This window comes from Lysinibacillus sp. NPDC094403, from assembly GCF_050278745.1.
Lineage (GTDB): Bacteria > Bacillota > Bacilli > Bacillales_A > Planococcaceae > Lysinibacillus.
This window is the reverse complement of record NZ_JBNNTL010000004.1, coordinates 115,344-173,014: the sequence shown is the minus strand read 5'-3', so window position 1 is coordinate 173,014 and position 57,671 is coordinate 115,344. Positions and strand designations below refer to the sequence as shown.

At 38.1% G+C, this 57,671-nt stretch carries 61 protein-coding genes and 1 pseudogene (1 of these 62 only partly in view); 55 read left to right on the top strand and 7 right to left on the bottom strand.

The window, feature by feature from the left end:
• Positions 1-167 precede the first annotated feature (167 nt).
• Positions 168-839 carry a peptidylprolyl isomerase gene (locus ACQKMV_RS09335; protein ID WP_427503558.1) on the top strand — a complete coding sequence of 224 codons (672 nt, stop codon included), beginning with the start codon at positions 168-170 and terminating at the stop codon, positions 837-839.
• Between the two features lie 84 nt (positions 840-923).
• On the opposite strand, the gene ACQKMV_RS09330 is transcribed toward ACQKMV_RS09335, so the two are convergent.
• Both ACQKMV_RS09330 and ACQKMV_RS09325 read right to left on the bottom strand, forming a co-directional pair.
• Positions 924-1,706 (bottom strand): enoyl-ACP reductase FabI, encoded by a 783-nt coding sequence (locus tag ACQKMV_RS09330; RefSeq protein WP_427503556.1) that lies wholly within the window; start codon positions 1,704-1,706, stop codon positions 924-926.
• Positions 1,707-2,067: 361 nt separating this feature from the next.
• A complete protein-coding gene (locus ACQKMV_RS09325) occupies positions 2,068-2,316 on the bottom strand; it encodes a ferredoxin (RefSeq protein WP_053482601.1) in 249 nt (82 codons plus the stop codon).
• 107 nt (positions 2,317-2,423) lie between these two features.
• Between ACQKMV_RS09325 and ACQKMV_RS09320 the strand changes: the two genes are divergently transcribed.
• The 8 genes from ACQKMV_RS09320 (at position 2,424) to ACQKMV_RS09285 (ending at position 10,547) form a co-directional block, all read left to right on the top strand.
• The gene (locus tag ACQKMV_RS09320; protein WP_427503555.1) at positions 2,424-3,452 is read left to right on the top strand and encodes a helix-turn-helix domain-containing protein; all 1,029 of its coding nucleotides are present in this window, start codon (positions 2,424-2,426) and stop codon (positions 3,450-3,452) included.
• Positions 3,453-4,895, top strand: coding sequence for a RecQ family ATP-dependent DNA helicase (locus tag ACQKMV_RS09315; protein WP_427503554.1), 1,443 nt, complete (start codon positions 3,453-3,455; stop codon positions 4,893-4,895).
• A 229-nt stretch (positions 4,896-5,124) separates the two neighbouring features.
• Positions 5,125-5,904, top strand: a complete 780-nt coding sequence (locus ACQKMV_RS09310) for a LysM peptidoglycan-binding domain-containing protein (protein WP_427503553.1) — start codon at positions 5,125-5,127, stop codon at positions 5,902-5,904.
• A 160-nt stretch (positions 5,905-6,064) separates the two neighbouring features.
• Complete coding sequence (locus ACQKMV_RS09305; RefSeq protein ID WP_427503551.1) at positions 6,065-6,820, top strand: metallophosphoesterase; 756 nt, start codon at positions 6,065-6,067, stop codon at positions 6,818-6,820.
• A 314-nt stretch (positions 6,821-7,134) separates the two neighbouring features.
• A complete protein-coding gene (locus ACQKMV_RS09300) occupies positions 7,135-8,100 on the top strand; it encodes a YpdA family putative bacillithiol disulfide reductase (RefSeq protein ID WP_427503549.1) in 966 nt (321 codons plus the stop codon).
• Between the two features lie 140 nt (positions 8,101-8,240).
• Positions 8,241-8,465, top strand: a complete 225-nt coding sequence (locus ACQKMV_RS09295; RefSeq protein ID WP_427503548.1) for a hypothetical protein — start codon at positions 8,241-8,243, stop codon at positions 8,463-8,465.
• Between the two features lie 20 nt (positions 8,466-8,485).
• Positions 8,486-9,001 carry a glycerol-3-phosphate acyltransferase gene (locus ACQKMV_RS09290; RefSeq protein WP_427503547.1) on the top strand — a complete coding sequence of 172 codons (516 nt, stop codon included), beginning with the start codon at positions 8,486-8,488 and terminating at the stop codon, positions 8,999-9,001.
• Positions 9,002-9,005: 4 nt separating this feature from the next.
• On the top strand, positions 9,006-10,547 hold the full coding sequence (locus ACQKMV_RS09285) for an aminotransferase class V-fold PLP-dependent enzyme (protein WP_427503546.1): 1,542 nt from the start codon (positions 9,006-9,008) through the stop codon (positions 10,545-10,547).
• Between the two features lie 28 nt (positions 10,548-10,575).
• Here the strand turns inward: ACQKMV_RS09285 and ACQKMV_RS09280 are convergent, their stop codons facing one another.
• Positions 10,576-11,544 (bottom strand): asparaginase, encoded by a 969-nt coding sequence (locus ACQKMV_RS09280; protein ID WP_427503545.1) that lies wholly within the window; start codon positions 11,542-11,544, stop codon positions 10,576-10,578.
• 332 nt (positions 11,545-11,876) lie between these two features.
• On the opposite strand from ACQKMV_RS09280, the gene prsW reads away from it, so the two are divergent.
• The 38 genes from prsW (at position 11,877) to ACQKMV_RS09090 (ending at position 47,699) form a co-directional block, all read left to right on the top strand.
• Positions 11,877-12,551, top strand: coding sequence for a glutamic-type intramembrane protease PrsW (prsW, locus tag ACQKMV_RS09275; protein ID WP_427503544.1), 675 nt, complete (start codon positions 11,877-11,879; stop codon positions 12,549-12,551).
• A 182-nt stretch (positions 12,552-12,733) separates the two neighbouring features.
• On the top strand, positions 12,734-13,555 hold the full coding sequence (sleB, locus tag ACQKMV_RS09270; protein ID WP_427503542.1) for a spore cortex-lytic enzyme: 822 nt from the start codon (positions 12,734-12,736) through the stop codon (positions 13,553-13,555).
• 15 nt (positions 13,556-13,570) lie between these two features.
• Positions 13,571-14,854: a PepSY1/2 domain-containing protein gene (locus ACQKMV_RS09265; RefSeq protein ID WP_427503541.1), complete on the top strand. Its 1,284-nt coding sequence runs from the start codon at positions 13,571-13,573 to the stop codon at positions 14,852-14,854.
• A 225-nt stretch (positions 14,855-15,079) separates the two neighbouring features.
• The gene (locus tag ACQKMV_RS09260; protein ID WP_427503540.1) at positions 15,080-15,739 is read left to right on the top strand and encodes a flagellar brake protein; all 660 of its coding nucleotides are present in this window, start codon (positions 15,080-15,082) and stop codon (positions 15,737-15,739) included.
• Positions 15,740-15,903: 164 nt separating this feature from the next.
• The gene (gene cmk, locus ACQKMV_RS09255) at positions 15,904-16,578 is read left to right on the top strand and encodes a (d)CMP kinase (RefSeq protein WP_427503539.1); all 675 of its coding nucleotides are present in this window, start codon (positions 15,904-15,906) and stop codon (positions 16,576-16,578) included.
• A gap of 102 nt (positions 16,579-16,680) precedes the next feature.
• A complete protein-coding gene (gene rpsA, locus ACQKMV_RS09250; protein WP_427503537.1) occupies positions 16,681-17,817 on the top strand; it encodes a 30S ribosomal protein S1 in 1,137 nt (378 codons plus the stop codon).
• A gap of 265 nt (positions 17,818-18,082) precedes the next feature.
• Positions 18,083-19,393: a ribosome biogenesis GTPase Der gene (gene der / locus ACQKMV_RS09245; RefSeq protein ID WP_427424664.1), complete on the top strand. Its 1,311-nt coding sequence runs from the start codon at positions 18,083-18,085 to the stop codon at positions 19,391-19,393.
• A gap of 184 nt (positions 19,394-19,577) precedes the next feature.
• Entirely contained in the window at positions 19,578-20,594 is a 1,017-nt protein-coding gene (locus tag ACQKMV_RS09240; protein ID WP_427503536.1) for an NAD(P)H-dependent glycerol-3-phosphate dehydrogenase, read from the top strand.
• A 242-nt stretch (positions 20,595-20,836) separates the two neighbouring features.
• A complete protein-coding gene (locus ACQKMV_RS09235; protein WP_427503535.1) occupies positions 20,837-21,049 on the top strand; it encodes a DUF2768 domain-containing protein in 213 nt (70 codons plus the stop codon).
• Positions 21,050-21,071: 22 nt separating this feature from the next.
• Complete coding sequence (locus ACQKMV_RS09230; RefSeq protein WP_427503534.1) at positions 21,072-21,863, top strand: hypothetical protein; 792 nt, start codon at positions 21,072-21,074, stop codon at positions 21,861-21,863.
• Positions 21,864-21,955: 92 nt separating this feature from the next.
• Positions 21,956-23,434, top strand: a complete 1,479-nt coding sequence (spoIVA, locus tag ACQKMV_RS09225; RefSeq protein ID WP_427503533.1) for a stage IV sporulation protein A — start codon at positions 21,956-21,958, stop codon at positions 23,432-23,434.
• 199 nt (positions 23,435-23,633) lie between these two features.
• The gene (locus ACQKMV_RS09220) at positions 23,634-23,906 is read left to right on the top strand and encodes an HU family DNA-binding protein (RefSeq protein ID WP_004232618.1); all 273 of its coding nucleotides are present in this window, start codon (positions 23,634-23,636) and stop codon (positions 23,904-23,906) included.
• Positions 23,907-24,231: 325 nt separating this feature from the next.
• Positions 24,232-24,801: a GTP cyclohydrolase I FolE gene (gene folE / locus ACQKMV_RS09215; protein WP_285394784.1), complete on the top strand. Its 570-nt coding sequence runs from the start codon at positions 24,232-24,234 to the stop codon at positions 24,799-24,801.
• A 63-nt stretch (positions 24,802-24,864) separates the two neighbouring features.
• Complete coding sequence (gene mtrB / locus ACQKMV_RS09210; protein ID WP_049666799.1) at positions 24,865-25,083, top strand: trp RNA-binding attenuation protein MtrB; 219 nt, start codon at positions 24,865-24,867, stop codon at positions 25,081-25,083.
• A 29-nt stretch (positions 25,084-25,112) separates the two neighbouring features.
• On the top strand, positions 25,113-25,571 hold the full coding sequence (locus tag ACQKMV_RS09205) for a hypothetical protein (protein ID WP_427503531.1): 459 nt from the start codon (positions 25,113-25,115) through the stop codon (positions 25,569-25,571).
• Between the two features lie 230 nt (positions 25,572-25,801).
• Positions 25,802-26,569: a heptaprenyl diphosphate synthase component 1 gene (locus tag ACQKMV_RS09200; protein WP_427503530.1), complete on the top strand. Its 768-nt coding sequence runs from the start codon at positions 25,802-25,804 to the stop codon at positions 26,567-26,569.
• Between the two features lie 15 nt (positions 26,570-26,584).
• Positions 26,585-27,289: a demethylmenaquinone methyltransferase gene (locus tag ACQKMV_RS09195; protein ID WP_427503529.1), complete on the top strand. Its 705-nt coding sequence runs from the start codon at positions 26,585-26,587 to the stop codon at positions 27,287-27,289.
• Positions 27,290-27,308: 19 nt separating this feature from the next.
• Positions 27,309-28,283: a heptaprenyl diphosphate synthase component II gene (hepT, locus tag ACQKMV_RS09190; RefSeq protein ID WP_427424658.1), complete on the top strand. Its 975-nt coding sequence runs from the start codon at positions 27,309-27,311 to the stop codon at positions 28,281-28,283.
• Positions 28,284-28,369: 86 nt separating this feature from the next.
• Positions 28,370-28,786: a nucleoside-diphosphate kinase gene (gene ndk, locus ACQKMV_RS09185; RefSeq protein WP_427503528.1), complete on the top strand. Its 417-nt coding sequence runs from the start codon at positions 28,370-28,372 to the stop codon at positions 28,784-28,786.
• Positions 28,787-29,127: 341 nt separating this feature from the next.
• The gene (locus ACQKMV_RS09180; RefSeq protein ID WP_427503527.1) at positions 29,128-30,276 is read left to right on the top strand and encodes a thiolase family protein; all 1,149 of its coding nucleotides are present in this window, start codon (positions 29,128-29,130) and stop codon (positions 30,274-30,276) included.
• A 15-nt stretch (positions 30,277-30,291) separates the two neighbouring features.
• Entirely contained in the window at positions 30,292-31,053 is a 762-nt protein-coding gene (locus ACQKMV_RS09175; RefSeq protein WP_427503525.1) for a 3-hydroxyacyl-CoA dehydrogenase, read from the top strand.
• 231 nt (positions 31,054-31,284) lie between these two features.
• Positions 31,285-32,910 carry a long-chain fatty acid--CoA ligase gene (locus ACQKMV_RS09170; RefSeq protein WP_427503524.1) on the top strand — a complete coding sequence of 542 codons (1,626 nt, stop codon included), beginning with the start codon at positions 31,285-31,287 and terminating at the stop codon, positions 32,908-32,910.
• A gap of 304 nt (positions 32,911-33,214) precedes the next feature.
• Positions 33,215-33,445 (top strand): hypothetical protein, encoded by a 231-nt coding sequence (locus ACQKMV_RS09165; RefSeq protein WP_427503523.1) that lies wholly within the window; start codon positions 33,215-33,217, stop codon positions 33,443-33,445.
• Positions 33,446-33,529: 84 nt separating this feature from the next.
• Positions 33,530-34,300, top strand: coding sequence for a CheR family methyltransferase (locus ACQKMV_RS09160; protein WP_427503522.1), 771 nt, complete (start codon positions 33,530-33,532; stop codon positions 34,298-34,300).
• Between the two features lie 439 nt (positions 34,301-34,739).
• Complete coding sequence (aroC, locus tag ACQKMV_RS09155) at positions 34,740-35,921, top strand: chorismate synthase (protein WP_427503521.1); 1,182 nt, start codon at positions 34,740-34,742, stop codon at positions 35,919-35,921.
• A gap of 3 nt (positions 35,922-35,924) precedes the next feature.
• Positions 35,925-37,016, top strand: coding sequence for a 3-dehydroquinate synthase (gene aroB, locus ACQKMV_RS09150; protein WP_427503519.1), 1,092 nt, complete (start codon positions 35,925-35,927; stop codon positions 37,014-37,016).
• A complete protein-coding gene (aroH, locus tag ACQKMV_RS09145) occupies positions 37,013-37,381 on the top strand; it encodes a chorismate mutase (RefSeq protein ID WP_323649260.1) in 369 nt (122 codons plus the stop codon). The genes aroB and aroH overlap by 4 nt, the downstream gene beginning before the upstream one ends.
• Before the next feature lie 18 nt (positions 37,382-37,399).
• The gene (hisC, locus tag ACQKMV_RS09140; RefSeq protein ID WP_427503518.1) at positions 37,400-38,500 is read left to right on the top strand and encodes a histidinol-phosphate transaminase; all 1,101 of its coding nucleotides are present in this window, start codon (positions 37,400-37,402) and stop codon (positions 38,498-38,500) included.
• The gene (locus tag ACQKMV_RS09135) at positions 38,497-39,597 is read left to right on the top strand and encodes a prephenate dehydrogenase (protein ID WP_427503517.1); all 1,101 of its coding nucleotides are present in this window, start codon (positions 38,497-38,499) and stop codon (positions 39,595-39,597) included. Before hisC ends, ACQKMV_RS09135 begins: the two co-directional genes overlap by 4 nt.
• Before the next feature lie 92 nt (positions 39,598-39,689).
• On the top strand, positions 39,690-40,976 hold the full coding sequence (aroA, locus tag ACQKMV_RS09130) for a 3-phosphoshikimate 1-carboxyvinyltransferase (RefSeq protein ID WP_427503516.1): 1,287 nt from the start codon (positions 39,690-39,692) through the stop codon (positions 40,974-40,976).
• Positions 40,977-41,250: 274 nt separating this feature from the next.
• Positions 41,251-42,519 carry a tetratricopeptide repeat protein gene (locus ACQKMV_RS09125; protein ID WP_427503515.1) on the top strand — a complete coding sequence of 423 codons (1,269 nt, stop codon included), beginning with the start codon at positions 41,251-41,253 and terminating at the stop codon, positions 42,517-42,519.
• Positions 42,520-42,533: 14 nt separating this feature from the next.
• Positions 42,534-43,091, top strand: a complete 558-nt coding sequence (locus ACQKMV_RS09120; RefSeq protein WP_132359230.1) for a ReoY family proteolytic degradation factor — start codon at positions 42,534-42,536, stop codon at positions 43,089-43,091.
• Positions 43,092-43,233: 142 nt separating this feature from the next.
• Positions 43,234-43,683 (top strand): DUF2487 family protein, encoded by a 450-nt coding sequence (locus ACQKMV_RS09115; RefSeq protein ID WP_427503514.1) that lies wholly within the window; start codon positions 43,234-43,236, stop codon positions 43,681-43,683.
• Positions 43,684-43,838: 155 nt separating this feature from the next.
• Positions 43,839-44,342: a ubiquinol-cytochrome c reductase iron-sulfur subunit gene (locus ACQKMV_RS09110; RefSeq protein WP_427424617.1), complete on the top strand. Its 504-nt coding sequence runs from the start codon at positions 43,839-43,841 to the stop codon at positions 44,340-44,342.
• An 18-nt stretch (positions 44,343-44,360) separates the two neighbouring features.
• Positions 44,361-45,035 carry a menaquinol-cytochrome c reductase cytochrome b subunit gene (gene qcrB, locus ACQKMV_RS09105; protein WP_049666761.1) on the top strand — a complete coding sequence of 225 codons (675 nt, stop codon included), beginning with the start codon at positions 44,361-44,363 and terminating at the stop codon, positions 45,033-45,035.
• Positions 45,036-45,077: 42 nt separating this feature from the next.
• On the top strand, positions 45,078-45,872 hold the full coding sequence (locus tag ACQKMV_RS09100; protein ID WP_427503513.1) for a c-type cytochrome: 795 nt from the start codon (positions 45,078-45,080) through the stop codon (positions 45,870-45,872).
• A 495-nt stretch (positions 45,873-46,367) separates the two neighbouring features.
• Positions 46,368-46,964: a DUF1405 domain-containing protein gene (locus tag ACQKMV_RS09095; protein WP_427503511.1), complete on the top strand. Its 597-nt coding sequence runs from the start codon at positions 46,368-46,370 to the stop codon at positions 46,962-46,964.
• 60 nt (positions 46,965-47,024) lie between these two features.
• Entirely contained in the window at positions 47,025-47,699 is a 675-nt protein-coding gene (locus ACQKMV_RS09090; protein WP_427503697.1) for a zinc metallopeptidase, read from the top strand.
• A 508-nt stretch (positions 47,700-48,207) separates the two neighbouring features.
• On the opposite strand, the gene ACQKMV_RS09085 is transcribed toward ACQKMV_RS09090, so the two are convergent.
• The gene (locus ACQKMV_RS09085; protein ID WP_427503510.1) at positions 48,208-49,077 is read right to left on the bottom strand and encodes a YitT family protein; all 870 of its coding nucleotides are present in this window, start codon (positions 49,075-49,077) and stop codon (positions 48,208-48,210) included.
• Between the two features lie 115 nt (positions 49,078-49,192).
• Between ACQKMV_RS09085 and ACQKMV_RS09080 the strand changes: the two genes are divergently transcribed.
• From ACQKMV_RS09080 to ACQKMV_RS09055, 6 genes are all read left to right on the top strand, one after another.
• Complete coding sequence (locus tag ACQKMV_RS09080; protein ID WP_427503509.1) at positions 49,193-49,528, top strand: nucleotide pyrophosphohydrolase; 336 nt, start codon at positions 49,193-49,195, stop codon at positions 49,526-49,528.
• Positions 49,528-50,325, top strand: coding sequence for a 4-hydroxy-tetrahydrodipicolinate reductase (gene dapB / locus ACQKMV_RS09075; protein ID WP_427503508.1), 798 nt, complete (start codon positions 49,528-49,530; stop codon positions 50,323-50,325). The genes ACQKMV_RS09080 and dapB overlap by 1 nt, the downstream gene beginning before the upstream one ends.
• 19 nt (positions 50,326-50,344) lie before the next feature.
• Positions 50,345-50,749: a methylglyoxal synthase gene (gene mgsA, locus ACQKMV_RS09070; protein WP_427503506.1), complete on the top strand. Its 405-nt coding sequence runs from the start codon at positions 50,345-50,347 to the stop codon at positions 50,747-50,749.
• A gap of 33 nt (positions 50,750-50,782) precedes the next feature.
• Positions 50,783-51,928 carry an N-acetyl-alpha-D-glucosaminyl L-malate synthase BshA gene (gene bshA, locus ACQKMV_RS09065; RefSeq protein ID WP_427503504.1) on the top strand — a complete coding sequence of 382 codons (1,146 nt, stop codon included), beginning with the start codon at positions 50,783-50,785 and terminating at the stop codon, positions 51,926-51,928.
• Positions 51,915-53,093, top strand: a complete 1,179-nt coding sequence (locus ACQKMV_RS09060; RefSeq protein ID WP_427503503.1) for a CCA tRNA nucleotidyltransferase — start codon at positions 51,915-51,917, stop codon at positions 53,091-53,093. The genes bshA and ACQKMV_RS09060 overlap by 14 nt, the downstream gene beginning before the upstream one ends.
• 414 nt (positions 53,094-53,507) lie before the next feature.
• Positions 53,508-54,491: a biotin--[acetyl-CoA-carboxylase] ligase gene (locus ACQKMV_RS09055; protein WP_427503502.1), complete on the top strand. Its 984-nt coding sequence runs from the start codon at positions 53,508-53,510 to the stop codon at positions 54,489-54,491.
• 155 nt (positions 54,492-54,646) lie between these two features.
• Here the strand turns inward: ACQKMV_RS09055 and ACQKMV_RS09050 are convergent, their stop codons facing one another.
• Genes ACQKMV_RS09050 through ACQKMV_RS09040 form a run of 3 tightly spaced genes read right to left on the bottom strand, consistent with a single transcriptional unit; the run spans position 54,647 to position 56,392 of the window.
• Complete coding sequence (locus ACQKMV_RS09050) at positions 54,647-55,480, bottom strand: DUF4097 family beta strand repeat-containing protein (protein WP_427503501.1); 834 nt, start codon at positions 55,478-55,480, stop codon at positions 54,647-54,649.
• Positions 55,480-56,082, bottom strand: coding sequence for a DUF1700 domain-containing protein (locus tag ACQKMV_RS09045; RefSeq protein ID WP_427503500.1), 603 nt, complete (start codon positions 56,080-56,082; stop codon positions 55,480-55,482). Before ACQKMV_RS09045 ends, ACQKMV_RS09050 begins: the two co-directional genes overlap by 1 nt.
• Entirely contained in the window at positions 56,072-56,392 is a 321-nt protein-coding gene (locus ACQKMV_RS09040; RefSeq protein WP_427503499.1) for a PadR family transcriptional regulator, read from the bottom strand. Before ACQKMV_RS09040 ends, ACQKMV_RS09045 begins: the two co-directional genes overlap by 11 nt.
• Before the next feature lie 223 nt (positions 56,393-56,615).
• On the opposite strand from ACQKMV_RS09040, the gene ACQKMV_RS09035 reads away from it, so the two are divergent.
• Positions 56,616-57,287, top strand: coding sequence for a TetR/AcrR family transcriptional regulator (locus tag ACQKMV_RS09035; protein WP_427503498.1), 672 nt, complete (start codon positions 56,616-56,618; stop codon positions 57,285-57,287).
• 2 nt (positions 57,288-57,289) lie between these two features.
• Positions 57,290-57,671: pseudogene (locus ACQKMV_RS09030) on the top strand (CPBP family intramembrane glutamic endopeptidase) (it continues 379 nt past the right edge of the window).

The window sequence follows — 57,671 nt, the reverse complement described above, 5'->3', positions numbered from 1 at the left end:
TTAATTATCTTGTTCGCATTCATAATAGGTAGTTTGTTTGAGGCACCATTTGATAGTTTTATATTTACGTAAATATAAAAACTTCATCATCTTTTATAAAAATGATTTGTCATAAACTATCTGATAGTATAATGAGTAGACTGGTTATAAAGAGGAGTTGAAAGAATATGTTTACTCGTTATAAAGGATTTACTTTTGTCTTTGCTTTGCTGGCGTTAACATTCGTTTTGACGGGTTGTGGAGCCGCTAAAGAAAGTGGGCAATCGGAGGGAAATACGGCAAAGAAAACGGAAGAAAAAGTGGATTATTCATCAAATGTGAAGGAAAATCCAATTGTAACGATTACGATGAACAATGATGAAAAAATTGTAATCGAATTAGAGCCTTCTACAGCGCCGAATACGGTAGCTAATTTTATTTCCTTAGTTAAAAAAGGTTTTTATGATGGTCTTATTTTCCATCGAGTTGACCCTGATTTTATGATTCAAGGTGGAGATCCATTGGGTAATGGTACGGGTGGACCAGGCTATTCAATAGAAGGTGAGTTTTCATTAAATGGTTTTAAAAATGACTTAAAGCATAAACGCGGTGTCATTTCAATGGCTCGTTCGCAGGATCTGAATTCTGGGGGATCTCAATTTTTCATTATGGTAAAGGATACACCGCAGCTTGATGGTCAATATGCTGCCTTTGGAAAAGTGATCGAGGGGATGGAAACAGTAGATGCTATCGCTGCTGCTGAACGAGATGGAGAGAAGCCAATAAAAGATCAGCAGATGAAAAAGGTGGAAGTAGATACAAAAGGCTTTGATTATCCAGCTCCAAAGGTACTAAAATAACAGCTGCGAAATTAATTAATTTAGATATATTATGAAAAAAAGAGGCATGAGAGATCGAGGATGATCTTCCATGCTTCTTTGTATTTATCCCATAATATTGTAGCCTGCGTCGATGTAAATCGTTTCGCCTGTTACACCGCGTGATAAGTGAGATAGCATCACGATTGTCATATCTGCCACTTCGTCTTGTTGAACATTACGTTTTAATGGAGCTGTTTCTTCAATTTTGTGTAAAATTGTATTGAATGAAGGAACTCCTTTTGCAGCAAGTGTGCGAATCGCTCCAGCTGAGATAGCATTAACGCGAATATTATCTTTGCCGATATCTGCAGCAAGATAGCGCATAGATGCCTCTAATGCAGCTTTCGCTACACCCATAACATTATAGCCATCAAGTACTCGCTCTGCTCCTAAGTAACTCATTGTTACGATAGAACCGCCTTCAGTCATATAAGGATGTGCGGCTTTTGCTGCAGAAATAAGGGAATAGGCGCTAGTATCTTGTGCAAATGCATAGCCATCACGAGTTGTTTCTAAGAAGCGATTGTGTAAATCTTCTGCATTGGCAAAGGCTACTGAGTGCACGATCCCATGGATTACGCCTACTTTTGTACCGATTTCATCGAAAGCTGCTTTTGTGCTTTCGTCGCTGTTGACATCACATTGTACGATCAGTGAATCGGATTGTCCGATATTCTCTAATTGCTTTTGTAATTTTTTTAATGAACGTTCTTGGCGATATGTGAAAATAACATTTGCACCTACGTCAAATAAACGTTTAGCGATACCCCAAGCAATACTTCGATCGTTTGCCACGCCCATTACGACAACATTCTTATCTTTTAATTGTAATAAATTATCCATCATCTATAAGAACCCCTTTATGAAATAATATCTGTTATTAGTACCAACTACTAAAATCTTATCATACATAAAAAATGGTTGCAATAACAAGATGAAAAGAGTGACCAACTTTACTTTGAAAAGTACAAAAAGATTCATCTTTAGGATGTTAGAGACGAATGTAGTAGATGTTATTTTTGCTGCAAGAAATTTAAATTAATAAACATGGTATAAGAATCTGTTACTAAGTGATTCGTATGTAGAAAATTGGCTCATCACCAAAAGTTGCAACAGGTTATGGTGATGAGCCAGAAAAATTTTGATATTTGTAAAGAGGGGATAAAATAAAGGCACCCAGTTAAGGATGCCTTTAAAGATACTAAGACTATTCGAATTTTAATGAGTCGCCATCAAAAGTTTCATCTGCTACTTTGATTGAGTCAGTTGGGCATCCTTCGAAAGCATCTTGCATGTCTTCTAGTAGATCTTCTGGAACTTCAGCAGTTCCCATGTTATCATCTAAAATAACGAAGGCAATACCTTCATCATCATAATCATAAATATCCGGTGCTGCGGCTCCGCAAGCGCCACAAGCTATGCATGTATCTTTATCAACAATTGTGAATTTAGCCATTTTTATATCTCTCCTTTTACATGTTCCTACAAAGCTTCATTCTCATTTTAAAGATGTTTATCTTACATTTCAACATAAATACTATTAAATTGGAGGAATTTGCGTTTATGTTTCATCAAATTTTATTGCAAATCTTTCAAAAACTAAACAACGAACGTACTATTTCTGCTGCTTATCATGTATTAAAAGGAAAGCGCTCAGGTCAGACTATTCAAGACATTGGTCTATTTCAGTTACATAATTATTTCGGGCTATTACCTAAGCTACCACGGAAGACATTTGATGAAGAAGTATCTACATTTTTGCAGTATAGTTGGTTAATTATGCAAGAATCTGGTCATTATTCTATGCAAAAGCTAGGTTTACAGCGAGCGGAGCAGACACCAGATTTTTTATTTGACGGGTGGCATTATAGGGGAAATGAGCATGTATTTTTTGCGAGGCTCTCATTAATTGTACAAAGTTTATCCTATCAAAGTGCTGGGGTTCGTTCTTTTTCTCCCATTAGTAGGGATACGAATATTCAGTCGTGGGTTCGTACATTTTTAGTCGAGCATAACTATCAAGATGGGCATTTACAGCAGCGATTATTGGAAGAATGTGAACGTGTGCTTTCTGTGTTACCCTTGCCTGACGCTAACAAACAGCTTGTCCTCTATCGATTGAGTGGCAATAGTTTACCAGGATGGACGTGGCAGCAGCTGGCTAGTGAACGTAAGGAAACAGTTTTAGATTGTCAATTAGCGTTTATAGAATTGCTACATACATTATTAAATGAAGTTCATCAGACAAATGATTATCCGTTACTTGGTAAAATGGCAGAGGAATTAAAAGTAAAAGCTTTATTAACCGATTCGGCACAGCAAACAGCACAATTGTATGAACAGGGCTATTCGATTGAACAAATTGTGCAAATAAGGAAACTAAAACAAAGTACAATTGAGGATCATTTAGTAGAATTAGCCATGTATGAACCGAACTTTTCCATTGGTCCATTCGTCTCTTATGAAGAAGCGGAAAAAGTTTGGCAGGCATCGAAACAATATCAAACAAAAAAATTGAAAACATTGCATGAAGTGGTTGAAGGTATGAGTTATTTCCAGTTAAAGCTTGTCCTCGCGAAAGGAGAAGTATAAATGGAACTTGAACAAACATTAACAAAGTATTTTGGCTATACTACATTTCGTCCAGGCCAAAAAGAGGTCATTGAAGCAATTCTAGAAGAAAAAGATGTTGTTGCTTTATTACCAACAGGAATGGGGAAGTCACTTTGCTATCAGTTGCCGGGATATATTTTGCAGAAGCCTGTATTAATTGTTTCTCCTTTGCTTTCTCTAATGCAGGATCAGGTGGAGGAGCTAAAACGCTTTGGTGAAAAGAGGGTAGTTGCTTTAAATTCATTTTTAACCTTAAGTGAAAAACGATATGTGTTACATTTTTTAGAGCAGTTTCGTTTTATATTTACGTCACCAGAGATGCTTTTACAGCAACAAGTTCAGGACAAGCTCTCACAAATGCAGCTAGGTCTTATCGTAGTGGACGAAGCACATTGTATTTCTCAATGGGGCTTTGATTTTCGCCCAGATTATTTACGAATCGGACAATGGTTTTCACAAGAAAATCGTCCACCGGTTTTAGCATTATCAGCGACTGCGACGAATAAAGTAGTTAATGATATACGAGATACATTGTCGCTACAGACACCATTTGAATTTTTATATAATGTGGATCGACCTAATATTCATCTTGGGCGTGTCGTATTTGAGGACAGATCAGATAAAGTGCACTGGATTTTACAGCATGTTAAAGAGACTGCAGGACCGGGTATATTATATATGTCATCGCGAAAACGTGCTGAACAATATAGCGAAGCCCTTATACAGGCAGGTATACGAGCGGCAGCTTATCATGCTGGCTACGGTGCTGAGGACCGTCAGTTTATTCAGCAACAATTTATTGACGGGGAACTCGACTGGATTGTAGCCACAAATGCTTTTGGAATGGGTATCAATAAGTCAGATATTCGTCAGGTCATCCATGAAACGATGCCTGCTAATGTAGAAAATTACATGCAGGAGATTGGCCGCGCAGGGCGAGATGGTCAACCAGCGCTCGCGATTTTACTTTATAGTGATAGTGACGAGGAACTTGCGAAATTTGTTGTAACAGGCGATTTGCCAACTCCCAGTCATGTCGATCGTTATCAGGAACTATTAAATCAACAAATACACCCTTCTCAAATGCTGAAAAATGGAGAGCTGAGTGAAACCGCTTTTCGTGTGCTTGATTACTGGCTACAACAAGAAATGATGGAACAAGTTAAAGTACGTCTAAATCATTTGGCACTTGAAAAATATCGTGCAGTCGATAAAATGCAAAAAATTACTCAGACAAAAGACTGTATTCGGACACAGCTAGTCGGGTATTTTGGGCAAAAATTGTTGAAAAAGCCGGAAAATTGTTGTGAAAATTGTGGAATCCATTATGATGAAATCAATAAAGTACGCTTGAAGGAAGAGAAGAAAATAGAAATGATTCCATGGGAAAGTCGGTTAAAGCAACTCTTAATGGGTTTATAGAAGCACATCACCAAAAGTCTGGATGGCACTTGTTAAAACGTATGCCATATACAAGTTGATTGGAGTGAAGACTGGACGTCCTCAGGAAAGAGGCGAGTCGAAACGGAAATCAATCTTACATTATGGTGATATGCCCTTTTTAGACTATAACTGACGGTCATTTACTTTTTTCGCAAAATTCGTCATAATAGAATGATAGAACGCGTAGTTAAGGTTGGAGGAAAGGCGAATGAGTAAAGAAGATTATCGCGATAAAATCGAAGAACATCGTCAATCTTTTGAAGAAGAACAAAAAGAACAGCAAGCTTTATCTAGAGTTTCAAGAATGAATAAAAATGGAAATGACAATAAAAAGCCAAAAAATACAAAGCGAAAACCGCCATTAATGACGATTCTTTTTGTAATTTTTATCTTAATTCCATTATCGATATTAGTCTATTTTTTAAAATTCTATGAACCTGGTAAAACAATTGAAGAGGCTGAAAAAAATTCTTCGGATCAAATTGTAGAGATTGACAAGTCAGGGGATAAAACTAAGGTATCTGCATCAACTGACAAAAACAAAGAAGGCGAAAAAGCAGACAAAGCAGACAAAGCAAACAAATCAAAGGAGCCGTCTAAAAAAGATGCTGAGAAATTAGCAGCTGAACAGAAGGCAGCTGAGGAAGCGAAAAAGGCTGAAGCAGACAAGAAGGCAGAAGAAGCTAGAAAAGCTGAGGAAGCTAAAAAAGCTGAGCAAGCTAGAATAGCGCAGGCAGAAGCGGCTAGAAAAGCGGAAGAGGCTAAAAAGGCTGAACAAGCACGAAAATCCGAGGAAACACGTAAAGCAGAAGAAGCAAAACAATCTGCTAATGCAAGTACCCATACTGTAAAGCAAAATGAAAATCTATATCGTATTGCATTGAATCACTACGGTGATGGAAGTGAAGCAACACTTTCGAAAATTCGTGCAGCAAACGGTATGTCTTCTAATAATGTAATGGTTGGGCAAGTTATTAAGTTACCATAAGAAAAGCGGGTGTCATTCTTTGGCAATGGAGTTTTTCTAGTATAAAATAATGGACAAACGTTAAAACCAAATATGGTTGAGGCGTACGTCTGATTTAGTAAAAAGACGATTCTTCATTATAACGAATCGTCTTTTTGCTTTCGTAAGGAGATGTGAGGGAATGATTTATATTGGACTATTTGTTTTAGTAGTCATCGCGTTCCTACTTTATATGTTGAAGGTGGCACATGAAAATAATGTTTTACATCATCAATTGCTATTAAAGGGTGAACAGGAAAAGATTCGACTGTTTTTTATTTCGGATACACATTTACGCAAAATTAATCGCCAGATGATTGAGCAGTTAGATGGTAATTTTGATGCTGTTATTATTGGTGGAGATTTTGCAGATGGACGCACACCTATTCAACGTATTCATGACAACCTAAAATTATTAACGCCTTTAGGACCAACTTATTTTGTATGGGGTAATAATGACAGAGAAGTAGGTGAAGAGCGATTACGAAGTATTTTACAGGAACATGGTGTTCAGATCATCGCCAATGATGCTGTATTATTACCTAAAAAAAATCGCTTTTGGCTAAATGCAATTGAAGACACATCTACAATGAAATACAGCTTTGATGAAGCATTTACAAAGGTAGGAGAGGAAGACTTAGTTGTTTTCATCTCACATAACCCTGGTGTTTTTGCAAGAGTCCGTGCAAAATTTAGAGCAGATTTAATGATTGGTGGGCATTTACATGGTGGTCAAATTAGAATTGGCCCATACGGTGTGCATCCGAACGGCTCATATCGAGAGCGTGAAGGTGTGATGACGTTAGTAAGTAACGGCTATGGTACGACATTATTACCTTTCCGACTTGGCGCGAGACCACAGTGTCATATTATTGACATTGAAATTTCGGGTAAATAAACAACCAAAACTCGATAGAAGGCGTATAATGGAAGCTATAAGGAATTATTCGGTAAAAGCCCGATTAATCAATTATGCCTTGGCATAATTGCGTCCGGAATCGGCTTTGTGCATGCACAAAGAACTCCTTTCCGATTTCCGTGACATCCGCCGGAGGCTTTAACTTATTTCAGAGGATGTTTGGACACCCGCTGAAAAGTAACTTAAACCCGCATTCATCTCACCGTCTATAGAGGTGGGAGACTTCTTCTGAAAGAAGTTAAAAGTAAAGTATTAGCAAATTGCTGATACAAAGTTGATAGGAGTGTCAAGAAATGCAGCAAGTAGATGCAATTATTGTTGGAGGCGGCCCATGTGGTTTAGCAGCAGCAATAGCCTTGCAAAATATTGGATTAAAGCCAATTGTCATTGAAAAAGGAAATATCGTAAATGCGATTTACAATTACCCTACACATCAAACTTTTTTTAGCACGAGTGAACGTCTAGCTATCGGTGATGTGCCCTTTATTATTGAAGGTCGTAAACCAAAGCGAAATCAAGCACTAGTTTATTATCGAGAAGTTGCGCGTTTGAAAGATATTCAAGTAAACCGCTTCGAGAAAGTAAATAGCGTTGTAAAAAATGGAGCGGTATTTACAGTAACGACTAATAAAGGGGTTTATACAACACCTTATGTTGTAATCGCAACAGGTTACTATGACCATCCAAATTATATAAACATCCCAGGCGAGAAATTACCTAAAGTCTTCCATTACTTTAAAGAGGGACATGAATTTTTTGATACTGATGTTCTTGTGATAGGTGGAAAAAATTCGGCAGTGGATGCGGCGCTTGAGTTGAATAAAGCTGGAGCTCGCGTCACTGTAGCCTATCGTGGTAGTGAGTATTCACCTAGCATCAAGCCATGGGTTTTACCAGAATTTGAAGGAGTAGTACGAAATGGAGAAGTCCATATGCATTTCAATACAAATATACTGGAAATCCGTGAGCATGAGGTTGTAGTAGAAATTGATGGTAGCAAGAAAATTTTAAAAAATGATTTTGTTTTTGCGATGACAGGTTATCATCCAGACCATTCATTTATTCGAGCAATGGGTGTCTCTATTGATTATGAAACGGGTCGTCCTTTCTTTAATCAGGAAACTATGGAAACGAATGTAGAAGGATTATTCATTGCGGGAGTTATTGCAGCTGGAAATAATGCCAATGAAATTTTTATTGAAAATGGCCGTTTCCATGGCGATTGTATTGCAAAGACAATTGTAGAAAGAGCGAAATAGCACTAGAAGCTGTATAGGCATGTAAGCTTATACAGCTTTTATTAAAGTGACGGATGGAAGAGCTAGAACGACGGAAAAAAGAGTCGAAGCGACGGAAAGAAGAGCTGAAGCGACGGAAAGAAGAGCCAAAGTGACGGATAGTGAGCAAAGCGACGGAAAGAAGAGCCGAAGCGACGGAAAGAAGAGCCAAAGTGACGGAAAGAAGAGCCAAAGTGACGGATAGTGAGCAAAGCAACGGAAGACGCCCGCAGGAAAGCGTCCATTCGGAACGGAAATCAACCCCCGTTATGGTGATAAGCAATATTTCTCTAATCGAAGTTGATAAAAAAGGTGTGAAAGTATGCTTGGTTTATATTGGTTTCTAAGTTATATTGTAGGGAACTTTATGACGGCGTATTTCGTTGGAAAAGCGTATGGTGTTAATTTACAGGAAGAAAGAAGTAAAAACTTAGGGGCTAGAAATGCTGGTAGTGTGATTGGGAAAGGTGCTTTTCTATGGACCTTTTTAGGGGATTCTTTAAAAGGTGTGCTCATTGTTGGTGCAGGACGTTTATTGCATTTCGAAGAATGGGAAATCGTTTTAGGCGCTAGTTTGGGCATGATTGGTCATATGTTTCCATTTTGGCTTAAGTTTAATGGAGGAAAAGGAGTAGCGACTTTTATAGGTGTAGGTTTGGCATTATCACCGAGCTTATTTTTTATGATGGTTGTGGGTTCAGCTATTACACTAAGTGTCACTAGAAGTTTAACTCTTAGTATGCTAGGTGGCTTTCTATTTTATGTTGGAATTATTTTTTATACTGATAAATTAATGTTATATTTTCCAATACTAGTAGCAATGATTTTGATGATTTTTAAGCATATGTCAAATATTAAAGAAGCTTTAAAAAAAAGGAAGTGATTTTATGTATTGGTGTAAAATTGCGCATACGGAAGCGGAGTTTGAGGAAATTGCACGATTAAATTATGAAACCTTTGTCGAAGAAATTCCACAGCATAAACCCAATCCCGAAAGAAAAAAAGTTGACCGTTTTCATCATGAAAATACATATATTGTTGTTTATAAAGGAATAGAACTAATTGGCATGCTTGCATTTAGAGATCAAAGGCCGTTTTCAATTGATGAAAAGATAGGAAAGGTTGAGCAGTATTTATCAAAGGAGATTAGTACTAAGCTATGTGAAATTCGATTGCTTGCCGTCAAGAGGGCATATCGAACAGGAAGGGTACTACTAAAGTTGACACAGGCATTAACTGCTTTTGCATACGAAAAATGTTACTCGGCAGCGGTTATCTCAGGTACTACTCGTGAAGAGAAACTTTATAAGCAAATGGGATTTACCCAATTTGCACCTGCTACAGGGACAGAAGATGCTTTATTTTTACCAATGGTATTAATGAGACGGCAATTTGAAAAGTCTTTGCAGCAAAGACTTGCGAAGGAGTGCCATACATTTTATCCAGGTCCAGTGAAACAAAGCGAACCATTTATGTATTCTGAGCTTTCTCATCGTTCGTTAGGCTTTCAATCATTATTTGAGCAAATGAGAAATAAGTTGCTTCAATTATCAGAGGCAGAGCATGTAGCTACAATTGTAGGAACAGGGACATTGGCAAATGAAGTAATGCTGGGGCAATTGAAGGCTCAACAATTAGGGTGTGGACTAATTTTAACAAATGGTGAGTTTGGAGAACGTCTTCGAAAACAAGCAGAGAGATGGTCATTAGATTTTGATGTAATCGAGCAAGATTGGGGAAGTTCATTTGATACAAATATGCTGGACTCTTATTTGCTAAACAGATCTTATCAATGGCTTCTTGTAGTACATGGAGAAACGTCGACTGGTACTTGTAATGATTTAAAGGAAATTTTACAGCTTACTAAGCGTTATAATATAAAGCTTTGCATTGATTGTATTAGTTCTTTCGGAGCAATGCCATTTTCTTTAAAAGATTGTTATTTAGCGACTGCGGTGAGTGGAAAAGCAATTGGTGCACTTAGTGGCTTGGCTTTTGTTTTTTCGCAAAACATTGTGAAATCTTCTACGACATTACCTGCTTACCTCGATTTAGCTAATTACCAGCAAGGTGCAATTCCATTTACATTACCAGCAGTACTTGTTGCAAATGTTACTGCAGCATTACAAGCATATCCAGAAAGATATGGACAGCTACAGCAACGCTTTAAAACATTACTGCAGCTACCATTTATGCAATATCAGGTTTCAACTAGACAGTATCCAATGATAATCACTTTACAACTTCCTAAGGCTTTGGCAAATCTACAGAGAGATTTAAAATTAAATGGTTTTTATGTTCATTCGGATAGCCAATACTTACGTGAAAGAAATTTCATACAGCTGTCTGTTATTCAGCCAGATTTTGAGATAGCAATCAATCATTTACATAATATCTTGGATTATTATAAGCAAATTTTAGATGCATAAGCAAAAGGGAGTATCGAATACATTAGCCTTACATGAAAAATTCCTTTAAATCAAGAGGAGTTCCAACTTTGTTGAGCCCAATTAATAATTTTAATCGCGCTTTTTGACCATTAATACCAGTTGCAAATATAGCGCCTAAGTCTTCGAGCATTTTGCCACCACCAACATAGCCGTAGACACCTTCTGCGATACCGTTAAAACAACGGGATACGAGTATGACAGGAATACCGCGCTCTAAAAGACTTTCGATACCTTTAACAACTGTTGGAGGGACGTTGCCTTGTCCAAGGCCTTCTAACACAACGCCATCATATTTACATGCGAGTACTACATCAAGTAAGTCAACCTCCATGCCAGCATACACTTTCAGCATGGCTACTCGTTTTGATAATCCATCGACATCTACATATTGACGGCGGATAGGGGCATGGTGAATTAATATTCTTGATTTTGTAATAAGTCCGATCGGGCCATATTGAGGTGACTGAAAGGTATTTACTGAACTGGTACTCGTTTTTGTAGTGTTAACAGCAAGATGGACCTCGTCATTCATGACAACAAGCACACCTTTCTCATGAGCTTCTTCAGCTACGGCTACACGAACGGCTTCTACCAAATTATAAATACCATCTGCACCAAGTTCGTTTGAGGAGCGCATTGCACCTGTTAAGACAATAGGAATTGATAAATCAGTTGTTAACTCTAAAAAATATGCTGTTTCTTCTAATGTATCAGTACCATGGGTGATAACAACGCCATCAATTTGCTCCTCCGCAACTTTTTCGATAATCAGATTACGTAATTTAAGCATTTCTTTTTGTGTAATATGTGGTGATGGGAGGTTAAAAGCCTCCATTTCAATAATTGTGGCAAGTGCATCAAGTTTGTTGCTTTCCTTTATTAGAGGATTTTCCTTGTTAGGCATAACCGCACCTTCTTCACTCATCGCCATAGAAATTGTTCCACCTGTATGAATTAATAAAATTGTTTTTTTCATAAAAAAATATTATCTCCTTTTAAAAAGTTTTATGTCATATCATGGTATAATAATAGCAGTTTATCTTCATGTAACAGATATTTTTTGTCGAAAACGAAAGCTTAATGTTACAGAAGTTTTCCACCTGAGATATACGAATGTATTATTTGGGTGTCCAAAAAACGACTGAAAAAGATAAACTTAGGCTAAGGAATTTTACATCCTACGAAACGACAAAGTGGTGATTTATAGCCTCGTGAGGATGTCGAATTTTAAATTGTGCTAACATAATTTAAAATCTCAACATAATAATGTCAAGGTGAAAATTGATTTTTTTGAAAGGAGCCGGCATCATGATCATTTTATTATCAGCTGCCATTGCTCCCGGTCTAGCGCTTTTTAGTTACTTCTATTTGCGCAATCAGATGGCAACGGAGCCAAGAAGAACCTTACTTCAAACGTTTTTGTATGGCGCATTTTTAACGTTCCCAATCATGTTTCTACAATATGTATTAACAGAGGAAGGGGTCTTTCATTATCTTTATCTACAAGATGTAGTATTTTCTAGTGTAGTTGAAGAGTTTTTTAAATGGTTTGTGCTTTTAATCGCAATCTATAATCATGTAGAATTCGATGATCCCTATGATGGCATACTGTATGGTGCAAGTATATCTCTTGGTTTTGCCACGATAGAAAATGTGCTTTATTTATTTTCTTTCGGTTTGAATACTGCATTTATGCGTGCATTATTACCCGTATCAAGTCATGCTTTGTTCGGTGTTGTAATGGGCTATTATTATGGACGTGCCAAGTTTTCAAAGCATGCAAAGACGAAAGAAATGATTGCTATGGCGCTTTGTGCACCGGTAGTATTACACATTTTATATAATACAATTTTATCATTCAAAGGGTATTGGGTATATTTAATGATACCTTTTATGCTATTTTTGTGGTGGTTTGGGCTACGAAAAGTCAAGCTCGCTCACTATCACCTAGTACAACATTTGCATATGCATAAAAAAATATAAAGCGTAGAAATCTAAAAAAGATTTCTGCGCTTTTCTATTTTTTAACTTCTTTCAACAATGTTTTCTGTAGCGAAAGCAAAGCGTCAGCTACAGGAATCTTCCTCCTCTATTTTGCCGAGGCAAAATTGATATGTATAAAATGAGTTGTTTGTTTCAAGCTATGAAAAAAAGGAGTGATAATAATGCGTTTAGTAAGCATAGTTTTTGCTTTGATGTTGGGGATTAGTATATTTGCTATTCCGCAAAATGACGCCATTGCATTTACCGAGCAACAGATTTCTCGTGGTGCTTATGGAGATGATGTAATTGAGTTACAGGCAAGGCTACAATACTTAGGATTTTATAAAAGTAAAATTGATGGCAAATTTGGCTATAACACATATTGGGCTTTACGAAATTTCCAAGAGAAATATGGTTTACCAGTAGATGGAATAGCTGGTGCTAAAACTAAAAAAACTTTATCAGGCAATTCAGATTACGATGAAGGATGGGTTAAAGCTCAATTAAATGCAGGAAATCAATTTACTTATTATGGTGGCACGCCACTTGAACGGCAAGTGAAAACAAACACTGGCGGCGGTGGTGGTGGAGGTAAAAGTAGTGGTAGTAGTAATAATAATGGGACTAAAACGCAAGTACCACCAAAGTATACTGACAGAGATGTACAGTTAATGGCGAATGCGGTTTATGGTGAAGCTAGGGGAGAGCCTTATGAAGGTCAGGTAGCAGTAGCGGCTGTTATTTTAAATCGTTTGGAAAGTCCTGAATTCCCAAATACTATTTCAGGTATTATTTTCCAACCACTAGCATTTACTGCGGTGGCAGATGGACAAATTTGGCTTGAACCAAATGAACGTGCAAAAGAAGCAGTTCTTGATGCTATGAATGGATGGGATCCTTCAGAAAATGCGCTTTATTATTTTAATCCCAAAACAGCTACAAGTAAGTGGATTTGGTCACGACCTCAAATTAAACGAATTGGAGAACACATTTTCTGTTCATAAGAAAGGAGGAAAAAAATGAAAACTATGCTCGTTATACTCACTGCGGCAGTTATTGGCTTAGGGGCATATAGCATTCATATGCACGGAGAAAATGTAAGTTTACAACGTACTGTGCTAGCTCAGTACACAGATAATTTAACGGATGCATCGGAGAAATTATCGCATCTACAAAAAGCTGTTTCACAATCTCTATTGTTTCAAGATGACAATGCCATTCACAATGAGTTAGATTCTGTTTGGCGACTAAGCTCTGACGTTCAATCTTCTATGTCGAATATTCCTATCGGACAGGAAATGTCGAGCGACTGGTTTAGTTACTTAGGGCGCCTAGGAGATGAGGCAAAGAAAACAGCCAAAACAGGTGATTATCAAGCTTGGCGAGAAAAAATGCCACAAGTCTCTACAAATTTACAATCACTTTCGGATGAATGGTCAGCAGCAACGGTAGATTTTTATAAAAACAACGGTAAGATGGATGTCTGGTTAAGACAAGTAGACACTAAGAACCCAAATACAACATTTGATAATGTACAAAAGACATTAAAGGATTACGGCGAAAAGGACTTCCCGCTTACATTAAGTGAATCGGATTGGCAGAAAAAAATAGATCTTAAAGCATTACAAGATTCAGTCATTACTGAAAAAGAAGCATTGGAAAAAGTAAAACATTTATTCCCAATCATAAAAGATGCAACATTTACTGTTACGAGAAGTAGCGATACTGCACCATATCCGTTTTATCATATTCAATTCCACCAAGGTATTCGATTAGGATATGTCGATCTAACAGAAAAGGGTGGGCATTTAATATCCTATTTAGTGGAACGTCCAGTAGATGAAGCAAGACTATCACAAGATGAAATTATGAAAAAAGCTGAAGAATATGTAAAACGACTCGGAATGAATGATGTTGCATTTGTGGAATCTCGTGAAAACCATCAAGCATGGCATATAACATTTGCACGTGTTCACCCTGGTGATAACGCATTGATTTATGCAGATGGGGTGCAATTAAAACTTGCTAAAGATACAGGCGAGTTACTCGGTGCAAATGCGATGGAATATATTCAGGCAGAGACGATTAAACCACAAACTGCAAAACCAATTGATTGGAAAACTTTCTTCGGTGACGATGTGAAAGTAGAAGAAGTAAGAAATATTTATACAGATAACGGTCAATTTGAACAACGCCTTTGTTATGAGGTAATTGCAGTCCGCGATAAAAACACGCAAGAAACATTCAGAATTGTTATTGACGCTGAAAATCACAATGTTTTAAAAGTGGAATATTTAACGTAATTCAAGAAAAAAACTTGTCCATCACCGAAGATTGGGATGGCGTTTGTTGAAACGTATGCCATTTGTAAGTTGATTAGAGGAAGTGACACCCCTAGTACGGCCCCTAGTTGGAACGAAAATCAACTCCACGTTATGGTGATGAGCCAAAAAATTACCAGATCATATATAGCCAAAATGGGCATCTCATGCGATAATAAAAGTATATTTGTGTTCGGGGAGATGCTCATGGAAATAAAAATTGGTACACAATTAGAACTTGAACCAACTTATACAGAGCGTGTTGAAAAATTCCGCTGTAAAGTTGTAGAACAAAAAGAAAACATTATTTACATCGACTATCCAATAAATATTGCCACAAAGAAAACAGCTTTTTTAATAGATGGTTCTGAATTTAGAGCAACTTTTCGCACGGAGGATAAACAATCATTTGCTTTCAATACAGAAGTGATTGGGCGTAAAGCTGGTAATATACCTATGATTATGTTGCATTGTCCAAAGGAAGATGAATTTATCAAAATTCAACGCCGCGAATATGTTCGTGTGGAAACGCCTGTAGATATAGCGATACAGTTTAAAGATTACAAATATCAGCTAGTAACAGCGGATGTTAGCGCAGGTGGTTTAGCAGTTATCTTGAAAGGGGCAATTGCTTTCCAAGATGATGATGATGTTAAGTTAACTCTTGTTTTACCATATGTCAATGGGGATGTAAAATACGTCATCACGGATGCGACGGTTGTTCGTATATTCGAAAAAGATGACAAAAAAATTGCAACTATACAGCTAACAGATACAGATGATGTAGACCAACAACATATTGTTCGTTTCTGCTTTGAACGTCAGTTAATAAATCGTCGTAAAGAAATAAATCCTTTTGATGCTTGATTTTTTTACTATTATTAATAGTCTTCCTAACTCTATTGTGAGTGGCAATTTACATGGATTTTAGCACACATTCAATTCGAGTATTAATTTGATTTAAAAAAGCCCTCTGCTAGAAGAGGGCTTTTTTATGATACAATATGGTGTGATAGAAAGTAGGGGAGAATATGAAGAAAAACATTCAAATTGCGATTGATGGGCCGGCTGGTGCTGGCAAAAGCACAATCGCAAAAATTGTTGCAGAGGCACTTGGATTTACTTATATCGACACAGGTGCAATGTATCGTGCAGTGACGTATAAAGCAATGCAACAAAACATACATTTAGATGATGAAACAAATTTAGCAGAGATGTTAGCATCTAGCACAATTGAATTAAAACCTTCTCCTCATGGGCAACTTGTCTTTTTAGACGGGGAGAATGTGTCGGCAGAAATTCGATCAAATGAGGTAACTTCATCTGTTTCAGAAGTATCGGCTCATGCAAAAGTACGTGAACTATTAGTAGCACAGCAACAAAATCTTGCGGCTAATGGTGGTGTTGTTATGGATGGCCGAGATATTGCTACGCATGTATTAAAGAATGCAGAACTAAAAATCTTTATGTCTGCAACTGTAGAAGAGAGAGCAAGACGTCGTTTTATTGACAATCAAAAGCGAGGAATTGAATCGTCTATTAAGAAGCTTCAAGAAGAAATTGCCCTGCGCGATAAAATGGATAGCGAGCGTGAAGCATCGCCACTAATTCAAGCAGAAGATGCTATATTTTTAGACACGACAGCATTGTCAATTGATGATGCAGCACAGGCCATTTTAAAATTAGCGCAAGAAAAAATGGTATAAATCCGAAAATTTCAGACATTTTTTGAATTTAAAGGATTTATTTTTGTCTTTGTCTTCAATATCGAATAAAATAGTAAGGGAAGATGCGAAGGAGGGTTACATATGTCTGAAGAAATGAACTATGCAGAACAAACATTTAACGAAGGTGATATCGTCAAAGGTATTGCAGTGCAGGTTGATGAAAAATCGGTAACTGTTTCTATTCCAGGTGCACCGTTTGATGGTATTGTACCAATAAGTGAATTATCAAGCTTACACATTGAAAAAGCGTCTGACGTAATCTCTGTTGGAGATGAGTTAGAGTTGATGATTACAAAGGTAGAAGAAGAAAACTATGTATTATCAAAACGTAAAGTAGATGCTTTAAAAGCATGGGATTCACTTGAGCAACAATTCAACGCTGAGGAAATTTTCGAAGCGGAAGTAAAAGATATTGTTAAAGGTGGTCTTGTCGTAGATTTAGGAGTACGTGGCTTCGTTCCAGCATCCCTAGTAGAAGACTACTTTGTAGATGATTTTGAAGACTATAAAGGCAAATCTCTTAGCTTTAAAATTGTTGAGCTTGATAAAGAAAAAAATCGCTTAATTTTATCACATCGTGCTGTAGTGGAAGCTGAAAAAGCTTCTCAAAAGAAAAATGTCATTAACCAAATTAAAACTGGCGATGTTTTAAATGGTAAAGTACAGCGTATCGCATCATTTGGTGCATTTATTGACCTTGGTGGATTTGATGGTCTCGTGCATATTTCGCAAGTGTCTCATGAGCATGTGAGTGATGTGAGCGAGGTTTTATCTGAAGGACAAGAAGTGAAAGTAAAAGTCCTTTCTGTAGACCCGGAAAATGAGCGTATTTCGCTATCCATTAAGGAAACGATTCCTGGCCCTTGGTCGAACATTGAAGAGCATGCAGCTAAAGGTGCAGTGTTAGAGGGGAAAGTAAAACGTCTTACTTCATTCGGAGCATTTGTAGAAGTTTTCCCAGGTGTAGAAGGTTTAGTGCATATATCTCAAATCGCGCATAAGCATATTAACACGCCGCATGAGGCTTTAAAAGAAGGACAAGAGGTACAAGTGAAAGTGCTTGATGTAAATGCTGAAGAAGGCCGCTTAGCATTAAGCATTAAAGATTTACTTGAAAATCCTGAGGCAGCGGAAGTAATTGACTATGAATTACCAGAAGAAAACACAGGCTTCTCTTTCGGTGATGTCATTGGCGATAAACTGAAAAATTTTAAATAAACTAGACAAGCGGGGATACAGTTTGTGTCCTCGCTTTTTTTATGGGGAAAACGGATAGAACAGCCGAAGTGACGGATAAAGCTATCGAAGAGCTGGATAGAATGATTTAACCAGTCGACCCCAGATAGAAGAGGAAACGATGTAAAAAATCCCAAAGAGATGGATAGAACGATACATAGCGCGCACTTTTATGGATATGATATGATATAATGGCATTTTTCGTGTATAATAGCGAAAGACAAGAAGTTGGAAGGATGAAGTACAGATGACGAAACCAGTAGTAGCCATCGTAGGTCGTCCGAACGTAGGTAAGTCGACGATTTTTAATCGTATCGTTGGAGAACGTGTATCGATTGTGGAAGATATTCCAGGAGTTACACGCGACCGTATTTATAGTTCGGCAGAGTGGTTAACACACGATTTTAATATTATTGATACAGGTGGTATTGAGATTGGGGACGAGCCGTTTTTAGAGCAAATTCGTCAACAAGCAGAAATCGCCATTGATGAAGCAGACGTTATTATCTTTATGACAAATGGTCGTGAAGGTGTAACAGCTGCTGATGAGCAAGTAGCAAAAATTTTATACAAAACAAAAAAACCGGTCGTTTTAGCAGTCAATAAAATTGATAACCCAGACATGCGCGAGATGATTTATGATTTCTATGCGCTTGGCTTTGGTGAGCCTTGGCCAATTTCTGGTTCTCACGGTTTAGGCTTAGGGGATTTATTGGATGAATGTGCAAAGCATTTCCCAAATGAGGATGAAGATCAATATGGGGACGAGGTCATTAAATTCTCGTTAATTGGTCGTCCAAATGTTGGGAAATCTTCGTTGGTAAATGCATTTTTAGGCCAAGATCGCGTTATTGTAAGTAATATCGCGGGTACTACTCGAGATGCTATTGACACGCCTTATGAATATGATGGTCAGGAATATGTCATTATTGATACTGCAGGTATGCGTAAAAAAGGGAAAGTGTACGAAACGACAGAGAAATATTCTGTATTGCGTGCGTTACGTGCAATTGAACGCTCTGATGTTGTTTTAGTTGTTCTAAATGCAGAAGAAGGCATTCAAGAACAAGATAAAAAAATTGCAGGCTATGCACATGAAGCAGGAAAAGCTGTTGTCATTGTTGTTAATAAATGGGATGCGATTGAAAAAGACGAAAAAACAATGAACGTCTTTACGCAACAAATTCGTGAGCATTTCTTATTCTTAGACTATGCACCAATTATTTTTGTATCGGCCAATACAAAGCAGCGTGTACATCAAATTTTACCGATTATACAACGTGTAAGTGAAAACCATGCAATGCGTATTCAATCATCTATCCTTAATGAAGTGATTGAAGATGCTGTGGCACGTAACCCAGCACCAGCTGATAAAGGCCGCCGTCTTCGCATCTATTATGCTACACAAGTTGCGATACAGCCACCTACGTTTGTGGTGTTTGTTAATGAACCAGAGTTAATGCATTTTTCTTACGAACGATTTTTAGAAAACCGTATCCGAGAAACATTTGATTTTGAAGGAACGCCAATTCGATTAATTTCCCGTGCTCGTGCTTAGGAAAAATATACACATACAATACGCCAGCCCGACAATAATTGTTGGGTGGCGTCTTTTTACAAGAGAGGGAAGTTAATATTTCTAATAAGATTGCTTTGAAAGGGTTACTGTTGTAAGCCTTTCTCTAGCATATTTCGTAATCAATAAAAGTGAATTACCTTTTCTAAACAAGGGAGGATTTTGAATGGAAAAAGTTTGTGTGTTAGGGGCAGGCTCATGGGGTACAGCGCTTGCAATGGTACTTGCAGAAAATGGGCATGATACACTTCTATGGACTCATCGAACTGATCAAGCTGAAGAAATTAACAACCTGCATACAAATAAGAAGTATTTACCTGAGACGGTGCTGCCGACAAATTTGTATGCAACAAGTGATATTGCTAAGGCAGTTGCTCATTCGGGGACAATTGTTGTAGCCGTGCCTACTAAGGCTATTCGAGAAGTGTGTGAAAAAATGATCGCGACCCTCGATAAAAAAGTACTGTTTGTTCATGTATCGAAGGGGATTGAGCCCGATACATTAAAACGAATTTCAGAAATTCTAGCAGAAAGTCTACCAGCAGAATTTGTAGAAGAAATTGTCGTGCTTTCAGGTCCAAGTCATGCAGAGGAAGTTGTTTTACACCACCCGACAACTGTTACGGCAGCTTGTGAAAACATTAAAGCTGCAGAAAAAGTGCAGGATTTATTTATGAACCAATTTTTCCGTGTCTACACAAACATAGATGTAGTTGGCGTAGAAATAGGTGGCGCATTAAAAAACGTAATCGCATTAGCTGCGGGTATTTCAGACGGCTTAAATTACGGTGATAATGCCAAAGCAGCACTTATTACTAGAGGGTTGGCTGAAATTTCACGTCTTGGTGTTAATATGGGGGGGAATCCGTTTACATTCTCAGGACTTACAGGCATGGGGGACTTAATTGTAACATGTACAAGCGTGCACTCTCGTAATTGGCGTGCAGGTAATTTACTGGGGCAAGGAATGAAACTGCCAGAGGTACTCGACCAAATGGGCATGGTTGTTGAGGGGGTACGTACAACCAAAGCTGCCTATCAATTAGCAGAGAAATATGACGTTGCTATGCCAATTACTACGGTGCTTTATAGTGTTCTATTTAGTGATATAGAACCGAAAGTAGCGGTTGATGCATTAATGATGCGTATGAAAAAGCGAGAAATTGATGACATGATGTACTAAATTAATATGAATGGATAAAAATGGTGATTAACATACCTGATCTATTCTATTAATTTTGTCATAAAATGGACATAAATAAGGTGTCTCAGATTATAACTGAGACGCCTTATTGTGTGTTTTAGTTGAATAATCAAGGTTGTCCATTTAATGATAGTTATTGGACACTATTTCTTTTTAGCTGAAGCACATAGTATAATAGACTTTGATTGTTTCGTGATGTTGAAGAAAGGTGGTTATTTTGAATGGGTCCGTTAGCACATTTGCCTGCGCTTGATGTAATGTGGGTATCATTTTATTGTATCGGCTTTTTGATTATATCTGTTGGTTTAATTTATTTAGCCCGTAATAAGATTTCGAATGTTTTTTTACGTACAATCGTAAATTTATTTGCATACATACTGTTTGGACTTGGCACATTTTTAATGGTACTTATTGTAGCTACATGGCCAGCATAAAAAATGATGAGGTGGAAGTGAAATGAAAAAACTAAGTGCTTTTCTTTTGGTAATAGCAACTGCTGTACTTCTAGTAGGTTGTGCATATCCAGAAGACGAAAAAAGGGCAAAATTAGTGCCTGACCCTGACCAATTAGCTGCGGTTCAGCGTGCGGTTGATGAATATCGTGAAGCAACTGGTGGGTTAGTTCCGATTAAAAATAGTGAGCTAGATACTGATTTATATATAAAATATTTAATTGATTTTGAAAAACTAATGCCTAAATATCTTGCGCAAATTCCTGGAAACGCCTATGAAAAGGGTGGGATTTTCCAATATATTATTTGGGATCCTGAGAATGAAGCAAAAGTAAAATTGGTAGATTTAAATGCTGCAGAGCGAATTCGTGAAATTAATATTCGTAAACTTTCTACCCAATATTTACCGATAAAGGGTGCATCTTCAGATAATGTATATCAAATTAACTTTAATGAATTGGGCTATAAAACAGATGTAACGGTGAAAAGCCCTTATTCAGGTACCGAATTACCAATATTTATGACAGGCGATGGCGAAATGCATGTCGACTACTCAATAGATTTAGGTCATCTACTAAAAGAAGACAAGCCTGATGTAAAGCCAGGAGATGATATTCGTCAGCTACTTGTCGATAAATACCCAGTAGTACCAGCTTATTCTATCCCGTATACAGTAGATGAAAAAGGTGAGACAATTTACTTTATGGACGCCTATAATAGTGACGCAAAAAAAGCTAGAGAAAAGGCTATAGAAAAAGCAAAAAAAGAGGCAGAAGCCAAAACTAAAAAAGAATAAATCAAGAAGCTCCTTACATTTGTGAGGGGCTTTTCATATTTATCTACCTGCTTGCATATAGTGAAAAAGCGTAGATAAAGGAGGCAGAAACCTTGAGTGAAGCAGTATTTAGAGAAATTGCAGAGCGCACAAATGGCGATGTTTATATTGGTGTTGTCGGTCCAGTACGTGTAGGTAAATCAACATTTGTAAAAAAGGTTATGGAATCGGTCGTGTTACCAAATATTGTGGATGAAACAGAAAGAATGCGTGCACAAGACGAGTTGCCACAAAGCTCGCCGGGGCCGGTCATTATGACTGCTGAGCCGAAGTTTGTGCCTGCCCAAGCAACACGTATTGCGGTCGGTGATGATGAAATGACGTTCCAAATTCGTTTAGCAGATTGCGTTGGTTACATCATTGAAGGTACAAAGGGCTATGAGGATGAAAATGGGCCAAAATATGTGCATACACCTTGGCACACAGAGCCTATTCCTTTCCAAGAAGCGGCGAAAATAGGCACAGATAAAGTTATTCGTGACCATGCCAATATTGGAATTGTTGTAACAACGGATGGCACGGTAAATGGTATAAGTCGTCGTGCGGCAGAGAAGGCTGAAGAGGAAATTGTAGAGCAATTAAAGGAAATTGGAAAACCTTTTGTTGTTGTCTTAAATTGCCAAATGCCAGCAAGAGAGGAAACGGTACAGCTTCGAAATGAGTTATTTGAACGCTATAATGTTCCAGTAATTGCTACTGCCATTGATCAAATGCGCGCATCTGATATTCAGTTTATTTTGCAAGAAGCATTATTTGAATTTCCAATTCGAACAATTGAGGTAGAGAAACCAGATTGGTTAGATGTTTTAGATGCAACTCACCCATTGAATATTGCACTGATTGATTCGATGGAAGAAGTGTTGTCATCTATTATGAAAATTAGAGATGTACAGCAGGCGTCAGATGCCTTTAAAGCTATTGATTTTATTGACCAAAGTGAAGTGGTACATGTAGATGCTGGTGTTGGGACAGCAGTCATTCGAGTGTCATTACAAAGTGAGTTATATAAGTCGGTTTGCAATGAATGGCTAGATGAGCCAATTGAGACTAAGCGAGATTGGCTACTCTTTATTAAAGAAGCAGCAGAAGCAAAAGAGGCACAAAAACGCTTTAAAAATGCTATTAATGAAGCAGATTCGACTGGTTATGGTGTAACATTGCCGATGATGCAAGAGTTTGAGCCAACAGCACCAGAGCTCATTAAACAAAATAATTTTTATGGTGTGCGTATGAAGGCAAAAGCACCGTCATATCATATCATTCGTGTAGATATGGAATCAGAATTCGCGCCACTAATAGGCTCTGAATTCCATAGTCAACAATTACTTAAGGATTTAAATCATGCTTATTTACATGATCGTGAAGCTTTATGGAGCACACAGCTTTTTGGAACTCCTCTACATGAAGTGTTAAAAGAAGGAATCCGCTATAAAATGGATGCAGTTCCATCTACCGCCAAAAAACGGATGCGACAAACAATTGAACGCATGGTGAACGAAGGTGATAGAGGATTAGTTACATTTATTTTGTAGTGATAAAAAGAAAAATAAAGCGCAAAAAAATATCACAGGTCTTTTCGTTTTTATGCGAAAAGTCCTGTTATTTTTGTTTTTTGGGTGAAAAATTAATTTTTTGGTTATAATCATGAATGAATACAGTTGCGTAGCGGTTTCCTATGTGTTAATCTTTTTACAGAATTGGTTCATGACCCTTTGAGAGGAGGTGAATGGTGTGAATAAAACAGAATTAGTAAACTCTGTTGCTGAAGCTGCAGGTCTTTCTAAAAAAGACGCTTCTAAAGCAGTTGAAGCTGTATTTGATACAATTCAAGATGCTCTTGCAAAGGGTGACAAAGTACAATTAATTGGTTTTGGTAACTTTGAAGTACGTGAACGTGCGGCTCGTAAAGGTCGTAACCCACAAACTGGTAAAGAAATCGAAATCGCTGCTAGCAAGGTACCTGCTTTCAAACCAGGTAAAGCGCTTAAAGATGCTGTAAAATAATACACGTCTAGTAGTTACATAGAGCAGTCTTCATGTAAACGAACATGGAGGCTGCTCTTTTTAAATTCACTTTGAAAATTCGAGAAGGTACGGTAAATAAGTTTGGTACATAGAAAAATGCAAGAAACTAATATTTAAGCATTATAAATATCATATGCACAATTTATAAAATATGCTTCTCAATAGAAAGCATAAAGTGGCTATTTTGCTCATATATCGTTGAATTTCTTTTGAATCAAGTAAGTCGTTTTGCGCTTACCTTTTGGATATGCTACGATGCATAAAGAAATGTGTTATGTATAGATACGCAGGAGGTTTTTTACGGATGTCGAATGTTGATTTATTAAAAATAGAGGAAGCAGTAAAAATGATTTTAGAAGCGGTAGGTGAAGATGTAAATCGTGAAGGTTTACTGGATACACCGAAACGTGTAGCAAAAATGTATGCGGAAATGTTTAGTGGCTTACATGAAGACGCAAAAGATTATTTTAAAACAGTGTTTCATGAAGACCATGAGGAATTAGTACTTGTAAAGGATATTCCATTTTATTCGATGTGTGAGCACCATCTAGTGCCTTTTTACGGAAAAGCTCATGTCGCATACATACCAAACGATGGCATTGTTGCTGGACTAAGTAAATTAGGACGTGCAGTAGAAACGATTGCTCGTCGTCCGCAATTACAAGAACGTATTACTTCTTCAGTGGCTGATACAATTATGGAAATGCTCTCTCCTAAAGGTGTTTATGTAGTGATTGAGGCAGAACATATGTGCATGACTATGCGAGGACTTAAGAAGCCAGGATCTAAAACTGTGACATCGGTTGCACGCGGCATTTACGAAGAAGATGAAGTAAAACGTAGAGAAGTTTTATCATTTATTCAAATGTCTTAAATTGAATGTCTAAATATGATATGATGGACTAAGAATTTGTCGGATTTAAGGAGTGTACAGACTATGGCACAAGATTATATTGTTATTCAAGCAGAGGAAGATGGCGTACATGTAATCGGTTTAACGCGAGGTACAGATACAAAGTTCCATCATTCTGAAAAGTTAGATGCGGGCGAGGTTATGATTGCTCAATTTACTGAACATACATCTGCCATGAAAATTCGCGGGAAAGCACAGATTCATACAGCTCATGGTGTTATAAATAGCGAAGCTAAAAAGTAATAGAGATAAATTACATTCAGAAGTGCTTTATGAATGGTCTTGTGTCCATGCAAATTAGTGATGGCACATATAAATCGACTAGATGTGTAAAACTTAGTAATGTTTTCACTCCGATTTTAACTTCTTTCAGCGGGTGTCCAAACATACCTGTCGCTACGCTTTCGGTACAAAAGACATCTGTACCTGTCGCTACGCTTTCGGTACAAAAGACATCTGTACCTGTCGCTACGCTTTCGGTACAAAAGACATCTGCTGAAATAGCGGAACTCAGTCTAAGAACGCCACGTCCTGTGGCAATTTATCTGTGCGAAAGCGAAGCGACAGCAACACGGTTTTATCTGTGCGAAAGCGAAGCGACAGCAACATGGTTTTATCTGTGCGAAAGCGAAGCGGCAGCAACATGGTTTTATCTGTGCGAAAGCGAAGCGACAGCAACATGGTTTTATCTGTGCGAAAGCGAAGCGGCAGCAACAACAACACACGACTGAGTGACCAACATCGTGTTGGCCTAAAGCCTCCGGACGCAATTATGCCGAGGCATAATTGATAAGGCAGTTAGATTTCTTCCGTTTTCTAACGGGGAAGCTCTACTGCCTATCGTGTTGAATAAAGCAAAAATTTTATATTCCGAATCGTCGCGTATGCTATAATGACTCAGTAAGCAAGCGTTAGGTCATGAAGCGACTAACGTATTTGAAAGTGAAATGGAGTAAGGTCTATGAATGCAACATACATTCAAAATTCAATTGCACAATTAAAAACAGAGATTTTCATGGATGTTCGTCATAGAACTTTGCAAAAATACACAGGGGTGCCTGTGCTCGATGAAAATCAATTATTTTACTTGTTAGTTCCCTTTTTGAATGGTGAAGAGTGGCAACAAGAGGAAAGAGAAGCTGCAATCACTGTTGGAATTGTGTACGCAGCCTTAGCGGCGCACGATCATATAAAAGAATTAGATGCCACATCAAAAGAACAACAGCTAACCGTTTTAGCTGGAGACTTTTATAGTGGCCGTTATTATGAAATTTTAGCGATGTCGGGGAATGTCGCATTGATTCGAAATTTGTCGCAAGGAATTGTGGCACGTTGTGAACACCAAATTAAAGTATATGAGGCAGAAAAACGATCAATCGAACAATGGTTTGCCTCAATAAGTAATATTGAATCAGGTTTAATCTCAAAATTTTTTGAGCTCTATTCATTTAGTGATTATATTCCAATTATGGAGAAGAGCTTATTAATTTTGCGTTTAGAAAGAGAATGGGCGACATATCAACATGGGCATGCATCTTTAATGAGTAGGGTTCTTGAAGAAAGTGCGAGATATGTTGGAGTTACCTATAGCAACGTCATCCAGGACAAAGTTGTGCAATTAAAAACAGAGCTGTTACAGATATTAGAAGATGCATCGTTTTTACAAGGTGATGTGAAACAAGCTCTACAAGCACGTGTAGAGGCATCCATTGCTTCTACTAACGGATAAGAGAGGTTTTTCAAAATGGCTAAAACGAAAGAAGAGCACGTGCACGAAGTATTTGAAAGTATTTCGCAAAACTATGACAAAATGAATGGTGTTATTAGCTTCCAGATGCATGTTGGCTGGCGTAATGATACGATGAAGCGAATGGCAGTTAAACCTGGATCGAAGGCATTGGATGTTTGCTGTGGTACAGCAGATTGGACAATTGCCTTAGCTGAGGCAGTTGGTGAAGGTGGAGAAGTAAAGGGACTAGACTTCAGTAAAAACATGCTGAAGGTTGGCGAGCAAAAGGTAAAGTCATATCCACAAATTGAACTAATTCATGGAAATGCTATGGAATTACCTTTCCCTGACGATACATTTGATTTTGTAACGATTGGTTTTGGGCTTCGCAATGTACCAGATTATTTACAAGTTTTAAAGGAAATGAATCGTGTTGTAAAACCAGGTGGAATGGTTGTTTGCTTAGAAACATCTCAATCTGAAATTCCTGGCTATCGACAACTATTCCGTTTATATTTTAAATATATAATGCCGATATTTGGTAAAATATTTGCGAAAAGCTATAAAGAATATTCTTGGCTACAGGAATCAGCAAATGATTTCCCAGGTATGAAGAAGTTAGCGGCAATGTTTGAGCAAGCAGGTTTAGAAAAAGTAACGTACAAAGCATACAGTGGCGGTGCTGCGGCAATGCATATGGGCTTTAAAAAGATACGTTAACGGGGGAAGGTTTTCACACGTGGAAAAGATGAAGTTAAAACTACTCTATTCCGATTTGAAATCAGATATCGAAATCATTGAACACGAATTAGAAAAAGCAGTGAACTCTTCTTCATGTTTGATCAATGATGCTTCTCTCCATTTATTGCAAGCAGGTGGCAAACGGATACGACCGATTTTTGTGTTGCTTGGCGCGAAATTTGGCGAATATGATATCGAAAAGATGAAAGATGTAGCCGTGCCAGTAGAGCTTATTCATATGGCATCACTTGTGCATGATGATGTAATTGATGATTCCAATATGCGAAGAGGACGCCCGACTGTCAAATCACAATGGAATAATAGAGTTGCAATGTACACGGGCGATTTTATTTTTGCACGTGCACTTGAATATATTACAAAGCTTGAAGACCCATTAGTTCATCAAATTTTAGCACGTACAATGGTGGAAATTTGTAACGGTGAAGTCATTCAAATCGAAGATAAATTTAGATTAGATCAAGGTTTAAAGGATTATTTTAGACGAATTAAACGAAAAACGGCATTACTGATTTCTTCTAGTTGTGAACTTGGTGCAGTAGCAGCAGGTGTCGATCCCAAAACAGTGAGACATTTGAAACGCTTCGGCTATTTTGTAGGCATGAGTTTCCAAATTATCGATGATGTTTTAGATATTATGGCAACTGATAAAGAGTTAGGAAAGCCAGCAGGCAGTGATTTATTGCAAGGCAATATTACATTACCGATTTTATTGTTAAAAGATGATCCTGAGATGCAACCTTATTTAGTAAAAGTATTTGCAGGTACATTGACGGAAGCAGAACGTCAAAATATGCTACAGTATGTGCGTAAATCTGACGCGATTGAGCAAGCTAATAAAATGAGTGATAAGTATTTGAAAAAGGCATTACAGGAAATAGATGCTTTACCAAAACATCCCGTCAAAAAGAAACTACGTGATGTTGCTTTATTTATGGGCAAGCGTAAATTCTAGCTTTTTGTTGTACAAAGGCTCATTTTTTGTTAATATTTATCGGTAGGTGTAAAACCTGTTATACGAATTTAAGGAGTGTTTTAAACATGGCAATCGAAAAAACTTTTTTAATGGTTAAGCCTGATGGCGTACAACGTCAAGTAGTAGGAGATATCGTAGATCGTTTTGAGCGTCGCGGTTTTGTATTAAAAGGTGCTAAATTAATGGTAATTCCTACAGAATTAGCAGAAAAGCACTATGCAGAGCATGCAGAGCGTCCATTCTTTGGTGAATTAGTTGATTTCATCACTTCTGGTCCTGTATTCGCTATGGTATGGGAAGGCGAAAACGTAATTAAGCTTGCTCGTACTATGATGGGAGCAACTAAACCTGAAGATTCTAACCCAGGTACAATCCGTGGTGACTATGCAACAACTGTTTCTCACAACATCATTCACGGTTCTGATTCACTTGCTTCTGCTGAGCGTGAAATCGGCTTATTCTTCGGTGAAGATTTAGTTTAATTTCTTTCAGCACCAATTATGCCTCGGCATAATTGATTTAGTAATTAGATAAAGCAATCTCAATTCAATTTGAGATTGCTTTTTTTATGTTCTGAAAGGGCTTTATTAAAGCGACAAATAGAAACCTAGCACTTAAGAATAAAACCTATTAAAACAGTGGATAGAATTTTCTAGATACATATAGAATTGTTAAATACTTCTTAGTCATGTAAAATAAAAGATACAATATTCTGATAATTAGTGTTTTTGAATAGCTTAATTATCAAGAATATATTTCATAACATCTAAATACATTGGATGATAGGAAAAATGAGAATTCATAGTGCAAAGGGGTTATAAAAATGAGAGAAGTGGTGATTGTTTCGGCTGTTCGTACAGCAGTTGGCAGGAGTAAAGGGGCATTAAGCAATGTTAGACCAGATGACTTAGCGGCAGATGTCTTGCAAGAAGTGGTACAACGAGCAGGAATCAACAAGGATCAGGTAGAGGATGTTATTTTTGGCTGCGTGACGCAAACTGCTGAGCAGGGAGCGAATATAGCCCGTACTGCATTATTAATGGCAGGCTTTCCGGAAAGTGTCCCAGGTGTGACAATCGATCGTCAATGTGGCTCAAGTCAGCAGGCTGTCCATTTCGCAGCACAGGCTATTTTAGCAGGCGATATGGACATTGTTATTGCTGGTGGGGTTGAAAGCATGACGAGGGTGTCAATGGGGTCCAACATGAAGGGTGCCCATGCGGGTAAACGATTACAAGACAACCATACAATTATACATCAAGGGTTATCGGCCGAGAAAATAGCGGAAAAATGGAACCTATCAAAGGAACAGTTAAATAACTATGCTTACAATAGTCATAGAAGAGCATTGGCTGCAATTGAGGCGGGCCGTTTTAATGAGGAAATACTGCCTGTCCAAGTTACGCAAGAAGACGGTGCAGTTACAACGTTTTCTGTTGATGAGGGACCTCGGGTAGAAACGACAGTTGATAAATTAAATGGACTAAAAACCGTTTTCCAGGAAGATGGTGTGATAACAGCTGGTAACGCAAGTCAAATGAGTGATGGTGCCTCAGCTGTAGTGATTATGTCATTAGAAAAGGCACAGGAGCTTGGCATCCGACCGCTTGCTAAAATTGTTACAAGAGTTGTCGTTGGCTCAGATCCAACATTAATGCTAACTGGTCCAATTGAGGCAACTAGACAAGCGCTAGAACGTTCGGGTCTTACGATTGAGGAAATAGATACGTATGAAGTGAATGAGGCTTTTGCGCCAGTACCACTTGTTTGGTTGCATGAAATTGGAGCAGATCCAAATAAATTAAATCCAGATGGAGGTGCAATTGCTTTAGGGCATCCATTAGGAGCGACTGGTACAAAACTGTTAACAACGATGCTATACAGAATGGAACGGGAAAATTTACGTTATGGCTTACTTGCAATTTGTGAAGGTATGGGAATGGCGAATGCCACTATTATAGAAAAAATGTAAAAGGGGTTGCGTTTGATGAATGAAGTAATAGCAGTTGTAACTGGGGGAGCATCTGGTTTAGGAGAGGCGACTGTTCGTAAAATTGTTGCGGAGGGTGGCAAAGCAGTAATTTTTGATCTTAATGACGAGCGAGGGCATGCACTAGTAGAGGAGTTAGGGGAAAATGTCCAATATGCACGTGTGGATGTCACAAAGGAAGCTGATGTAGCGGCAGGGCTAGAACAAGCAGTAGCAAGATTTGGGTCTATTAACGTCACAGTGAATTGTGCTGGAATTGCGGATGCAAGTAAAGTACTTTCGAAGCGTGGTGTACATGCCCTTGATTTATTTCAAAAGGTGATTTCTGTAAATTTAATTGGTACTTTCAATGTTATTCGCCTAGCAGCTGAGAAGATGCAACATAATGAGCCAAACGAGGATGGTCAGCGTGGCGTTATTATCAATACAGCATCTGTGGCAGCATTTGATGGACAAATAGGACAAGCAGCATATAGCGCGTCAAAGGGTGGTGTCGCAGCGATGACGTTGCCTATTGCTCGAGAACTTGCTGAAATTGGTGTACGTGTTATGACAATTGCTCCAGGATTAGTAGAAACACCAATGTTTGCATCGTTACCAGAGCCAGCAAGAATAGCTCTTGCCCAAATGACTCCATTCCCTAAACGACTTGGGAAGCCATCAGAATACGCACTATTAGTCGAAAGTATTATCAAAAATGGTTTATTAAATGGTGAAGTAATCCGCTTGGACGGAGCGATTCGTATGCAGCCGAAATAGGGGGTAACTCGAAGGTGCTCGCCCACAACTAAATAAGCTAGACTGTACACAGAGCTTAGAGAATGAGCAAAGGCACTTTCCTGTGATTACGCCTTTGTGAGGCTCTGAAGTGAAATGGTACTTGTCTGCGAATAGCGAGCGGAAAAATCAACTTGTCTTATATGTAATTATTGGTAGCAGAAGTCAGCCTTGGACGATTCAAAAATTATATGAACGAAGGGGAGCGTTATTATGCATATGATGGATACACCTTTATTATTAACAAGTTTTTTGGATCGAGCAGAACGATTTTTCCATGCGAAAAAAATATATTCGCGGACAAGCCCTACAACAATTCATGAGCTTACTTATAAAGATTATGTAAAACGAACTCGTAAATTAGCAGATGCCCTTACAAAGCTTGGAATGGAGAGAGGCGTGAAGGTAGGTACTTTCGCTTGGAATCACCACCGCCATTTAGAAGCATATTTTGCAGTCCCATGCGCAGGAGCTGTGTTGCATATGATTAATATTCGATTAGCACCTGAGCATATTGCTTATGTCATTAATCATGCAGAAGATGAAATATTATTAATTGATGATAACTTAGTTCCGCTTATTGCACCAATTGTCTCACAGCTTAAATCAGTAAAGCATTTTATAGTACTGGGAGATGCTGTTGTGCTAGAAGACTTTCCATTACCGAATGCTCTGTCTTATGAGGCATTACTCGAAGAGGCGAATGATGATTTTAGATTCCCAGATGATTTAGATGAAAATACACCTGCTGGCATGTGCTACACAAGTGCAACTACAGGAATGCCAAAGGGTGTAGTATACACTCATCGTAGTATAGTTCTCCATAGTATAGCGGCAGGACTGTCCGATAGTATTGCTATAAGCGAAGCAGATGTTATACTGCCTGTCGTACCAATGTTCCATGCGAATGCGTGGGGATTCCCGTTTGCTGGTGTATTATTTGGTGCTACACAGGTGCTTCCTGGGCCAATGTTTACACCGCAGCTACTTCTTGATTTATTTGAAACATATAAGGTAACTTTGACCGCAGGCGTACCGACAATTTGGCTTGGAGTACTACAGGAGCAACGCAAAAATCCACGTAATTTGTCTTCATTACGTTTGATTGTATGTGGTGGTTCGGCATCACCGCTCGGCCTAGTTCGTGGCTTTGAAGAGGAGCTTAAAATTCCTTACATGACGGGCTACGGTATGACCGAGACGTCGCCACTTGTTAGCGTATCGACATATTTAACACATATGCATGATTATACAATGGATGAAAAAATGGATGTTCGTACTACGCAGGGTATAACAGTGCCACTCATTGAAACACGCGTAGTCAATGAAAATGGTGAAGTAACTTGGGATGGCAAAACAATGGGTGAATTGACAATTAGAGGCCCTTGGATTGCAGCAGAGTATTATAACGATGAACGAACAAAGGAAGCCTTTAAAGATGGCTGGCTCTACACGGGTGACATTGCTGTAGTGACTGTAGATGGTTATATTAAAATTACAGATCGTACAAAAGATTTAATTAAAAGCGGTGGAGAATGGATTTCTTCAGTAGAGCTTGAAAATGCTTTGATGTCACATCCTAAAGTGTTTGAGGCTGCTGTTATAGCAGTTCCCCATGTAAAATGGATTGAACGACCTCTAGCATGTGTTGTACCAAAGCCTGAATTTAAGGATTCGATTACAAAATCAGAGCTACTAGAAGAGTTAAAATCGCAATTCCATAAAACGTGGATTCCTGATGACGTTGTATTTTTAAATGAGATACCGAAAACCTCTGTAGGGAAATTTATGAAGGTAAAATTGCGAGAAGAGTTAAAAGATTATCAAGTAGAGGTTTAGGAGACTAAGACTTGAAGGTGGTAACTAACTGCCTTCATTTTTTGTTTGAAAAACTAGATATACAAAAATATAGTTCTTGATTACAAAGTATTGTTTGTAAGAAAAAAGTATATGGAGCGGAGGTGGGGCTCTCGGCCACATACGTGGAAAGGGTCCCATAGAATGGGATGTGTAGTCAAGTACATCTTTTGGTGAAAAACTAAAAATATCAATGAGAATATTTTAACTATATGGATAAAAGAAAAATGAAACTATTTACTCCATTTTACCGTATAATCATTATTAATGAGAGGATGTGGACGTATTGTCAATTGCGATAGTTGCAATTATTGGAGGAGTAATTATTTCTTTAGCAGGTATTTTTACAGATACACATACAAAAAAACAAAAACTTAAATTAAAGGCTATAGAGAAGGAAGTAGAGCTAGAGAAGCTAAGATTAGAAACGTATACGATGGAAACAGAAAAATTACGTCTAGAATTAGAGCAATCTAAAGTGTTATTATTAGAGGAAAAACAAAACTCAACTAAGTAACTTGGATTACATGTGAAAGACTATTTCAGGAATGGCACTTTTCCGCTATAATGGAAATACGACGCTAGAGGGGAAGAAGACCGCATGTCTGATTATGAACAGTTTATAGAAGGTATTAAGCGCAAAACCGGAATAGATTTAGCGCTATATAAAGAAGCGCAAATGAAAAGACGATTAACATCTCTGTATGAGAAAAAGGGATATCGTAATTTTGTGGACTTTCTAAAGGTACTTGAACAAGATCGTGATTTAATGAATGAGTTTTTAGATCGCATGACGATCAATGTTTCCGAATTTTATCGCAATGGGAAGCGGTGGGAAGTGTTACAGAAAAAAATATTTCCAAAATTACTGCAATCTAATAAACGTTTAAAAATTTGGAGTGCTGCTTGTTCAACGGGCGAAGAACCTTATTCTTTAGTCATGGTATTATCGCAATTAGTGCCATTATCTCAAATTCAAATCATCGCTACTGATCTAGATGAGAATGTCATTCAAAAGGCTAAATTAGGTGTCTATCCAGAGAGGTCATTAGCAGAAGTACCAAGTGATGTTAAAGCAAAGTATTTTGAGCAAGAAGGTTCCTTCTATAGAGTCAAAGATGAGATTAAACGTTGTGTGACCTTTAAGAAGCATAATTTACTTAATGATCATTACGATTCTAATTATGATTTAATTGTTTGCCGCAATGTTATGATTTATTTTACTGAAGAAGCAAAGGATCAGATTTATACGGATTTTAGTAAAGCATTGCGCAAGGATGGGGTTTTATTTGTTGGTTCAACAGAGCAAATCTTTAATCCATCTCGTTATGAGTTTGAAGTCGAGGATACATTCTTTTATAGACGAAAATAGTTAATAATACGAGAAAAGCATTCGTACAGTAGACAACATGAATGTCATGTACATATTTTAAAGACTTTAGATATAGATAAATCGTACGCTTTTCGCTTGTTATAAGCAAAAGCGTATTTTTTATTAGTTATTTCACAACACAGGGAAAGCAATAAGTTAGATAGGGAAATAAACTGCCCCCTGATAGTGAAGACTACCAATTAGTGGAGATGAAGACACTATCTTTTTTAAATAAATAGTTCAGAATATTCGAATTTAACAAAGTGCTCTAGATTAACATTAAAGGTACTTAAAAATAATAGTAGTTGCTGGGACAATTCGGAATTTACTAAAAATTAAAACGAGTCTTAAACGACATTTGCAAAAGGACTGTTTTTTTAAAGAATATATGTTATAGTGAAAAATACATACTTTAGCGAGTTGAAGGGAGAAAGTGTTTATGCGTTACTTAACAGCGGGAGAGTCACATGGCCCCCAATTAACAACAATTATTGAGGGCTTACCATCGCTCTTACCAATTACAGCAGAAAAAATTAACCACGATTTAAAACGTCGCCAAGGAGGACATGGACGCGGTCGCCGTATGCAAATCGAAACGGATACAGTGGAAATAGTCTCTGGTGTTCGTCATGGACAAACACTTGGTTCTCCCGTAGCACTTGTAGTCACAAATGATGACTGGAAGCACTGGACAAAAATTATGGGAGCAGAACCATTGGCAGAAGATGTGAATCCCGAAGAAATCAAACGTCAAATTTCACGTCCACGTCCAGGTCATGCAGATTTAGTGGGAGGTATGAAATACGGACACCGTGATTTACGTAATGTGTTAGAGCGTTCCTCTGCACGTGAAACAACTGTTCGTGTAGCAGTAGGTTCTGTTGCAAAAGCGCTTTTAAATGAATTAGGCATTTCCATAGTGTCACATGTAACAGAAATCATTGGTATTAAGGCAGACACTTCCATAGTGGAAGGAAAATCGGTAGATGAAATTCGCGCCATTGTTGAAGCGGATCCTTGCTATTGCGTTGACCCAGAGGCTTCTGCAAAAATGGTGGCGGCAATTGATGAAGCGAAAAAAGCGGGTGACTCAATTGGTGGTGTTGTTGAAGTCATCGTTGAAGGAATGCCAGCTGGTGTCGGTTCATATGTTCATTATGATCGTAAGCTAGATTCGAAATTAGCAGCTGCAATGTTATCTATCAATGCATTTAAAGGTGTTGAATTTGGAATAGGGTTTGAAATGGCACGCCGTAAAGGCTCTGAAGTACATGATGAAATCATTTGGTCAGAGGAAGAAGGGTATACACGTGCAACAAATCGACTTGGTGGTTTAGAAGGTGGAATGTCTACTGGAATGCCAATTGTCGTACGTGGTGTAATGAAACCAATCCCTACATTATATAAACCGTTACAAAGTGTTGATATTGAATCGAAAGAGCCATTTAAAGCTAGTGTAGAGCGCTCGGATAGCTGTGCAGTACCAGCAGCATCAGTCGTTGCTGAACACGTTATTGCCTGGGAAATAGCGAATGCAATATTGGAACAATTCCATAGCGATCAATTACCTCAACTAAAAGCTCAAATCGACGAACACCGTCGTTATACAAAGGGGTTCTAATTTATGCGAGTACCAGTAGCGACAAAATCGCATCAATATGAAGTTGTTCTTGGTCATAATTTTTTAGCAGAAGCAGTAAAAGCATTTGATGATAAGCTTCAAAAAGCTGATAAGCTCATTGTGTTTACGGATGCTAATGTGTGGGCAGCGCAAGGAGATTATTTCAAGGCTAATTTCCCTTATCATTTTGAGGTTTTTGTCTTACCAGGTGGTGAGGCATGTAAAACCTTCGAACAATATAATGTAGCACAAACATTTTTACTGGAACAAAAATGCTCACGTAAATCATTTATTTTTGCATTTGGTGGGGGTGCTGTAGGTGATTTAACAGGCTTTGTTGCAGCCACTTATATGCGTGGGGTGCCATTCATTCAAATCCCAACGACGATTTTAGCACATGACTCAGCAGTAGGCGGTAAAACAGCTATTAACCATCCACTAGGTAAGAATATGATTGGTGCGTTTTATCAGCCTGAGGGAGTTATTTACGATACAATATTTATCGAAAGTTTATCTGAGCGCGAGGTACGTTCAGGAACGGCAGAAGTGATCAAGCATGCGATGATTTCTAATGCAGCGTGGTTAGAGGAATTAATGGCTGCAGAGACAGTTATTCATTTCAGTACAGAAGAATTAGCGAAGCAGCTTAGAAAAGGAATTGAAGTGAAAGCGCAAATTGTAGCTGAGGACGAAACCGAGCAATCCGTGCGAAAATTTTTAAACTTAGGTCATACTTATGGGCATGCTATAGAAGCGGCTGCTGGTTATGGAAAAGTAGCGCATGGTGAGGCTGTAATGATTGGACTTGTATACTGCTTATTATTAAGTGAACGATACGGTGAATTTGATCGTAACTTCACTACAGCATTTTTGCAATTTGCAGTAAAGAATGGCTATCCATTTGAAGCTGTGAAAGAGTATTCCTTTGAACAGTTAACAGAGTATTTAATGAAAGATAAAAAAGCGGAGTATGGTATTTTACAATTTGTGTTGTTGGATAAAATTGGTAAACCCTTCGTGCAACCAATTGATTTAGCGGAGTGCAGAGAAGTAGATGCCGAATTCCGACAGCTATTAGCGGAGGTGCTTGTATGATTCGTGGACTTAGAGGAGCAATTACAATTGAATCTGACAAGCCAGAGCTTGTGTGGGATGAAACAGCAAGATTAGTGAGTGAAGTAGTAGCAGCTAATAATGTGGAAGTAGATGATATTGCTTCCATACTAATATCCACAACACCGGATATTACGTCAGCTTTTCCGGCACGTGCTGTACGGTTAATGGATGGGTGGCAATATGTACCTGTCATGTGTACACATGAAATGGATGTGCCGAACGCATTGCCACTTTGTATTCGTGTATTAATACATGCGAATGTGGAAGTGGCACAAAAGGATGTAAAACACTTGTATCTTAATGATGCAGTGAAATTAAGACCAGATTTAGCCCAAGCTAAATAATTAGAGGAGATGTTTAAGATGAAATGGAAACAGCAATTGGACGATATGCATGCATACAAGCCTGGTAAACCAATTGAAGAAGTACAACGTGAATATGGCTTACAAGAAGTTGTAAAATTAGCATCTAATGAAAACCCATTTGGGTGCTCACCTAAGGTAACTGCTTATTTACAAAATAGTTCAGTAAATCATGCTATCTATCCAGACGGCTATGCGCAAAATTTACGTACGGCTGTTGCAGATCATCTAGGTGTCAAAGAAACACAACTTCTTTTTGGGAACGGCTCCGACGATATCATTGCAATTATTACTCGTGCGTTGTTGTATCCAGGTGTAAACACAGTCATGGCAGACCCATCCTTCTCTCAATACTGGCACAATGCTGAAATTGAAGGCGCAGAGGTACGTAGAGTCCCTTGTATCGAAGGTGCACATGATCTAGATAAAATGGTGGCGGCAATTGATGATAACACATCGATCGTTTGGGTTTGTAGTCCAAATAATCCAACAGGTGTTATAATACCTGATGTTGAATTGCGTGCATTTTTAGCTAAGTTACCGAGTGACGTGCTAGTAGTATTAGATGAAGCGTATATCGAATACGTAACGCATCCTGGTCATAAAGATACTCTACCTTTAATTAACGAGTTTCCAAATGTACTATTAATGCGTACATTCTCAAAAGCATATGGTCTTGCTTCTTTCCGAGTTGGCTATGCAATTGGGCAACCAGAAGTAATTGCTAAGCTTGATCCAGTAAGAGCGCCATTTAATAATACAATTTTAAGTCAAGCAGTTGCGGCAATTGCTTTAAGTGATCAAGAATATATAACAGCTTGCCGTGAAGCAAATGAAAAAGGTAAAAAACAATATATTGAATTCTGTGAAAAACATAATTTGAAATACTTCCCTTCTGATACGAACTTTATTTTCTTTAATACGAATACTGATAGTGATGTTGTTTTCAATGAGCTAATGAAACGAGGCTTTATAATCCGTAGTGGAAATGCGTTAGGATTACCTGGGTTTATCCGCGTGACAATCGGAACTGAGGCTCAAAATGAAGCATTGTTAGGTCACCTTGAAAACGTCCTAAAAGAGCAAGGAGTTTTTGCATGACGACGCGCAAAGTGCTCGTTATTGGGCTAGGCCTAATTGGTGGCTCGATTGCCTTGGCATTACAAAAGGCACCAGAAACAAAAATTATTGGCTATGATATGGATGGGAAAACACGTGAACATGCGAAAACGTTAAATATTGTTCATGATATTGCGACAGATCCAAAAGAAGTTGCGGCCGACGTAGATGTTATCATTTTTGGAACGCCCGTCAACGCAACACTTGAATGGATGGAACAATTAAAAACATGGCCGTTAAAAAATAAAGTAATCGTAACAGATACAGGAAGTACTAAAAAAATGATTATGCAAAAGGCTGGGGAACTACGTGAATTAGGCATTACCTTTATTGGAGGACATCCAATGGCAGGCTCACATAAAAGTGGTGTTTTAGCTGCAAAGGCTCACCTTTTTGAAAATGCGTATTATATGCTTACACCGCTTGCCGGTGAAGAAATTGTCAATATGGCACAGCTTGAAAGTTTATTAAAATTTACACATGCAAAAGTTGTAAGTGTATCTGCTCGTGAGCATGATCATATGACAGCTGTAGTTAGTCACTTTCCGCATGTAGTTGCTGCTTCTCTAGTGCATCAGTTGGGCGGAGAAAATGGGGAATATCCGATGACGCGCTCACTTGCTGCAGGGGGCTTCCGTGATGTAACGCGTATTGCATCGTCCAATCCAATTTTATGGCGAGATATTACATTACAGAATCGCCATGAACTTATTGCACAGCTAGAAGGCTGGGAAAAGGAAATGAGTCGTGTTAAGGAGCTACTTTTAAATGGTAGCTCAGATGACATTGAAACATACTTTTCAGTTGCCAAAGAGCTAAGAGATGAATTACCGATTAGTGCAGGAGCAATGTTCACATCATTTGACTTATATGTTGATGTTCCGGACTATCCGGGGGTTATTTCTGAGGTGACAGGCTTACTTGCAGACGAAGCGATTAGTATTACGAATTTACGTATCGTAGAGTCACGAGAAGACGTTTTCGGGATTCTTGTTATTAGCTTACAAAGCGAAAGTGACCGTGAACGTGCAGCAGCGTGTATACAAAAACGTGCTAATTATGAAACCTATATTTCATAGGCGGCCTAGGAAATCTTAATAGGAAATGCTAGTTTAAAAGAAAGCGTCGGAATTACGGCGCTTTCTATCTTCATATTGGAGGGAAGAAAACGATGAGTGAAAAAATATTACAATATAATAAACCTTCCTTACAAGGGACTTTAACGATTCCTGGTGACAAATCTGTTTCTCACCGTTCGGTTATGTTTGGAGCTATTGCAACGGGTAAAACGACAGTTGACGGCTTTTTATTAGGTGAGGATTGCTTGAGTACAATTGATTGCTTCCGCAAGCTCGGTGTGAAAATTAACGTAGAAGGAACAAATGTATCTATCGACAGCCCAGGTATAGAGGGGTGGCAAGAGCCTACAGAGGTACTATACACAGGAAACTCTGGCACGACGACACGCTTAATGCTAGGGATTCTAGCTGGATCTAAAGTACATTCAGTAATGACAGGGGATGCGTCAATTGGAAAGCGACCGATGCGCCGTGTTATTGATCCGTTACGTCAGATGGGTGCTCAAATTACCGGAAGGGCAGATGGGCAATATACGCCATTAGCCATTCAAGGTACAGCATTACAAGCTATTGATTACCACATGCCTGTTGCGAGTGCACAGGTGAAGTCAGCTGTATTACTGGCAGGCTTACGTGCTGAAGGTACGACAATTGTGCGAGAAATTGAAGTATCCCGAGATCATACTGAGAGAATGCTACGCCAATTCGGTGCACAGGTTGATGAGATGGATGGTGTTATTTCACTAAAAGGAGGGCAAACATTAACAGGGACGCATGTTTCTGTACCAGGTGATATTTCATCTGCGGCCTTTTTCTTAGTAGCAGGAGCTATCTGTGAGGATAGTAAAATAACGCTAGAAAATGTCGGAATTAATCCAACACGAGATGGTATCATCGAAGTGCTTCATAATATGGGTGCATCGATAACAGTTATGCCGAATGAAGATAGCCAATCAGAGCCGACAGCAACAATTACAATCGAAACTTCAACATTAGAAGGAACTACAATTGAGGGAGATATTATTCCTCGTCTTATCGATGAAATCCCGATCCTTGCTTTGTTAGCAACGCAGGCAAACGGCAAAACTATTATTAAGGATGCCGAGGAGTTAAAAGTGAAGGAAACAGACCGGATAACGGCTGTAGTGGATGAATTGAAAAAAATAGGTGCTCATATTGAAGCGACTGAGGATGGAATGATTATTGAAGGACCAACTCCATTACGTGGTGCTAGCCTTCAAACCTATGGTGACCATCGTATAGGAATGATGGGTGCTGTAGCAGCACTAATAACAGATGGTACTGTAACGTTAGATGACGCAGAATGTATTGCGGTTTCTTACCCATCGTTCTTCGAGCATATTGAGGAAGTAAAGTAAAAGCTTATCTTCATTCAGTAAATGTTTTTGTATGGAAAGTGAAACGTCAGCAACATGGTTTTATCTGTGCGAAAGCGAAGCGACAGCAACAATACGGTTTTATCTGTGCGAAAGCGAAGCGACAGCACAAAAACAACAACACACGATCAGAGTGACCAACATCAATTAAGCCAATGCGAATTGATGCTAAACTCTCCAAATCATTTGGGGAGTTTTTTCTTGTTTCGAAAGAAAATGTTTTGTAGCATAAAGGTATTAATGAAAGAATAGGTGAATGACTGTGAACAATGCGATGACTGAAATGATGCAAGCACTTGAACAAGGGGACTTAGCATTAATTGAACAGCTACTTGAAACATTTTTAACAAAGGAGTTACCTGAGGAAATTTATACGCTAGCAGAAATCTTTATGCAGTATGGGTATATGAAGGAAGCTGACCGTGTACTGGAGCATTTACAATTTTTATTCCCAGAAGAGGCACAGTTGAAAATTGATCGTGCAAACGTCTTAATGGAATTAGGCGCTGAAGATGAAGCGTTAGATTTTTTATTAGAAATAGAGGAGACATCTCCAGAATACCCTCAAGCATTATTAGTATTAGCGGATTATTATCAAATGCAGGGATTATTTGAAGTAGCAGAAATGCGAATCAATGAGGCGCTATCTATATTACCAGAGGAGCCATTATTACAATTTGCTAAAGCGGAGCTTTTATTTGAAACTGGTCGTTTTTTAGAGGCTGCGAGACTATATGAAGAATTGTATGAACAACAAGTTGCATTTGCTGGAGTAAGTCTTGTTGAACGACTTGCTGAAGTGTATCGTGCAGGAGCTGCCTATGAAACGGCCTTAGATTACTATTTAAAAGCTCTTGATGATGAAGTGAAGCCAGATGTTTTATTTGGTGCAGCGTATTCAGCCTTTCAATCACAAAAATACGAAATGGCGATTAAACAATTAGAGGAATTAAAAGAATTGGACCCTGATTATTTCTCTGCCTATTTATTGCTTGCTGAAAGCTATGCAATGACGGAGGACAATAAAAAAGCATACGCTGCCATTCTAGAAGGATTAAAGCGTGACGAATACGATAAGTCCTTATTCTTATTCGCTGGAAAAATGGCTTTAAAAACTGGTTTGCCAGCTGAGGGCGAGCAGCATCTACGTGAAGCCATTGCTTTAGATCCTGAATACATGGAAGCGGTATTAGCATTGATCTCTGTGTTGGAACAGCAAGAGCGTCATGAGGATGTAATAGAATTATTTGAAACGTTACAAAAAAATGATTTTGAATGGAGCACCTTATACCCATTTGCTGCGGTTGCATATGAAAATTTAGAATTGTACGACCGTGCATACGAATTTTACCATTTGGCATATAATGATTTTAAGGAAGACGCAGCATTTTTAGAAAAATATGTTTACTTCTTATTAGAGGAAGGAAAGCGTTTAGAAGCTAAAGAAGTACTCGGTCAATTAATAACTATTCAGCCGGGTGAACTAGAGTGGCAAGAGAAGTTAGAAACCTTAGAATTTGAGTAAAGGAGGGAGTGGGTATGACTGCTTCTGTATCAGTTGTCGATAAAAAAGCATTTGTTAGATGGTTTTTAAAAAATTATCAATTGAAACGTCGTGAGTGTGTATGGATTTTGAATTACTTATTAAGCAACGATGAGTTATTAAAACGAATTCGATTTGTTGAAGAAGCTCACTATTGCCCTAGAGCAATGGTAATGTCAACAGTTGACTCAACAGGCGTGCCATTTCGTTTTTACAAAGGCAATGTAATGACAGCGGATGCTGAGAAATCTTTCCATGATTTACGCTTACATGAACATGAAGATATGTATATACAATTGAATTTTCCAAATGTACCTCCAAGTGCACAATACTTAGCAGTTCTTGAAGAAAACCCTTATATGCCGGAAGCACTGATTGTCAGTGAAAAAGATCGTTTACTGGCAGAAGAGCTGCTTTCCAACAGCTTACTCGTATTCCAGGAAGAAAAATTACTCGCACAAATTGATGAAGCCCTCGATCAAGGAAATGAAGAGCGCTTTTATGAATTGTCTAATTTGTTACAAGCTTTAAAGGAAACGGCTAATTTACGTTAGTTATATGTAAAAATTGAATGTCCTTTATCTACCTCAATATGATAACATATCAAGTGAATGATTGTTTTCACTTTTTATTGGCTATCCTATTGAAGAGTGGAGAAGGGCATTTTTATTTTTGCAACAAGAGGAGGTTTGCGAAATGTATTTTAATACAAGCGATGTGACATCGTTTATGGCACAGAAGGAATTTATCGATACAGCAATCGTTCCACTCGTATCCATCGATTTAACTCCTGAAAAAATGAAACAGAGTGGTACAGAGGCGGATTTTTTGTTGTCCCTCACATCTTTTATCGAACAACAATTTAAAGGCCGTCTATTACTAATGCCACCATTTTCGTATAGTGCAACATTAAAAAACGAAGATATGCCGAAGCAATTAGATGCACAATTACATAATGCTGGTTTTAAGCATGTGTTCTTCATTACTTGTGACCATTTTTGGACAAATATTGGAGATGAAGTAAATGTTATTTGGCTACCAGCGATTCCGTTAGAAAGTATGGATAAAGGCGTGAAGAACTCCATTCTCGAAGATCAATTGCGACAAGTGATTCCGATGCTTTCGACCAAATGGGCACAAATTTAACAATTTGTTTCAATAAATGTTCACATTCTCCATCTTTCCACAGAAATGCTATATTGACCAAGCTATGGACTTGATATATCATAGATATGTCCTAGTATTACTATTTGTAAAAGTATGTCCGTTGGACTGACCTTTAAGTTAGAGGGGGGAAAAAAATGAGTAATAATCGAGTTTCACGTCGTCAATTCCTAAGCTATACACTAACTGGTGTAGGTGGCTTTATGGCGGCAGGTATGCTGATGCCAATGCTTCGTTTTGCAATAGACCCAGTACTACAAAAACATGGTGGTGGGAACTTTATAAAAACAGAGCATAAAATCGCTGATATTACTGACAAACCTGTTAAAGTTGACTTAAAATTTGAACAAGTTGATGCATGGTACAAATCAGAAGTAACAAACGTAGCATGGGTTTTCAAACAAGGCGATCAAATCGTTGCATTATCTCCTGTTTGTAAGCATTTAGGATGTATGGTGAACTGGGGAGAAAATTCAGAATACCCAGATCAATTCTTCTGTCCTTGTCATGGTGGACGTTACGAGAAGAATGGTAAAAACATACCAGGAACACCACCAACAGGTCCGCTGGATGAATATGAAGTTAAAGAAGAAGCTGGTTACTTATTGCTTGGTCCAACTAAAGCAAATACTCTAGTTTAGTAAGGGGGGTACAAAAAAGTGCTAAATAAAATTTATGATTGGGTCGATGAACGCTTAGATATTACACCAATTTGGCGTGATATTGCCGACCACGAAGTGCCAGAGCACGTGAACCCTGCACATCATTTTTCAGCATTCGTTTACTGTTTCGGTGGATTAACTTTCTTCATCACGGTAATACAAATACTATCAGGTATGTTCTTAACAATGTACTATGTACCAGACGTAGTGAATGCTTGGAAATCAGTTTATTATTTACAAAACGAAGTAGCATTTGGTGAAATCGTACGCGGTATGCACCACTGGGGAGCTTCATTAGTAATCGTAATGATGTTCTTACATACTCTTCGTGTATTCTTTACAGGTTCTTATAAGAAACCTCGTGAATTAAACTGGATGGTTGGTGTAGGTATTTTTGGTGTAATGATGGGTCTTGGTTTTACAGGATACTTATTACCTTGGGATATGAAAGCATTATTCGCTACAAAAGTAGGTATCGAAATTGCTGCATCTGTACCGTTTATCGGTGAATGGATTAAAATCTTATTAGCGGGTGACTCAACTATTCTTGGTGCTCAAACGTTAACACGATTCTTTGCGATTCATGTATTCTTCTTACCTGCAGTATTGTTTGGGTTACTTGCAGCACACTTTATCATGATTCGTCGTCAAGGAATTTCAGGGCCGTTGTAATAGTTCTTGACGGTTCGATGATTTTTTAAAGGAGGGGACATAATGCATCGCGGAAAAGGAATGAAATTTGTTGGTGATTCTCGTATTAAAGCGAATCACAGAATGCCGAACGTTCCAAAGGATTATTCCGAATATCCAGGTAAGACGGAAGCTTTCTGGCCGAACTTCTTACTAAAAGAATGGATGGTTGGTGCTGTATTTTTAATTGCTTATTTAATTTTAACAGTTGCACATCCATCACCACTTGAAGGACCAGCTGATCCGACAAGAGCATACGTGCCATTACCGGACTGGTACTTCTTATTCATGTATCAATTATTAAAATATTCATATGCTTCTGGTCCATATAATGTTATTGGAGCAATTGTAATTCCAGGTCTTGCATTTGGAGCGCTATTATTAATGCCATTTTTAGATAAAGGTCCAGAACGTCGTCCATCTAAACGTCCGTTACCAACAGCGTTTATGTTATTGACTCTGGCAGCTATGTTTTACTTAACATGGGAAGCTGTTGCTAACCATGACTGGGAAGCTCAAAAAGCAATGGGCGCAATTGAAAAAGAAGTTAAAGTTACTATTGATGAATCACTACCAGGTTATAAAATTTGGAATGGTGAAGCAGGTGACTCAGCTAAAACTTGTATCGGCTGTCATGCGGCTGACTTAAAAGGTGGCCCAGCTGCTCCAAAATTACTTGGTAATACACTAACAGCTGAAGAAGTTGAAGATATTATGCATAATGGTCGTGGCAAAATGCCACCTAAACAATTCAATGGTACAGATGAAGAATCAAAGCAATTAGCTGAATTTATTGCGAGCTTAAAAGAAGATAAATAAGTATAGTTTAAAAGAGTCAGGAAACTGGCTCTTTTTTTCTTCTAGTATAATAATGTGACTGTTACAACGTCAAAAAAGTTCCCGCTAAAAATATATTTGCTTCTATAATATTTATTAGGATATACATACAATTTAATATATTCGAAAGTGGCGGGGAATTCACCGGAATTTATGTAGTCCTAACCGTGTGTAATACCCTAACATTTGATGTGGTCTATTTTTAAGAGGAATGTTAAAAAAAGCTCATCAACAAATGTTAGTTTAGGATGACATTGGCTGAAACGTAAGCTATATATAAGTTGTTTCCGTTCCGACTGGACGCCCCAGGAAAGCGCCCAGTCGAAACGGAAATCAACCCCACGTTATGGATATGAGCAAAAAAATATTGCCAATATTCATTAATAGAAAGAATGTGGCAAATTAAAGATTATTTTATACATAATAACAGTTAAAAAAGGCATCTTAGTAAAGACAGAAGATAAAGGAGTTTTAATTATGCAAATTACACGTGCAAACATCTGGTATCTCCTTACGCATAAATCATTTTTAATACTTTTACTTATTATCAATCTATTAGGAACTATTTATGGATATTATTGGTATGGAGGGCAGCTTGCCATCACGAAGCCAATTTTTTATATTTTTGTGCCAGATAGCCCGACAGCCAGCTTATTCTTTTGCTTTGTATTGTTAGCATGGATTATGGGAAAAAAATGGCCGCTAATGGAAGTGCTAGCACTTATAACACTAGTGAAATATGGAATCTGGGCTGACGTTATGAATATTTGGACGCTGATTGAAACTGGATCTATTGGTTGGCAAGGCTGGATGCTTGTGGGCTCGCATTTTGCGATGGCTGTCCAAGCAGTTCTATATCTCGGTAAATATGTATTTTCATATTGGCATGTTGTCGTAGCGGCGGTATGGACATTGCATAATGATGTGATTGATTATGTATTTGGCCAAATGCCGATGTATCGAGATTTAGCAGATTATACAAGCTATATTGGCTATTTTACTTTTTGGTTATCAATTGCAACTATTTTTTTAGCCATCTTCTCAATTAGGTGGCGCAAATATTTGCCGAATTAGGTAATTGATTATAGAATTATAGTATCGAGGTAGAAAGGGGTTAGAAAATTGTCGACAAGTATGTATATTGTTTATTTTGCAATAATAATGCTACTGCCACTCTACGCACAGATGAAAGTAAAGGGCACGTATAATAAATTTGCAAATGAACGTACAATGAAGGGACAAACAGGTGCAGAGGTAGCGCGTGCGATTTTAGATGCGAACGGCTTATATGATGTACGAGTTGTTCCAACGCAAGGTGTGTTGTCTGATCACTATAATCCGGCGACAAAAACAGTTGCTTTATCGGAAAGTAATTTCTACGAGGCGAGTATTGCTGGTGCGGCAGTTGCTGCTCACGAGGTTGGCCATGCTATCCAGCATAAAGAAGCTTATTCAATGCTGACATTACGTAGTAAGCTAGTACCAGTTGCAAATATTTCATCTAATATGTCTTGGATATTTGTAATGATTGGTATTTTTGCAAGTAGTTCGAATATGTTACTTTTAGGTATTGTATTATTGGCAGCAGGTGTGCTTTTCCAATTAGTAACGTTACCAGTAGAGTTCGATGCTTCAAAGCGTGCGTTAGTGCAAATGAATTCTTTAGGAATTATTACAAATGAAGAAGAGCGTCCAGCACGAAAAGTATTAAGTGCTGCAGCATTAACATATGTTGCCGCAGCAGCAGTTGCTGTATTAGAGTTACTACGTTTAGTATTAATCTTTACAAATATGAGAAATGACGACTAATGAAAAAACTTGTTGTAGTGGTATTTCACTATAGCAAGTTTTTTAATCCTTAAACTATGTTTTTACTGAAATGCTCACCTCCAACAAATTTTTTATTTGAGGAGAGTAATCAGATTGTTAGCATTTTATTGATGTTTATTGTGCGAAAGCGTAGTGTAAACGAAGCGGTAGCAGCAGATGTTTTTTGTGCGAAGGTGTAGTGTAAACGAAGCGGCAGCAACAGATGTTTTTTTTGTGCGAAAGCGCAGTGTAAACGAAGCGGCAGCAGCAGATGTTTTTTTGTGCGAAAGCGTAGTGTAAACGTAGCGGCAGCAACACGTTGTTGGTCACGAAGGCGTTAATCACAGGATGTGATTAACGCCTTCGTTCCCCTACATGCTCTCTCCAGGGTCTCATCTGTGACGCTGATTCCCAAGGAGTCACCCAGCTCCACTTCAATTAACTTGTATACAAGGAATATGTCTTAGCGAATGTCATCCACAACTTATGGTGATAAGCCATATAATATTTAATGGATCGGTTGTTTTTGGTCATCAAGTGTGAAGCCTTCACCTGCAACATCTCGTACTTCTATTATAGATACGAAAGCGTGAGGATCTACTTCATGAATAATAGATTTTAAGCGTACAACCTCATTGCTGCCAATAACACAATAAATAACTTCTTTTTTTTGCTTAGTAAAATGGCCATGACCTTCAAGTATAGTGATGCCGCGTTCCATTCGTAATGCAATCATCTCAGCAATGGCGCTCGATTTTTCAGATATAATAAGTGCTCCGCGTGCTGCATATGCTCCTTCTTGAACAAAATCAATGACACGTGCGCCAACAAATACCGCAACAAGGGTATACATCATAGAGCGTTCATCTAAAAACGTTAGCCATGATAAGATAATGACAATTGCGTCAAAGATAAACATCGTTTTACCCATACTCCAGCCAAAATATTTATGCCCAAGGCGAGCTAAAATATCTACACCACCAGTTGTACCACCGAAGCGGAAGACTATACCGAGCCCTAGTCCAACAAAAATCCCAGCAAAAAGAGCTACAAGTAACATATCGTCCTCTAAATGAATAGTAAATTGATATTTTTGGAAAACTTTAAGGAAAACTGAAACAGATAAAGTTCCAACAAGCGTATAAATAAATGATTTTTTCCCGAGTAAACGATAACCAATAATAAACATAGGGATATTTAATAGTAAATTCATTAAGGCAGGGTCCCAGCCTATTGTAAAATATAGTATGAGTGTAATCCCACTTAATCCACCTTCACCAAGCTGATTTTGCATGTTGAAGTGGACGAAGCCGAAGCTAAAAATTGCAGCTCCGAGCATTATTGCAATGATATTACGGATTTTGATCTGTTTTAGCATATGACCTCCTGAAGTCCCAAACATATGAAGTAATACTATCTATTATCTGACATTTTATTGTTTTTGACAACACCGGTGTAAATTTTATACGATGGTAAGTAGGAGTGTGATTTTAATGACTGAACAAATGACAATGCAAGCTTTACAGCAGCGTGTGGATGATTATATAGGACAATTTAAGGAAGGCTACTTCCCGCCATTCGAGTTACTGGCACGTTTAACCGAGGAGCTTGGTGAATTGTCTCGCGAGGTGCAGGACGTTTATGGGCAAAAGAAGAAAAAGAGTACAGAGGAAGTAAACAGTATTGAAGAAGAATTAGGTGACTTTTTCTTTGTTTTAGTGTGCTTTGCAAATGCTCAGGGCATTAAATTAGATGAAGCACTTTTACGAGTTATACATAAATTTGAAACAAGAGATAAAGGTCGCTGGACTAGAAAGGATGAAGAATAATGTCAATTCGTGTAGCTATAGCAGGACCTAGAGGAAAAATGGGGGCTGAGGCTGTACATACCGTCATGAAGCATGACAAAATGGAATTAGTAGCTGTACTAGATTATAAGGAAGTAGGAAAAACATTAGCTGATTTGGAAATGTTTCCAGCAAGTTATACGGCTCCAATCTTTACAGATATGTCTGAGCTTGTAGAGGCAACTGCACCAGACGTATTAGTGGATTTAACAAGCCCGCATTCAGTATACAAACATACTAAAGAGGCCTTGACTTTAAATGTAAGACCTGTAATTGGTACAACGGGCTTTACAGATGCACAACTTGTGGAATTATCAGCAATTGCAAAAGAAAAAGAGCTAGGCTGTATAATTGCTCCAAACTTTGCGATAGGGGCAATCCTGATGATGAAATTTGCTAAGGAAGCAGCAAAATATTTACCGGATGTTGAAATTATTGAAATGCACCACGATCAAAAACTAGATGCTCCATCTGGAACAGCTGTTAAAACGGCACAATTGATTCAAGAGGTGAGAGCACAAAAAATGCAAGGACATCCAGAAGAAAAAGAAACACTTGAGGGTGCAAGAGGGGCAGAATTTGATGGCATGCGTATTCACTCTGTTCGTTTACCAGGTTTAGTGGCACACCAGCAAGTTTTATTTGGTGGAGATGGGCAGCTATTAACAATTCGTCATGATTCTTTAAATCGTAATTCTTTTATGTCAGGAGTAGCATTCTGCGTAGAAGAGGTTATGAAAATGGATCAACTTGTATATGGTTTAGAAAACATCATCTAAAGATTGGGATGGAAGCTTAATGAAAATCGCATTAATTGCACATGATCGCAAAAAAGATAATTTAGTACAGTTTGCTATTGCTTACCGAGATATTTTAAATGAACATATGTTGTTTGCTACAGGTACAACAGGACAGCGTGTTATTGAAGCTACAGGCTTAGAGGTAACACGTTTTCGTTCAGGACCACTCGGTGGCGACCAACAAATTGGCGCAATGATTGCCAATAATGATATGGACATGATCATTTTTTTCCGTGATCCTTTAACAGCACAACCACATGAGCCGGATGTTTCTGCACTTATTCGTCTTTGTGATGTTTACCAAGTGCCACTAGCCACAAATATGGGAACTGCAGAAATACTACTGAAAGGCCTACAAGAAGGCTTTGTGGATTGGAGACTGATTCAAGAAAGACGAAAATAAAAAAAGACGTGATTTAGAAAGGATGATAATCGAATGAAAAAGCTAAAAATTGGCATTACCTGTTATCCAACCGTTGGAGGCTCTGGTGTTATTGCAACAGAATTAGGAAAAATGCTTGCAGAGAGAGGACACGAAATTCATTTCATCACCTCAAGCGTACCATTTCGATTGAATAAAATTTATCCAACCGTCTTTTTCCATGAAGTAGAAGTTAACAATTATTCAGTATTTCAATATTCGCCATATGATATAGCATTAGCGAGTAAAATGGCGGACGTGATTAAGGATGAAGAACTAGATGTGCTTCATGTGCATTATGCAATCCCACATGCTGTCTGTGCTGTTTTAGCACGTGAAATGAGTGGTCGTGACATTGGAATTGTCACAACGTTACATGGTACAGATATTTCGGTGCTTGGGCAGGATTCTACTCTTTCACAGGCAATTAAGTATGGCATTGACAAATCTGATATCGTTACGACAGTGTCAGAGGCATTAAAGCAACAAACCTATGAGCTCATTGATACAGTAAAGCCTATTAACACGATTTACAACTTTGTTGATGAACGTGAATACTTCCCGCGCAATCCAGGAATTTTAAAGGAACAATTTGGCATTCAAGAAGATGAAAAAGTTATTATTCACGTATCTAACTTCCGTAAAATTAAAAATCTCCCGCATATTATAGACGCTTTTATGAAGATTCGTGCAAACATGAAGGCAAAGCTGTTACTTGTAGGAGATGGCCCAGAAAAGCATCGTGTAATGGATCAAGTAAAAGAAAGTCCTTATATGAAGGATGTTCTGTTTTTAGGCAAACAAGAAAATTTGGCTGAATTGTATGCGATAAGTGACCTTAAATTATTACTATCACAGCAGGAATCATTCGGGCTAGTTTTACTTGAAGCAATGGCTTGTGGTGTACCTTGTATTGGATCAGCTGTAGGTGGTATTCCAGAAGTCATTGAGCATGGTGTAGATGGCTATATAGTAGAATTAGGTGATACGGACGCAGTAGCAGAATATGCCGTGGACCTATTGAATGATGAAGAGAAATTACAACGCTTCCGCGAAGCAGCTATCCGTGCTGTTGATGAAAAATTCCATTCATCTAAAATTGTAGAACAATATGAAAAATTGTATGAAAAGGTTGCTGAAAGAAATCATGCAAAACAATAAAGAATGGCAAGCAGCCTATTCAGTTATTGAACAACTAGAAAAAGCAGGCTTTGAAGCAGTAATAGTCGGTGGTGCGGTACGAGATGCCATACTCGGCCGTCCTGCTCACGATGTAGATGTTGCAACAAATGCCATGCCAGACGAAGTAAAGTCTGTCTTTAATCACACTGTTGATATAGGGATTCAGCATGGGACGGTACTTGTTATCATGCCAGCTGGATCGGTGGAGGTAACGACATATCGCACAGATGGAGAATATACGGATCACCGTAGACCCGAGGAAGTGCATTTTGTACGTTCGTTAAAAGAAGATTTACAGCGCCGAGACTTTACGATGAATGCCATAGCGATGCGTCGTGATGAGTCTTTTGTTGATTTTTACGGAGGACGCCAAGATATTGATGCTGGTGTCATTCGAGCTGTTGGTGACGCACAGAAACGCTTTTCAGAAGATGCATTACGAATGCTACGAGCTGTGCGTTTTTCTGCACAGCTTGGTTTTCTAATTGAATCAGAAACCTTGAAAGCAATGCAGGACAAGGCTGATAGTATTTCTTGGATTGCGAAGGAGCGCATAAAGGCAGAGCTCGATAAGTTATGGGTAGGGAAAGATGTTTTTAATGGTATAAGAAAGCTTGAGGAAAGTAGCTTAGTGAATTATTTGAATGGTACTTTTCAATCTAATGACTGGTATGAATTTAACACGCAGGACAAGCTATTAGGCTGGGCATATTTTGCAGTGTTGCAGGGGGATCATTGGAGAGAAGTGCTAGGAAGCTATCGTTTATCGAATAAGGAGATGGCATTTGTAAAAGCTGTAGTAGCAGCTTTTACAGCTTTCCAAAATGGCTGGACAAACATGGATTACTTTTTGTATACACAACAGGAACTCGAGGCAGCTTGTTATTTTGCGGAGCTGAGACAGCTTGACGTTCAAATGCCACAGCAAAGTATTCATGAAATACAGTCAAAACTTCCCATAAAACATAAACAGGAGCTTATTGTAAACGGTACGGACTTATTAAAATGGTCTGGAAAAAAGGGTGGACCATGGGTAAAAGAAGCGTTGCAGGCGATGCTTGAAGCAATTGTGAATGGCGAGCTTCAAAATGACCGACAACAGATTAAGAATTGGATAGAACACGATTATTTTAAAAAAGAATGACGATTTTTAAACAAGGAGCCGGTCTCAAAACATAAATGAGACGGCTCCTTATTAGTTTAAGTTCTAGTTTTTGGTTCTATAATATTTTTTTCTTATCACCAAAAGCTAGAGGTGTACCATGTGTATAAGTTGATTGTAGTGGAGGCTGGGCGACTCCAAGAAGCTATGCTCTGTGCGAAAGCGAAGCGGCAGCGATAAAAGCGCCCAGCCGGAACGGAAATCAACCCTACTTTATGACGGCGATCCAACGAACCGAAGCAAAATAGTTAACAACGAATAACTAGTAGCTAAAAGATATTTGATGATAGATTGTGGTCAATTGTCATAATTTACAGTATGATAAATACAATTGAATCAATATTTTGCAAGTAAATAAAAAAATTTATAGCAGAGTTTAATAAAGGATTGATTAGCATGAGTATTTCTATGAAGGATGAAATTTTAAAAAGAATATTAGCTGCTAATGGTGAAGCGGTTTCAGGTCAGGAGCTAGCAGATTCCCTTGGAGTATCACGTACAGCTATCTGGAAACATATGCAGTCGCTACAGGAGGAAGGCTATACATTTGAAACCGTAAAGAAAAAGGGCTATGTACTGACTGGTGTGCCAAATAGCTTAAGTCCAACACAAGTTGAACTATTTTTAAATACGGAACGTTTTGGACGTGAAATTCATTATTTTGATGTTGTAGATTCAACACAAACAATCGCCCATAAGCTTGCACAGGAAGGCGCTCCACATGGCACTATTATCATCGGGGAGGAACAAACAGCCGGTCGTGGTCGAATGGCCCGTCCATGGGAATCTGCAAATGGCACAGGTATTTGGATGACCATTATTGTGAGACCGGATGTTACTCCTCAGCAAGCTTCATCGTATACGCTTGTCGCAGCAGTTGCAGTTACGATGGCTATTAAAACATTATATAAACAGATCGAACCAGCCATTAAATGGCCAAATGATTTGCTCATTAACGGTAAAAAATGTACAGGAATATTAACAGAAATGCAGGCTGAGGCAGACCGTGTACAAGCACTGCTAGTAGGCATAGGTATAAATGCAAATCAAGTCGAATCGGATTTCTCCCCAGAAATTGCTGATATTGCTACATCTTTACGTTTAGAAGCGGGTGAGGAGATTAATCGTGCGGCTCTTGTCGCATCTATTTTACAATATTTAGAACAATTCACGGAATTATACGTGGATGAGGGCTTTACTAGCATTAAAAAGCTCTGGGAACAAATGTCATGTACTATTGGACAACGTATTGAAGTAACAACTCTACGCGAGCGCTTTGAAGGCATTGCCAGTGGGATTACGGATGAAGGTGTACTACAGCTAACAGAGGATAATGGTACAGTCCGAACAATTTATGCTGGAGATATAAAAATTTTATAACTAAAAGGCTGCAAGAATCATATGAAACTTGCAGCTTTTTTGTGTGTTCAATGTAATTTAGATTCTCTATTTGCGAAGTAAGTGTTTCTAGTGGCGCAAAAGAGTGCACAACAGGCGAATAACTGCTTCTATCATCTAAATTGGAGATGCTCACTTTATTTCAACGTTATCTGTAAGTCACCATATGAAAGTGTTGCTTTTAGCTGGTTATCACCATTATAAGATTGCGATACCTTGCTGTTTTGATCCTTCTTATCAACTGTAAGATCCCCGAAATCAGTTTGTAATTCATAGCCAAGCTCACTTCTTTTATTTTGTAAGTGAAGTGTAGCATCCCCAAAGTTAGACGTAATAGTGGATTGACCATTTAATGTTCCATCGATGTTAATATCACCATGCTCACTTTCGGCAACGAAGCCATTACTTGAAAATTGTTGTAGCTTCATATCACCAAATGATTGTGTAATCTCTGTTTTATCACCAGTAGTGTCTTTAAAAATAATATCTCCAAAATCTTCAATTAGATTTAACTCTTGATATTTCAAACCACGAATCGTTGTATCTCCAAAATTACTATTAAGGACAACGGTTTTCAATTTTACATCTGAAGGAACATAGATTTTGATGGAAGGAGTTCTGAAGTTACCAAATCCGAATTCTAAGCCATTCTTCTTCCTACCCTTTGTTTCAACAGTTAATGTATTATCTTTAATACTGTACGTCACATCATCATTATTAACTACATTTGTATCTAATGCATAATGATCACTAGCAATAATTTCAACATCTCCATAGTGATTGATAACATTGAGGTTAGTGAAATCGTCTAGTTTATAGGAATTGTTTACTAGTTTATTATTCTCTGGTAATTGGATGCCTTCATCATTTAACACAAAACTCCATTTCCCACCAGAGAAATAACCAACAAGAGCTAACAGTATGCCAAAAGCAATCATAGTAATGGCAATATGGGTATGTCGAGACGTCATTAGTATCCCTCCTTCCGTTTCTTCGTTATTTTATGGAATAGTTTACCTAATGCTTCAACACATACAACAACGATTTTTTTGATCAAACGACCAACAATCGGGAAAATCAGGATGCCCAGACCTGTTACAATAAAGCCAATACCCATAAAGAGTAACGCTGTCGGCCAGTCTTTAGTTAAAATGAAGAAGCCTGAAATAAGTGCAACGATTCCAGCGAAAAAGATACTACATACAGTTGCTATAATCGCAATGATAACGCTGAATATAACTGCTCCAAATGAAAAAATAAGTGCTATTGCAACTACGAGTAACGGTAATGAAAGTGGGGCAGATACTATTGCTAGAATGATAAGCCAAATCGCAGAAACATTTTTCTTAGTCGAAGTTGAGGTTGCTTCTAAATCCTTTAATGCATAGTCAGCCATTATTTGTGATGCAACATGAGAAGGAGAGCCTAGCTGTTGAATGACATGCTGTTCGTTTTCCTCTCCTGCTTCATCGAAATATTCCTCATAATAGGCAAGCGCAGCATCAATCTCATGCGCTGGAAGACGTTGTAATTTCCCCCGTAGCTTTTTCAAATAGCTTGCTCTATTCATCATATTTCCCTCCTAAAAGTACACAATCAACTTTTTCTTTATATTTTTTCCATTCTTTTAATAGCTCCAGTAACCGTACTCGACCTTGCTCGGTAATTTGGTAATAGCGTCTATTTCTACCTTGGTAGGGCTGATCGTAGGTTGTTAAGCAATTTGCTTTTTGTAAACGACGCAATACTGGATACAGAGTAGATTCTGATATATCCATTACAGATTGTATTTGCTGTGTTAAAGAGTAGCCATAAGCATCTTCTTTATCGACGATGGCGAGTACACAAGCGTCAAGTAAAGCTGATCCAAGCTGAAATGTCATCTTTTCTCACCTCACAATGTAATACCTATACAGAGATTTATATTATATGTCGTATAGTATGGTGGAAGTATATTACATATATTATCAATTGTCAAATTTTATTAAAAATATTTGTACGGAAATAAAAGTGATAGTAGTATCATTTTTTTATTGACAATAAAAGGGATTTTGAATACGATAAAAATGACAATAGTGTCATTTTAAATGTTTGGAGGTAGAGATAATGCCAAAGGTAAGCCATGAATATGTGCAGGAAAAGAAAAACAGTATTTTAGAAGCAGCCATAGCAGTATGTAAGGTAAAGCCGCTCTATGACATTACGATGAGAGATATTATTAAAGCGTCAGGGATAAGTCAAGGTGGTATTTATCGTTATTATTCAGACTTGGATGAAATACTCATTGAGGTTATTAATCAAGTAAATGTAAATGCAGACTATAAACATATTATCGATGAAATTAAGAATACGAGTAATTCTCCCGAAAAAACAATCATTAAATTATTTAATTTTCTTGGAGAGTACATGAAGGAAAACGTATCAACAGTTGGCAAAATCCAATTTGAGCTTACGATTTTATTTGCTAACAATCCAGATAGAGAAAAGAAAATTTTATCGAATATTTATGAGAATGAAAGTGGGCAATATTTTATGCAACAAATTTTTCATTCAATCCATAAGGGTATTTCTTCAGGATGTTTTCAGCCTGAGGTTTCGATAGAGGATCTATCTACTTTTATAATGACGTCCATTGATGGCATTGTGAGAGACGTTGTCTTGCAAAAATGTTACGGGGTGTTCTCAAATGATCGAGTGCAGTTTGATGAGGTTCGTTTGATGAATACACTTTGCAAATCCGTATTATTACTATTGGGTACGAAAGAAGGAGAGGATTAAAGTTGGGATTAGAGATAAGAAGATTTCTATTTTATACCTTTGCAACGTCTTGGATAATATGGGGCAGTTTAGCCTTATTAACACAGCTGAATTTACTGAAGTTTGGCAATGCAATATATATGCTATTGTTTATTCTCGGCGGAATTACTCCTGCAATTTGTGAGATTTGGTTGAAAAAGAAATATTCGACTAAAGAAGAGTTCAAATCATTTATCCATAATGTAAAAAATCCTAAGCATCCTGTATCTTGGTATATTTTTGTAATCGGATTGGCATTTGCGGCTTTTTTTTACCAACGCTTTGGGGCGGAGCAACTATGGAGAATCCAATGTATCTGGCGTTACTTGAATTGCCAATCATGATTATTGGAGGAGGGGTGGAAGA

What these genes read in the sequence shown, in the direction of transcription:
- ACQKMV_RS09335 (WP_427503558.1), top strand. Translation starts at nt 168, where the DNA reads ATGTTTACTCGTTATAAAGGATTTACTTTTGTCTTTGCTTTGCTGGCG.
- ACQKMV_RS09330 (WP_427503556.1), bottom strand. Translation starts at nt 1,706, where the DNA reads ATGATGGATAATTTATTACAATTAAAAGATAAGAATGTTGTCGTAATG.
- ACQKMV_RS09325 (WP_053482601.1), bottom strand. Translation starts at nt 2,316, where the DNA reads ATGGCTAAATTCACAATTGTTGATAAAGATACATGCATAGCTTGTGGC.
- ACQKMV_RS09320 (WP_427503555.1), top strand. Translation starts at nt 2,424, where the DNA reads ATGTTTCATCAAATTTTATTGCAAATCTTTCAAAAACTAAACAACGAA.
- ACQKMV_RS09315 (WP_427503554.1), top strand. Translation starts at nt 3,453, where the DNA reads ATGGAACTTGAACAAACATTAACAAAGTATTTTGGCTATACTACATTT.
- ACQKMV_RS09310 (WP_427503553.1), top strand. Translation starts at nt 5,125, where the DNA reads ATGAGTAAAGAAGATTATCGCGATAAAATCGAAGAACATCGTCAATCT.
- ACQKMV_RS09305 (WP_427503551.1), top strand. Translation starts at nt 6,065, where the DNA reads ATGATTTATATTGGACTATTTGTTTTAGTAGTCATCGCGTTCCTACTT.
- ACQKMV_RS09300 (WP_427503549.1), top strand. Translation starts at nt 7,135, where the DNA reads ATGCAGCAAGTAGATGCAATTATTGTTGGAGGCGGCCCATGTGGTTTA.
- ACQKMV_RS09290 (WP_427503547.1), top strand. Translation starts at nt 8,486, where the DNA reads ATGACGGCGTATTTCGTTGGAAAAGCGTATGGTGTTAATTTACAGGAA.
- ACQKMV_RS09285 (WP_427503546.1), top strand. Translation starts at nt 9,006, where the DNA reads ATGTATTGGTGTAAAATTGCGCATACGGAAGCGGAGTTTGAGGAAATT.
- ACQKMV_RS09280 (WP_427503545.1), bottom strand. Translation starts at nt 11,544, where the DNA reads ATGAAAAAAACAATTTTATTAATTCATACAGGTGGAACAATTTCTATG.
- prsW (WP_427503544.1), top strand. Translation starts at nt 11,877, where the DNA reads ATGATCATTTTATTATCAGCTGCCATTGCTCCCGGTCTAGCGCTTTTT.
- sleB (WP_427503542.1), top strand. Translation starts at nt 12,734, where the DNA reads ATGCGTTTAGTAAGCATAGTTTTTGCTTTGATGTTGGGGATTAGTATA.
- ACQKMV_RS09265 (WP_427503541.1), top strand. Translation starts at nt 13,571, where the DNA reads ATGAAAACTATGCTCGTTATACTCACTGCGGCAGTTATTGGCTTAGGG.
- ACQKMV_RS09260 (WP_427503540.1), top strand. Translation starts at nt 15,080, where the DNA reads ATGGAAATAAAAATTGGTACACAATTAGAACTTGAACCAACTTATACA.
- cmk (WP_427503539.1), top strand. Translation starts at nt 15,904, where the DNA reads ATGAAGAAAAACATTCAAATTGCGATTGATGGGCCGGCTGGTGCTGGC.
- rpsA (WP_427503537.1), top strand. Translation starts at nt 16,681, where the DNA reads ATGTCTGAAGAAATGAACTATGCAGAACAAACATTTAACGAAGGTGAT.
- der (WP_427424664.1), top strand. Translation starts at nt 18,083, where the DNA reads ATGACGAAACCAGTAGTAGCCATCGTAGGTCGTCCGAACGTAGGTAAG.
- ACQKMV_RS09240 (WP_427503536.1), top strand. Translation starts at nt 19,578, where the DNA reads ATGGAAAAAGTTTGTGTGTTAGGGGCAGGCTCATGGGGTACAGCGCTT.
- ACQKMV_RS09235 (WP_427503535.1), top strand. Translation starts at nt 20,837, where the DNA reads ATGGGTCCGTTAGCACATTTGCCTGCGCTTGATGTAATGTGGGTATCA.
- ACQKMV_RS09230 (WP_427503534.1), top strand. Translation starts at nt 21,072, where the DNA reads ATGAAAAAACTAAGTGCTTTTCTTTTGGTAATAGCAACTGCTGTACTT.
- folE (WP_285394784.1), top strand. Translation starts at nt 24,232, where the DNA reads ATGTCGAATGTTGATTTATTAAAAATAGAGGAAGCAGTAAAAATGATT.
- mtrB (WP_049666799.1), top strand. Translation starts at nt 24,865, where the DNA reads ATGGCACAAGATTATATTGTTATTCAAGCAGAGGAAGATGGCGTACAT.
- ACQKMV_RS09205 (WP_427503531.1), top strand. Translation starts at nt 25,113, where the DNA reads ATGAATGGTCTTGTGTCCATGCAAATTAGTGATGGCACATATAAATCG.
- ACQKMV_RS09200 (WP_427503530.1), top strand. Translation starts at nt 25,802, where the DNA reads ATGAATGCAACATACATTCAAAATTCAATTGCACAATTAAAAACAGAG.
- ACQKMV_RS09195 (WP_427503529.1), top strand. Translation starts at nt 26,585, where the DNA reads ATGGCTAAAACGAAAGAAGAGCACGTGCACGAAGTATTTGAAAGTATT.
- ndk (WP_427503528.1), top strand. Translation starts at nt 28,370, where the DNA reads ATGGCAATCGAAAAAACTTTTTTAATGGTTAAGCCTGATGGCGTACAA.
- ACQKMV_RS09180 (WP_427503527.1), top strand. Translation starts at nt 29,128, where the DNA reads ATGAGAGAAGTGGTGATTGTTTCGGCTGTTCGTACAGCAGTTGGCAGG.
- ACQKMV_RS09175 (WP_427503525.1), top strand. Translation starts at nt 30,292, where the DNA reads ATGAATGAAGTAATAGCAGTTGTAACTGGGGGAGCATCTGGTTTAGGA.
- ACQKMV_RS09170 (WP_427503524.1), top strand. Translation starts at nt 31,285, where the DNA reads ATGCATATGATGGATACACCTTTATTATTAACAAGTTTTTTGGATCGA.
- ACQKMV_RS09160 (WP_427503522.1), top strand. Translation starts at nt 33,530, where the DNA reads ATGTCTGATTATGAACAGTTTATAGAAGGTATTAAGCGCAAAACCGGA.
- aroC (WP_427503521.1), top strand. Translation starts at nt 34,740, where the DNA reads ATGCGTTACTTAACAGCGGGAGAGTCACATGGCCCCCAATTAACAACA.
- aroB (WP_427503519.1), top strand. Translation starts at nt 35,925, where the DNA reads ATGCGAGTACCAGTAGCGACAAAATCGCATCAATATGAAGTTGTTCTT.
- aroH (WP_323649260.1), top strand. Translation starts at nt 37,013, where the DNA reads ATGATTCGTGGACTTAGAGGAGCAATTACAATTGAATCTGACAAGCCA.
- hisC (WP_427503518.1), top strand. Translation starts at nt 37,400, where the DNA reads ATGAAATGGAAACAGCAATTGGACGATATGCATGCATACAAGCCTGGT.
- ACQKMV_RS09135 (WP_427503517.1), top strand. Translation starts at nt 38,497, where the DNA reads ATGACGACGCGCAAAGTGCTCGTTATTGGGCTAGGCCTAATTGGTGGC.
- aroA (WP_427503516.1), top strand. Translation starts at nt 39,690, where the DNA reads ATGAGTGAAAAAATATTACAATATAATAAACCTTCCTTACAAGGGACT.
- ACQKMV_RS09125 (WP_427503515.1), top strand. Translation starts at nt 41,251, where the DNA reads ATGACTGTGAACAATGCGATGACTGAAATGATGCAAGCACTTGAACAA.
- ACQKMV_RS09120 (WP_132359230.1), top strand. Translation starts at nt 42,534, where the DNA reads ATGACTGCTTCTGTATCAGTTGTCGATAAAAAAGCATTTGTTAGATGG.
- ACQKMV_RS09115 (WP_427503514.1), top strand. Translation starts at nt 43,234, where the DNA reads ATGTATTTTAATACAAGCGATGTGACATCGTTTATGGCACAGAAGGAA.
- ACQKMV_RS09110 (WP_427424617.1), top strand. Translation starts at nt 43,839, where the DNA reads ATGAGTAATAATCGAGTTTCACGTCGTCAATTCCTAAGCTATACACTA.
- ACQKMV_RS09100 (WP_427503513.1), top strand. Translation starts at nt 45,078, where the DNA reads ATGCATCGCGGAAAAGGAATGAAATTTGTTGGTGATTCTCGTATTAAA.
- ACQKMV_RS09095 (WP_427503511.1), top strand. Translation starts at nt 46,368, where the DNA reads ATGCAAATTACACGTGCAAACATCTGGTATCTCCTTACGCATAAATCA.
- ACQKMV_RS09090 (WP_427503697.1), top strand. Translation starts at nt 47,025, where the DNA reads ATGTATATTGTTTATTTTGCAATAATAATGCTACTGCCACTCTACGCA.
- ACQKMV_RS09085 (WP_427503510.1), bottom strand. Translation starts at nt 49,077, where the DNA reads ATGCTAAAACAGATCAAAATCCGTAATATCATTGCAATAATGCTCGGA.
- ACQKMV_RS09080 (WP_427503509.1), top strand. Translation starts at nt 49,193, where the DNA reads ATGACTGAACAAATGACAATGCAAGCTTTACAGCAGCGTGTGGATGAT.
- dapB (WP_427503508.1), top strand. Translation starts at nt 49,528, where the DNA reads ATGTCAATTCGTGTAGCTATAGCAGGACCTAGAGGAAAAATGGGGGCT.
- mgsA (WP_427503506.1), top strand. Translation starts at nt 50,345, where the DNA reads ATGAAAATCGCATTAATTGCACATGATCGCAAAAAAGATAATTTAGTA.
- bshA (WP_427503504.1), top strand. Translation starts at nt 50,783, where the DNA reads ATGAAAAAGCTAAAAATTGGCATTACCTGTTATCCAACCGTTGGAGGC.
- ACQKMV_RS09060 (WP_427503503.1), top strand. Translation starts at nt 51,915, where the DNA reads ATGCAAAACAATAAAGAATGGCAAGCAGCCTATTCAGTTATTGAACAA.
- ACQKMV_RS09055 (WP_427503502.1), top strand. Translation starts at nt 53,508, where the DNA reads ATGAGTATTTCTATGAAGGATGAAATTTTAAAAAGAATATTAGCTGCT.
- ACQKMV_RS09050 (WP_427503501.1), bottom strand. Translation starts at nt 55,480, where the DNA reads ATGACGTCTCGACATACCCATATTGCCATTACTATGATTGCTTTTGGC.
- ACQKMV_RS09045 (WP_427503500.1), bottom strand. Translation starts at nt 56,082, where the DNA reads ATGATGAATAGAGCAAGCTATTTGAAAAAGCTACGGGGGAAATTACAA.
- ACQKMV_RS09040 (WP_427503499.1), bottom strand. Translation starts at nt 56,392, where the DNA reads ATGACATTTCAGCTTGGATCAGCTTTACTTGACGCTTGTGTACTCGCC.
- ACQKMV_RS09035 (WP_427503498.1), top strand. Translation starts at nt 56,616, where the DNA reads ATGCCAAAGGTAAGCCATGAATATGTGCAGGAAAAGAAAAACAGTATT.